Origin of the sequence: Acinetobacter ihumii (assembly GCF_900625095.1) — a bacterium.
In the GTDB taxonomy this organism is placed as follows: Bacteria; Pseudomonadota; Gammaproteobacteria; order Pseudomonadales; family Moraxellaceae; genus Acinetobacter; species Acinetobacter ihumii.
Genome location: NZ_LR130760.1, coordinates 2,304,777 through 2,362,447 on the forward strand (window position 1 = coordinate 2,304,777; position 57,671 = coordinate 2,362,447).

Below are 57,671 nucleotides of genomic sequence, written 5' to 3' on the forward strand. Positions count from 1 at the left end.
CGCGTGAAGGCTTAAAGCAACTCAGTCGGCAACATAACTATATTTTGCCTTATGCCCAATCGGCACACTTTTCCCAACATAAAACGTCACGTGGTGAGTTAAAAATTTATGTTTTACCTTTACCGGATAAACAAATTCAAATTAGTCAATTGATTAAGGTACGCCGTCATTTGGCTGAGGAATTGGCTTTTAGTATGCTGATTCCTTATATCTTTTTTATGCCATTTGCCGTATTTGGTGTTTATCGGCTGATTCGTCATCATTTAAGGTCATTACATGAATTAAGTACTGCTTTTGCACAACGGGATTATCATGATTTGTCAGAAATTAAAATTAAAGATTTACCTTTAGAAATTACCCCTGCCATTAATGAATTAAATGACCTGTTTCAGCGTATTCAAAAAGCGCAGCAACAGCAGCAAATCTTTGTTGCTAATGCGGCACATGAATTGAGAACGCCATTAACGGCGTTAAATCTGCAAAGTGCCTTACTTCTGAAAACATCGCGCCACAGCCACGCCTATCAGGAAAATCTAACAGATTTGGAAAATAGTCTACAGCGAATGACGCATTTGGTTGAACAACTGATGTCGCTTGCCCATCAAGAAATCCAGCAAAATGAACCCTTACAAGTTTTAAATCTCGTGGATTATACCCGCCGTAGTTTAAGTCAATTATTGGCAAGTACAACAAAAAAACAGATTCAATTACACGTTGATATTCAACAGCAAAACGAATACCTGTATGTCATGGCAACCAGTCATACCCTTGAAAGCATATTAATTAATTTAATGGACAATGCGATTAAATACAGTCCAGAGCATGGTGAGCTTCTGATTAAACTCTATCAAACTGAACATCATGGCGTGATTGAAATTCATGACAGCGGACCGGGGATTGCGTATGAACAACATCAACAAGTTTTGCAACGTTTTGTTCGACTGGAAGCGACTCAACATCTGGCAAGTGGCAGTGGTTTAGGTCTTTCAATTGTACAATCTGCACTCAACATGATTAATGCCCGCATGCGAATGGAAGCTTCGGAGCGACTTAGGGGACTTAAAGTTACAGTCGAATTTAATCAGGTCGAACGATGACCTGAAGTCTCATTCACGAAGGCATAATCCATATTAAAGCGGGCTTATAGTCAAAACGTTCCACGTGAAACATCCACTATGGTTGGCGAATCAAAGAAATTATAACAGACGCCATGTTAGTTTCTTTTACAATATCAATCTTCAATCTGTTTTGAGTCTTACTGAATGAATAAGTTATGGTTATTGTTATGGCTCAGTATCTTGGCTTGTTCAAGTCAAGCCAGTGTAGAAAGTGTGCAGGCTCAACTTAAACAAAAATATCCCAACCTGCGCATAGACAACATTCAGCAGACTGAAATGTCTGGAATCTATAGTGCAAGTTTAGACAATCAAATTGTTTATATTGGAGAAAATGCCGAATATATATTGGTTGGATCGATGCTCCGTCTCAAAGATCAGCGTAATCTCACCAAAGATTTAGTCATGAAACAGCAGCACATTGACTGGAAAAAACTGCCGTTACAAGATGCGATAAAAACGGTGAAAGGCAATGGCAGACGCCAAATTGCGGTATTTTCAGATCCAAATTGTCCTTATTGTAAGCAACTAGAAAATCAGCTTAATCAGCTGACCAATGTCACCATTTATACCTTTATTTATCCAATTCGAAATCAGTCGATTCAAGCGTCTAAACAAATCTGGTGTCAGCCTAATCCTGCTTTTGCTTGGCATAATTTGATTCAAAAAGGAATTGTGCCGCAGACCATCGCCGCTTGCCCAAATCCAATTGAACGAAATTTGCAATTGGGGCAAAAATTGGGTGTGGAAGGTACACCGACCTTATTTTTCTCCAATGGTTTTAAAGCGGTGGGTATGCAAACCGCCCCACAGATTGAAGCACTTTGGAAAGAATTCGGCATGTGAAAAAACACCCTAATAGTTAGACAATCATTCTCTAACTTTTAGGGTGTCGTTTAGATGCATTTGCAATTTAGTTAAGTGCTTGAATTGAAAAATATAAAGCCACCCGAATTAAGCTGTTTTCTTACTGATCAAGTTATAAATAAACAAGATAATAATTGCCCCGATCACAGATGCAATAAATCCAGCACTCGAGTTTTCGGGATAAAGGCCCAGCGCTCGCCCGCCGTAAGTCGCCAATAAAGAACCAGCAATTCCCAGTAATGTCGTAACAATGAATCCTGCTTTATCTTCACCGGGGTGAATCGCTCTTGCGATTAAACCTGCAATAAAACCAACCACAATGGCAACAATTAATGACCACATAAGCTATTCTCCTTGTTGTGCTTATTCTGAATTTACAAGTATGTTGAATTATATTGAACTGTTTTAAATCAGGCGGATAGTAAAGGACTGCTACATCATGTAGCGTTTTTGTGCATGTCAATAAAGCAAAAAAATGACGCGAGACGCGCCATTTTATTTATAAACCGATTTCACCAATAAAAGGTAAATGGCGATATTTTTGGTCGTAGTCCAATCCATAACCGACGATAAACTTATCTTCAACCTCAAAACCTAAAAATTTGACTTCAAGTTCAATTTCGCGACGTGATGGTTTACTGACCAAGGTACACAATTCAATTGAGTTCGGTTCACGGGTACGTAAAATTTCAAGTACCTTACTTAAGGTATTGCCCGAATCAATGATGTCTTCGACCACTAACACGTCTTTACCACGAATTTCACCATCTAAATCTTTTAAAATTTTGACATCACGGCTAGAGGTAGTGCTGCCCCCATAACTAGAAACCGTCATAAAATCTAGTTCATGTGGTTTTTCAATTGCTCGGCATAAATCTGCCATGAAAATAAATGAACCACGTAATAAGCCAATGAGTACCAGATCTTTGGCATTATCGGCATAGTGAGCATTGATTTGTTCACCGAGTTGTTTGACTTTGGCCTGAATCTCTTCAGTTGAGATCATCACGCTCATTGCAACGGTCATGGGCAGATACCTAAAACGCAAAAGTTTAAAAATAAAAAAGGTGTTGACCTGCAACACCCTGAAACCTTCAATTCATCTGCAAATTTTAAAACAAAAAATCAGATGATGCATCTTTTCTCAGTTTTTTAACTGTAACTCAGGCCTTTTCTTGCTGGTTTGATCTTGTTTTAAGAGTAAGGCACAGACACTGGCAAGCACTGCCCATTTTAACCAGACTTTAGATGTTGGTTTATTTGCTTTTTTGATAGGCGCATTGTCCATACACATAGGTTGCCTCAATATTACGATCATCACCCATGGTAAATAATGCAAACAGTGCATCATCAAGTGATTTTGATCGAGATTGACGAAGAGCTTGTAATTCAGTGGCTTTTAAGTCCAGCACCACAAAATCAGCTTCTTTGCCAAGGTTAAAGTTTCCGAGTTTCTGATCTAAATCCAAGGCTTTGGCTCCACCAAGAGTGGCATGATAAAACGCCTCATATGCCGACAGTTTATCACCTTGTAACTGTTGAATTTTATAGGCTTCATTGACTGTTTGTAACAAACTAAAAGATGTTCCACCGCCAATATCTGTACCCAGACCGACCTTCACCTGTTTGTCCCATGTTTTTTTCAAAGGGAATAAACCACTTCCTAAAAATAAATTAGAGGTCGGACAAAAAGCAATTGCAGAATGGGTTTGGTGCATGCACTCCCATTCTTCATCTTCAAGATGAACGCAATGGGCAAAGACGGAACGTTGTCCAGTTAAACCATAATGATGATAGACATCCAGATAGCCTTTTTGTTCAGGATAGAGTGATTTTACCCACGCAATTTCATCTTTGTTTTCACTTAAATGCGTATGTACATAAACATCAGGATATTCCTGCTTGAGTTGTCCTGCTTTTTCCAATTGTTCAGGCGTTGAGGTCGGTGCAAAACGTGGGGTAATGGCATACAGTGCCCTGCCCTTGCCATGCCATTTTTCAATCAATGCCTTGGAGTCGTCATAGGCGCTTTGCGCTGTGTCACATAAAGCATCAGGTGCATGACGATCCATCAGTACTTTACCTGCAATCAGACGCATCTGAATGCGTTCTGCGGCTTCAAATAAGGCGTCAACCGACTCAGGGTGTACTGTACAAAATACCAATGCGGTGGTGGTACCATTTTTTAAAAGCTCTTGAACAAAAAATTCAGCAATTTTCGACGCATATACTTTGTCTTGAAACTGAATTTCGGTCGGGAACGTATACGTATTGAGCCAACTCAGTAATTGTTCACCATAAGCACCTACCATTTCGGTCTGTGGATAATGAATATGCGTATCGATAAATCCAGGAACGATCAATTGTTCTGGATAATGTTGAATCTGGATATCCTGAGGAAGATGAGACTGCGCATCTTGCCATGTACCCAACCATTTAATTTTGCCATCTTCACTGATGAGCACCCCATCTTCAAGATAGCGAATCTGTTCTGGTATGTGCTCTGATTGGGAAACAAGAGATTGAATATCTAAAAATCGACCACGAACCGCAGTCATTTGAACAGAAGAAAACATTGAGGAAACCTACAACTTGTAATTTTTTCGGTTGATTGTAACGTATTTGTGGGTGATTGCAGTCCTTATATGCAAATCAAAACATGGCTTATAGTCAATTCAGGATAAAAGATTTTAAGGACTCAATCTTGAGTCCTTAAAATCTCGGTTTTTTTCTTAATCCGATGCAAAGAACTTGCCAAGTTGTATAAATTAAACTCAATTAAGTGAGCATGATGTCAACATTTAAAAATATTTCAGTGTGTTATGAGCATCAAATTAAATCTCTAGTTTTTAATCACACTATACTTTTTCAATATTTAAAAGCATTGCGCACTATCAGTGAGCACTGTTATCTCAGTGCGGGAGTGATTCGCCAATTGGTGTGGTCTGAGCTGCATCATGATCAATATAAGATTGAAGGTTCAGAAATTGATGTGATTTTTTATGATCCTGCTTCAGATCAAGAATATGAAAAACACATTCAACAGGCATTACATAGACAATTTCCTTACAATGATTGGGATGTGGTCAATCAGGCTACAGTTCATCAATGGTATTTAAAGGAGAATGGCGAACAGATCGCTGCCTATTGCTCATTATCTGACGCAATTTCTGTATGGCCTGAAACGGCGACCGCAATTGCGATTCGTCTAAGGCAAAATGATCAACTTGAAATCATTGCTCCATTGGGCTTAACCGATTTATTTGAGTTAAAACTGCGCTGGAATCCACGTTTGGTCAGCCATGATCTTTTTTTAAATCGAGTCAGGCAAAAACGCTGGCTTGAACGTTGGCCCAAACTACAATTGGTTGAATATGAAAAATAAAAAAACCCTTTCATTCAGCAATGAAAGGGTTTTAATGAAGTGAATAAAAGATTACAACTGGGCTTGCTTCTTATTATAGCGGATGGATAACCATGCGGTGATGGCTAAAACCAGCACAATAAAGCTGAGTGAAATCCAGATTGGCATATGGAATACGTCCAGCATTAACATCTTAAAGCCGATAAACAATAAGATAATACCTAAGCCATACGGTAAATAATGCATTTTAGAGGCTGTACCTGCCAATAGAAAGAACATGGCACGTAAGCCTAAAATTGCCATCAGGTTTGCAGTCAGTACAATAAAGGGATCGGTGGTTACGGCAAAAATCGCAGGAATTGAATCCACAGCAAAAATCACGTCAGAAAATTCCACCAATATCAGGACAATAAATAATGGGGTTGCCCAGAGTACGCCTTGTTGTTGAACAAAAAAACGATCGCCATGAAAACTTGGCGTAATACGCATACGTTTGCGTAACCATTTGAGCAAAGCCATATCTTCAATATTGGGCTGTTCATCGTCCTGTCCTTTGAGGAATTTAAACCCGGTGTAAACCAGAAACGCACCGAAAATATATAAAATCCACGAAAATTCTTGAACAAACCATGCACCAATAAAAATAAAAATGGTTCTTAAAACAATTGCCCCTAAAACACCATACAGCAGGATTTTACGTTGTAAGGAAGGAGGAATGGCAAAAGCAGCAAAGATCATCAACCAAACAAAGACATTATCAATTGCCAATGATTTTTCAAGCAGATAACCTGCCAAATATTCCATGGTTTTTTGGTTAGCAATTGCAAGACCTGCGGTTTGTTGCAGATAAAGCCAGAGCCCACCTGCGAAGAGCATGGCTACAGTGACCCATGCAATACTCCAAGCGAGGGCTTGTTTAATGGGAACACTTTGATCTTTTTTTTGCTTAAAGCCGAGGAAGTCAATCAATAGCATGATAAAAACAATGCCAAAGAAAACCAGATACAGCCAAATATTACCGATAGAGTCCATCAATCTCTCCATATCTGGCAAGCGGCCATAAAAAAACCTTGACCTGCTGCCAGATGATTAAAACATCTGTATCAACATGATCAAGGTCTTGCCTACATCAAAAAATTATTAATAAAACATTTTTTGATGCTCAGATACCGACTTTTTGCAAAGTGTATTGACGATAACTGACACGCTTTAGTTTAAAAGTTTTTTAAATTAAAGCGTTTGGAGGAGGCTACTCCCCTTGTCTACTTAAATTGGGTTTTGGATTTCATCCAAATCTGTGCATAGCATCGCATATTTGTCTGTGTTGCGCAAATTATATCGAGACTGAAATGAGCAATTTTATAGGACTTTATTATTGGCTATGGATCAGTTATGAAAAAGATGCTTTGATCAATCGATGATGACATGCAAGCACAAGACTCTAAAAATGAAAATGATTTTAACTGAATTTAAAAAAAACATTCTAAAGCGTATGTAGGAAATTAATTTTAAATTATCGCTAGTTAAACTCAAAACTATCACCATTAATAATGATGCTGAAATAAATTATTACATATCTTTTGGTTACCATTATTTTTAAAGTTATTTTTCATTGTTTTTACTAGTTCATCATATGCGTTAAGTAAATGAATTTATGAAATATAATAGAATTTATTTAAATATTTAAACTTAAAAATACTGGAACCTAAAACGAAAATAATAGTTTCATAGTTTTAAATATTCAAAATATTTGTATTTTTAATTTATATGTTTTGTTGGTGTTTTTTTATCATGCAAGTCAATATTTATCAGATATTCAATATTTTTTTAAATCAAACTTTTCACATAAATAAAATTTTTGGTTATTTAGAGAACTATTAAATATCCTCTGGATTATTTCATAATTATAAAATATATTGTGATCAAGTTGGCATTTATCAACATCATAACTAAATAAGCCTAATAAATTTTAATATTTATTGGAGGTTAATTAACATGAAAATTAAAATAATAGCGCTAGGGACATTGACGCTCTTAATTTGTTCCATGAGCCATGCAACATCTGATGAGTGGAGTAAACGCTGGGCCTATTCAGAATCGCGATTTAATTCAAATTTTACTCAAGCAAATTTAATTAAATTAGAAGATTCTGATTATTATGAAGGATTAGGTCGAACTTCTATTACAAGTAATACTTATATTGATCGTCAGGAAACCACAACAAATATTGGTCAATATACCAACTCTGTAGGAGCAATGAATACGTCTACCAATAATATTAATGTCGATGGTTCAAATAATATAACAGATATTTCAAATGGTGCAGACAATACTAATTCTACAGTTGAATCTGGTATTCATTTGACACCCCAAAATGGAAATAGCAGTCAATGTATTAATTTAAGTACTAAAGATGGGGGAACGAGCACATGTTAATTCTCCCTCATGTAAATTGGTTAACCAAAATAAAAGCAACTGTAGTCATTGCAATTACAGGTCAAGTATTAACAGCTTGTACAGGTATCGCAGTCTCGAACAAAGAGCCTGTAACTTTGGTACAAGGTCCACCGATTACCGATATTTTTACTCCTTTTGATATGGCTCTCTCTTGTTTAAAAGGTCAACTTAGAAATGATGTCAACTTTTCAGTCGGGGCAATTCTGGATCAGACAGGTAAAGATGTGGTGACCAATGGTGGGAGTGGCAAAATGGTGACACAGGGCGCAGGTGATATGGTGCAATCCGCACTTTTTCAGGCAGGTGTAAGCTTATTAAATCGTCGTGATCCACGCATTATTGAAAGTGAAGCCCGTTGGGGAATTCGAGATGCTCGTCAGATTCAAAGTTCAGATTATTACGTAACCGGCAGTATCAATAGTCTGGATTTTATTCCTGGTGGTGGTTTTGATATTCAAGTGGGCGGCGTGGGACCTTCATATAGCCAAACACGGATTATTGTCGGTTTGGATCTTGCACTGACCGATACTCGCACCAGTAAAGTGATTGCCAATGTCTCTTTACAAAAACAAATTGCTGCTCAGGATTATGGTGTGAATGCCGGGCGTTTTGCAGGCAATACTTTACTGAATATTCAATTGGGTAAAGGTGAACGAGAAGCGACAAACTTTGCTTTAAGGCAAATGCTAAATTTCGCAACATTTGATTTGCTGACTCAAGTGATACCACCTGCAACCTATGAGAGTTGTCGTGCTCAAATTCCAAAAGAATTCGGCAGTTTAAATCTGACTCGAAGCTCAGTTGCTTTATATAAATATCAACAAGATAAATTAAAAATGAACCCTTTAACATCGTCGCCAGCTAATCAGGATCTATCAAAAACTGCAACGACAGTTGTGGTACCTACTGATGGGCGAGTTAATCAAAAAACTAATGGCAATAAAAACATAAATCAGCCCAGTAAAGATACGTTACCTCCTCGGCAAAAAGAATCTGAACTGATTCAAAACCCTGAAGGTGACACAGGACCAAGCAAGGAAGACATTGTTAAATACATCAGTCTACAGCATCAAAAAACCATTATTCCTAAATCTGTCGAATCGGTAAAAACAACATCAAGTAAAAATCAATCATCGACTTCTGATCAGGATCAGAAGAAAGATAAACAGGTCAGTGTGGCTGGGCTAAACCCTGACACTACTGAGAATTATTGGATAGTACAAGATCCGAGTTAACAGTAAAGAATTTTACGAATAGGCTCGCTCCTATTAAACGCTCTGAGAGGTATTAAGCGAGTAATACCTCAGAATAAAACCTTATAAAAGGATATAAATTATGAAAACTCAGAAAATCGTACTCGCATTTGCATTGGCTTCTTCTGTAACGACCTTCGCAAGTGCTGCTAATAACGTTATCATCAATACTGGCATTTCAAATACTTTGCAATTGCTGGCTCAAAAATCTGATGGTGTTGCCTTAAACCTTGCAGCAAACACAGGTAATGTGGATGCTTCTGTCAATACAGCGGCTGGACTCAACTGGGTACAAGGTGCTGTCGAAACGTCAGCCATTGGTGCTGTGAATACAGGTGATATTGCTCTAGAACAGGCAACGACCAGTAGTGTCTTAGAAGAAGGTGTCAGCTCAAGTGTACTGGTTGCTGCGGGTGTTGTGGTTCCACCTTTTGGTGTTGTTGCTGGTGGCATATTTGATGCAGATTATGCAGCTGGACTGAATTCTTATATCGATGGTGCTGCCAGTAATTATGCTGCAGCCAATGTTGCCTATAACTCAGGCAACATTGATGCAACAGTCAATACGATTGCGCTAGGCAACCGAGTTGACAGCATTAAAACTTCAGCGATCGGTGCTGCACAAACAGGCTCAATTACAGTTACAGTCAAGTAAGACAACAATCAATCCAAGTGTGATCTAGTCTTGCAGTGACTAGATCCACTTTTTTATATCTATCATTTTTGAAAACCAACAACAAGTTTAAAAAATCATTTCCGATCAATTGTTGTTATCTTCGAGTTTGAGTTAATTGAGCGCCTTTAAAAGCTTCTGATGTAATCCGCCAAAACCACCATTTGACATAATCACCACAGCATCACCCTCACCTGCTTCATTGACAATGCGCGTAATGATCTGATCCAGTGAACGACTGACTTGAGCCTGATTACTTGCAGCATCGACCACAGGTTGTAAATCCCAATCCAGACCTTCGGGTTGATACCAGATCACCTCATCAGCCAAACGTGCTGAATGCGCCAGACCTTCTTTGTGGCTGCCCATACGCATAGTATTCGAGCGTGGCTCAATAATCGCCCAAAGTTTGCGTTCACCCAAGCGTTTACGTGCACCATCCAGAGTGGTTTCAATCGCGGTGGGATGATGGGCAAAGTCATCATAAACTTCAATGCCGCGAACGGTTCCAAGTAGTTCCATACGGCGTTTAACCCCGCCAAAATTGGAAAGCGCCTGACAAGACTGTTCGATACTGACACCGACATGTTGCGCCGCAGCAATGGTGGCTAAAGCATTGGCCACACTGTGTTGTCCAGTCATATTCCATTGTACTTTACCTTTGACGATGCCATGTTCGAGTACTTTAAAATGACTGCCATCCGCACTGAGTTGCTGTGCACTGAGCGCGGTCTCTGCATTACTGTTCAAACTGGTACGTACCACAGGTGTCCAGCAGCCCATCTCCAAGACTTCATCAATATTGCTTTCCGTAATCGGTGCAATGATGCATCCTTCACTGGGAATAGTACGAACTAAATGATGAAATTGCTTTTGAATAGCGGCGAGATCATCAAAGATATCGGCGTGGTCAAATTCGAGATTATTTAAAATCGCCGTCTTAGGATGGTAGTGAACGAATTTTGAACGTTTATCAAAAAAAGCCGAGTCATATTCATCTGCTTCGACACAAAAATACTGACCTCCACCCAAACGTGCACTTTCACTAAAACCAAGCGGTACGCCACCAATTAAAAATCCTGGATTTAAACCTGCCTGATCGAGTACCCAAGCTAACATCGTGGTCGTCGTCGTTTTACCATGTGTCCCTGCAACGCCCAATACATGTTTACCTTGCAAAACATGATCTGCCAGAAACTGTGGACCAGAGATATACGGCAGACTTTCATTGAGCATATATTCAACCGCATCAATGCCACGTTTCATGGCATTCCCGACAATGACCAGATCTGGATGAGGCTGTAAATGACTGCGGTCATAACCCTGCATCAGTTCAATGCCTGCCTGTTGTAATTGGGTCGACATCGGTGGATAGACATTGGCATCTGAACCTGTGACTTTGTGTCCTAAATCTCGCGCCAAAAGCGCCAAAGAACCCATAAAAGTGCCACAAATACCCAAAATATGCAGATGCATAACTCTTCTACTCCACTGCCCTGAGTTGGCCTTTTATTTATATACGCCAACGTCAAATATCAATTCAAATTGACAGCAACGATAACAAGGCTACTCAGGAAAAGATAGTCATAAATCATGCGATTCGGGTGTTTTGCTGTTACTTTTGGGTGAAAGAATAAAGATCAAATTTTACTAAAAGCGTTATGTTTGAAATCGTGTTTTTATAGTAGATTTCTTTCATAACGGTTTAGAGCCTCTTTATTTTTCTTGCTAAGGACGAAATAAAAAGGACTTATAAAAGAAATCTAGTAAATTTTACGATTCTCATGCTGATCGCGGTTTATTTTGATCAAGGATATTGATTTGAGTCCAACATTGATTGCTCTTGGGTGCTTAATTATCTCAAATTGCTTTATGACCATGGCATGGTATGGTCATTTAAAATTTTTACATCATGCACCTTTATGGCAAGCCATATTATTTGGCTGGATCATTGCGTTGCTTGAATACAGCTTTATGATTCCAGCCACACGCTATCTGGATCAACAAGGCTGGACGCTGGGTGAAATGAAAATTACGCAGGAAGTGGTAACGCTGATCGTGTTTGTGCCTTTCATGCTGTTTTTATTCAAACAACCGTTCAAATTGGATTATTTGTGGGCCATGCTATGTTTAATGGGATGCGTTTATTTTGTATTTCGGGGACAATAAATCATACAGATTTCCACTTCGATTTTTAACAAATGTCTACTGTTTATCTGATGAGGCTTAGCTCATCTCATTTGTAATATAGTAGACAACTCAGAATTGAATGCTTAAACCCATGAGAGTCCAAACGCTGATCACGGCTTTAATTTTCCCTTTTGCTTTAACGGCATGTGCCACACAAAATGTTCATTCTCCTTTGGCTACGGCACAAGGAAAATGTGATCAAAAATTGAATTATTCGATTCCAAGTACCCGCTTTGACGAAGCGGCACAACAGATTGCACATGCGACAGGTTGTTTTATTGAGTCAGACTTAAGCAAGACAGCTGTCATCCACACCCAACCAGTTCAAGGTCAATTGAGTCCTCGTGAAGCCATTCAAGATGCGATTAAAGGCACTTCTTTAAAAATTATTCAGCAGGATAAGAATCGTATTGTGATTGAGTAACGGAAGTTGTTTATCATCCTCTAAAATTAAAAAAGCCCGACATCCTGTCGAGCTTTTTTATATCTTGCGCTTAGGTATAACTCCTATCTTACATCACGATCCTGATGCGAGAACTTATGATTTTTGTTTTCTGTTCTGGAACTTTCCTGTTCCTGATAAAACCATCATAGGACAAAACAGACAGCAGACCTAGACGTCATTTTCTGAGAATTTTGTCAGCAAATGCTTACAGCAACTTCAAGCTGATTTTGAAAGTAACTCGATATGGAGTTGAGTTTAAGCTTACTGAAAATACCGTAATAGCATCAAACTTGATCAATTCAACTCAAATTGTTGCAGAGTTTTGGAGCTGTTGAAAAAAACCGCTATAATGCCGCCCATTCTCTTTTATTTCTTGGTGTAAGCCGAGATCTCTATTTTTATCTTTGATACTTTGGAAATGCCAATGAACGCGGTCGCAGCGAAAGATGCTCAACCCTTAGTCGGAATTATTATGGGTTCTCAATCGGATTGGGCAACGCTAGAACACACTGCCAATATGCTCAAACAACTGGGTGTGCCTTTTGAAGCTGAGGTTGTTTCAGCACATCGTACACCCGATCGTTTATTTGAATATGCAGAAACGGCACGTGAACGCGGCATTCAGGTGATTATTGCAGGTGCTGGTGGTGCTGCACATTTGCCGGGTATGTGTGCGGCTAAAACTGATTTGCCTGTTCTGGGTGTGCCTGTAAAATCTTCGATTTTAAATGGTGTCGATTCTTTACTTTCAATTGTACAAATGCCAGCAGGTATTGCGGTGGGAACTTTGGCGATTGGCCCTGCGGGTGCGACCAATGCCGCGATTATGGCAGCGCAGATTTTAGGGTTACAGAATGCTGAAATTGCCAAAAATGTCGCTGATTTCCGTGCGGCACAAACCGATAAAGTCGCCACTAACAATATTCCCGGCCATCAATGAGGATAAGCAAACTTAAAGCATCGCTTTAAGGCTTTGTCCGAGTGCAAGACGAAGACTTTGTCTGAGTAATAGAGTAATAGATATGAATAAAACCATCGGAATATTTGGTGGTGGTCAATTGGGTCGTATGATGGCTCAGGCTGCTTTACCTTTAAATATTCAATGTACTTTTTTTGAAGCCCAGCAAGATTGTCCAGCTGCCGCGCTTGGACCGATTTTTTCAAGTCAGGCAGAACACGGTTTAAGTGCTTTTATTCAAAGTGCAGATGTATTTAGTCTTGAGTTTGAAAATACCCCACTTGAGGATGTCGATGCCCTCAATCAAACTAAAGCCATTTATCCACCGCGTCAGGCATTGGCAATTGCTCAAAATCGCCTCTCGGAAAAAACTCTATTTAATCAGCTTGATATTCCAGTTGCGCCTTTTAAAGCAGTCGATAGTCTGGACTCACTCAAACAAGCTGTGTCTGAGTTGGATTTACCGATTGTCCTGAAAACGGCGACCGGCGGTTATGATGGCAAGGGACAATTTGTCTTGCGTCAAGCTGATCAGATTGAGCAAGCGTGGGCTGAACTTGGGCCAGCACAATCCTTAATTGCTGAAAGTTTTGTGACTTTCTCGCGTGAAGTCTCCATTATTGCAGTGCGTGGACAAAACGGTGAAGTGAAAACTTGGCCTTTGGCTGAAAACCACCATCATCATGGTATTTTGTCGCATTCGATTGTCCCCGCACCGAACAGTGCTGATTTACAACCTGTGGCACAAGATTACATCACGCGATTACTGAATCATCTGAATTATGTCGGTGTACTGACACTTGAGCTGTTCGTGACAGAGCAGGGTTTATTTGCCAATGAAATGGCACCGCGGGTGCATAACTCAGGCCATTGGTCGATCGAAGGCGCAGTATGTTCCCAGTTTGAAAATCATATTCGTGCGGTTGCAGGTTTGCCATTGGGTTCAACTGAAGTGGTGCGTCCAACCGTGATGGTCAATATCATTGGACAACATCCAAAAACTGAAGATGTTTTGGCCTTAAATGGCGTGCATTTACACCTGTACAATAAAACAGAGCGTGAAGGTCGCAAACTCGGTCATATCACCTTAATGCCTGTCAATTCTGAAGATTTATTGGCATTATGTCGTCAATTAGCGCGAATTTTACCTGAGCCATTGGCTTTAAAAGCCGATATGACGCTGTAATTTTTAAATTTTAGCCCCAAAAAACGATCAGCATACTGGTCGTTTTTTTGTGGTTTATTTTTGCTAGACCGCATTTCGATCAGACCTTTCATCTTATTCATCTGGTCAAGTCGCTTAAATTTGGTTATTTTTTAACAAGATTTGATCAGATAAAACCTGTCTTTAATTTGAAAATAAACGACTAAAAGTTTGAATTCAAATTGCACTTCGATCTCATTGCTTAAGTTTGAATTTAAAAAACGGATGGTATTTTTGAATTTAAACTCAGACTTATTTTAATTTCGCTATTTTAAATTCAAAAGAAGAGCTGAGGTTATCCACAGATACTGTATGACTTTTATTTGAATTTAAAGTGGATAAAAAACCAGGTACTGCAAATTTAAATTCAAACGATCTCTACATATCGTATGCATTGAATTCTATATAAATAATTGTTTTATATCAATAAAATTAAGGTTTTAATAGTCGCTATCCTCAATATGCTTTTGATTTCAAACTCATAGGGTTGTATTTGAATTTAAAAATAAAACGGTGAATGATTTTAAATTTAAAACTCTGTGTAGATAATGAATTTAAAATGGAGGAAATGAATTTAAAGTTACGAATCGTATCTGTCATCATGTCATCTAAATGCTAAGGTAACAGCAAAATTTGAATTCAAAAATGGTGATGATAACAATGCGACGTTTACCTTTATTTTTTTCTTCCTGTTTTTTTCTGGCGGCCCAAGCTCAAGCTGAACTCGTGATAAATGGTGCAACGATTTCTGCAACAACGACAACGCCTGCATCTAGTAGTTTTTCGCCACAGAGCAATTTTCAAGGCTGTATTGCCAATTTACGTTCACAAGCGATTGCTTCGGGGGTGAGTGCAGCCACCTATGATCGTTATACTCAAAATTTAAGTCCTGATTATTCTGTAATTGACAAACTCAATTATCAACCTGAATTTTCAACACCCATCTGGGATTATCTTTCGGGCTTGGTCGATAATGAGCGAGTGCAAGCTGGCCAGCAAAAAATGGCACAATATCGCGATGTGCTGAATCGTGCTTCGCAGGCCTATGGTGTACCACCAGAAACCATCGTCGCGGTTTGGGGTGTGGAAAGTAATTTTGGTGATATTTCTGGAAAATATCCGTTATTACAGGCTTTGGGAACACTAAGCTGTGAAGGGCGTCGCCAAAGCTATTTTCGTGGTGAATTTTTTGCCACCATGCGTATTTTACAACGGGGCGATCTCAGGGAAGATCAATTAAAAGGTTCATGGGCAGGAGCTTTTGGTCATACTCAGTTTATGCCTTCGACCTATGAACGATTAGCCGTAGACTTCGATGGTGATGGTCGCCGTGATTTAGTTTCCAGTGTGCCAGATGCATTGGCATCGACAGCCAATTTCTTAAAACAAGCAGGTTGGCAAACAGGCATGCCGTGGGGATTTGAAGTTAAGATTCCAGACAATATGTCGATTAGTGGGGAAGGGCGACGTAATAAAAAGCCGTTAAGCAGTTGGCAACAACAAGGCTTGACACGTATTGATGGCTCGGCCTTGGTTCAGGGCAATCTTTCATTATCAACGCCTGCGGGTCTTATGACACCTGCGGGTGCAAATGGTCCCGCATTTTTAGTGTTTAAAAACTTCGATGCCATCTATAGTTACAATGCCGCTGAAAGTTATGGTTTAGCGATTGCTCATTTGTCTGACCGTTTAAAAGGAGCAGGCCCATTTGTCACTTCATGGCCGACCGATGATCCGGGCACATCACGCGCTGAACGCCGTGAAATTCAGCGTTATTTAGTCAGTCGCGGTTATGATATTGGTGAAGTCGATGGTTTAATTGGTGATAAATCGCGCCAAGCGATTCGTGACGAACAAACCCGTTTGGGATTAAACCCAACAGGACGAGCAGGGCAGCAGATTTTAAGGGCGATTCGTACTCAGCAAGCAGTAAAAATGATGCAATAATCTTTTACAGGCTCATTTGATGAGGTCTACATGTTGTAGACCTCTTTTGCCTGTTATAGATGTTATTCAATTGGAGATTGATCCAGTTTAACCGCTTCCAGAATGTCCATGATGACGGTAGTAACATCCTGACTCAGTTCACGATCATTAAAAATCTCATAAGCTGTAATGGTGACATCAGTGTCGCTCGGCAGTAATTTTTGTTCTTCTTCAATCAAGTGTTCAATGGGCAATAAAGTTTGTTTCACTTCCAAATGCAAAATATCCTTAAATTCGATATTTTCATCTTCAAGTTCAATTTCCTGTTCATTAAAATAAGGCAATAAAATGGAATGAAGATAAGGCTGAATCTCAATGATATCAAGGATTTCTATATCACGTGTTTGCTCAATCGTACTGATTAGATCATTCACTTCAATCAAGATATGATAGTAACTCACGTCGATCTCCACTACATATTCATTAGACTCATCTAGCACAATAGCATGTTTATTGAAGGGATTTCGATGTATGCGTTACATTTGATTGATCAAAGTTGTAAACAGCTTAAAAGTTTTGTGTGGCGACCGCTACCGTTGCTGAAGCATGAGGATATCGGCAGGTTGTAATTTAAAATTCATCATATCTTGCTGTTTTAAAAAAGGATACATCAATGCTTTGGGATCTTGATTATGCGCTAGACCTAAAGCATGTCCAAACTCATGCGCCAGTGTTAAAACTAAGTCCTGTTTGGACTCAAATTCATAAATATTAATCCGTTTGCCATCAAACTCGCCTTTGTGAAATAAACGTCCATGAAAGCGTTGATTGTAGGTTTCAATGTGTTGATTGACTTGTTGATGCATTTGATTCACTGAATCTACATTTTGATTGATATGTTCAACATTAAAATTATGAGTATCAATTGCTTGTTGTAATTGGAGCTGTTGCTGTTGCAGGTTTTGTTTATATTGCTCTAATCCGCTACGTTGCTCTGCTGTTGCACCGCCATTTTGATTGATTTGTTGTACCATCGTATTGTATTGATCCAGTCTTTGCTGAAAATCAGCTTGCTGTTGTTGAAGATGGAGTAAGGAATCATCTAACTGTTTTTGTTGATCTTGGAGATGCCGTTGTTCAACAGCATGTCTTTGTTGCGTTTGTTCGATTTGTTCAAGTTGATTTAAGCGAATAAGAGTTTCTGCTTGGCGTTCATCATAAATAAAATTTAAGCTTAAACCTGCCTTCGGATCATAAACGAACCATGATTTTGCTGTGCCATCTTCCCAAATACGAGTTGCTTGCTGACTTAAAGCAATAATTTCTTGTTCTGAAAGTTGAAAACGCGGATCAATTTGACCAATTTTGTAATGAATTCGCGAATCAAATACTTCGTCAATCGAATGATCTGTTTTAAGGTAAATATACATTACAGCGAATACGACAATGAGAATAAGCCAACGCATAATTCATGATTCTTGATCAACATATGATGTTGATGAGTTTATAATCAAAATTTTAAAAAATTCAATAAAAAACCGCGCTTACGCGCGGTCTTTCTTTAAAGAGACAAATTATTTTTTGTCGTCTTTGACTTCGGTAAATTCAGCATCTACCACGCCATCATCCGCTTTTTGTTGTTGACCCGCATCACCTTGGAATGCATTTGGATCAAAACCTTCTGCACCGCCAGCACCCTGTGCTTGTTCATAAGCACGTTGCGTGATTGGCATCAAGATGTTTTGCAAAGCTTCAGTTTTCGCTTTGATGTCGTCTACATCGTTTTCTTTAGTGGCTGCTTCAAGCTCAGATACTGCTGTTGCAACCGCAGTTTTTTCATCTTCAGTGACTTTGTCACCTAGATCTTTGACTGCTTTGTTCGAGCTAGAGACTAGAGCATCCGCTTCATTACGCGCTTTTGCCAATTCTTCAAATTTACGATCTTCTTCAGCATTCGCTTCAGCATCTTTGATCATGGCTTCGATTTCAGCATCAGACAAACCTGAGTTTGCTTTAATCTGGATCGATTGCTCTTTACCCGTGCTCTTATCTTTTGCAGATACTTTTAAGATACCATCTGCATTGATGTCGAACGAGACTTCAATTTGCGGTACACCACGTGGAGCAGGTGGGATATCGCCTAACTGGAAGTTACCCAACAATTTGTTTTGTTGAGCCATTTTACGTTCACCTTGATAAACTGAAATGTCTACCGCAGGTTGGTTATCCGCTGCTGTCGAGAACACTTGAGATTTCTTCGCAGGAATCGTGGTGTTTTTCTCAATGATCGGAGTCAATACGCCGCCCATGGTTTCAATACCAAGGGTTAATGGTGTTACGTCTAATAAAAGTACGTCAGTTTTGTCACCAGACAATACTGCACCTTGAATCGCAGCACCAATTGCAACCGCTTCGTCAGGGTTTACATCTTTACGTGGTTCTTTGCCAAAAAATTCCTGAACTTTTTGTTGAACCATTGGCATACGAGACTGACCACCCACCAAGATTACGTCAGAGATGTCAGACGTCGAAAGACCCGCATCTTTAAGCGCGATACGGCAAGGCTCAATGGTACGTGCCACTAACTCAGCCACTAAACCTTCAAGTTTTGCACGAGTAACGTTGATCACCAAGTGTTTAGGACCAGTCGCATCAGCCGTGATGTATGGTAGGTTGATTTCAGTTGCATTTGATGAAGAAAGCTCGATTTTTGCTTTTTCAGCCGCTTCTTTCAAACGTTGTAATGCAAGTGGATCATTTTTCAGATTGACACTTTGTTCTTTCTTGAACTCTTCAACCAAGTATTCAATTAAGGCATTATCAAAGTCTTCACCACCAAGGAAAGTATCACCGTTAGTAGATAACACTTCAATTTGCTGGTCGCCATCAAGGTCTGCAATTTCAATGATCGATACGTCAAAAGTACCGCCACCCAAATCGTAAACTGCAACTTTACGGTCGCCTTCTTTTTTGTCCATACCGAACGCAAGTGCCGCAGCCGTTGGTTCGTTAATAATGCGTTTAACATCAAGACCTGCAATTTTACCCGCGTCTTTAGTTGCTTGACGTTGCGCATCATTAAAGTAAGCCGGAACAGTAATCACTGCTTCAGTGACAGTTTCACCTAAGTAGTCTTCCGCAGTTTTCTTCATCTTTTTCAAGATTTCAGCAGAAACCTGTTGCGGCGCCAATTTTTTGTCGTTGACTTCAACCCAAGCATCGCCATTGTCTGCTTTGATGATTTTGTAAGGCACCAAACCAATATCTTTTTGTACGGCTTGATCTTCATAACGACGACCAATTAAACGCTTAATCGCGAATAATGTATTTTTAGGGTTGGTCACTGCTTGGCGTTTTGCACTTTGACCCACCAAGATCTCGCCATCTTTGTACGCGATGATAGAAGGCGTTGTACGTGCGCCTTCAGCGTTTTCGATGACTTTAACTTTATCGCCTTCAAGTACGGCCACACATGAGTTGGTTGTACCTAAGTCAATACCAATAATTTTTGCCATTTGCTGTATTCCTCAAATTTTTTTGCAATGTTTTGCTTGTTATTCGATATGAGAGTTAATTGTTTTTTTTCAAGGATTTTTATTAAAAAAAATCAAAAAACTCTCAAATTGCTGCACTTTAGACCTTATCTAAAATGGCTTTTCTCAATTTTATTGACCGACCATGACCATTGCAGGACGCAGTAGACGACCATTTAAGGTATAGCCTTTTTGTAATACCGTGCCAATTTCATTGGCTTTAGCATTTGGGTCAATTCCAACAGCTTGATGTAAATCTGCATTGAAACCATGTTGAGTATCTGCTTCAACGACGCCAAATTTTTCTAGTGTGCTCAGTAGCGACTTCAAAGTGAGTTTCACACCTTCAAGTACAGGCGTTTGTTCATCGCCAGCAGCCTGAATTGCACGTTCCAGATTATCAACAGAATCCAGTAATTCTTTGGCAAATTTTTCCAGCACCGTTTCTTTATGTTTTTCAGATTCACGCTGGATACGTTCTACGCTCTTTTGTGCTTCATAAACGGCATTGGCCGTACGCGCTTTTTCCAGCTTTAAGCTTTCTTCGAGTTTGGTCAATTGAGCTTGTAAATCTTCAACGCTAAGCTCGTTTGCCAGCTCTACACCTTCAGTTTGAGTTTGTTCAGCTTGCTGCTCATTTTGAATGTCTTGAGCTTGCTCATTGTGCTCATTAGCCATTGATGATCTCCGTTTAAATGGGTTTTTAAACATGTACAGTCCTTTTGGCATACCAGTATTTGCAACTGCATTCTGCTGAACTGCCATGAATGTCGTTTCTTGATGAATAATGGATGAAGTGTGGGCATCGCATAAAAATTCAAGCGTCCAGTGATATTTAAATTTCTTTAATTTTATTTATTTAAATAAAAACTGAGGTTCTCAGTTAAAAACACAATACATTGCTGAATCATCTTGGGTAAATGTTGCCTAGAGGCATATACCAAAGAGAGCGTCAAATCTGGTGCTGTAAATTCAGAAAATAATGCGGTTAATTGACCTCCTGAAATATCATTTTGCACTAAATGTCGAGGTAACATAGCAATCCCTTGTGCATGGATACACATATCATACAGAGCATTTACCTCATTACTTCGAAAGGTACTATTTAAAGGATAATTTTGCGGTTGCTGCTGCTGATCCAACATACTCCAGAACTGACTGGAAGACTGATGAGTGATACAGTCGTATTGAATCAATTGCCTCGGATGTATAAGCGGGGGATGCTGCTTTAAATAGTCAGGATGGGCGCAAAACACCGACTCAATGGTAAAAACAGGGCGGGCAATCAGCCCATCTGCGACTTTCTGGGTAATTCGCAAGGCTAAATCAGCTTGACCTTCAATTAAATCCACTGTGTTTTCTGTCAGTATGATTTCAAACTGCACTTGAGGATATTGTTGCTTAAACGCACGCAGGCATTCATTCAAACCCATCTGATACAAAAAAAGACCGCAGGTCAGGCGAATAGTGCCTGTTTGTTGTTCGTGCGCTGCCAGTTCAGTTAAAAGTGCTTGTTGTTGCAAAATATTTTCACAATAACGCAGGGCTTTTTCTCCCGCAGGCGTAAGTGAAATTTTACGGGTATTACGCTGAAACAAGCGGACTGAAAAAGTATGTTCCAAGTGATCCAGATAACGTGACACCATGGCTCTTGAATAATTTAAATGTTCAGCAGCCTGACTTAAACTGCCATGCTCGGCAATGCTGACAAAAACCTGTATCGCTTTTAATGAATCCATAAGTTTTAAACATGTAATTATTGCAAAATATGCAACAGTTTATCTTGATTATGTGACTTTATTTAACAAAAAATGCAAATTAAAGTGAGGATAATGGACAGGAGAACAGAATGAGTCGCTTTAAAACTGCTACGATACTATTGGCGATAAACAGCATGATCATGTCACAAGCATCATTTGCAGATACTTTAAAAATTAAAAATTTTCTATCACAGCCGCAGCATTTTGGTGTGACTTCAGCTCTGATTGAAAGTGACAATGAGGTGTTATTGGTCAATGCCCAATTTTCAAAATCAGAAGCACTGCGACTAGCGGCTGAAATTCTGGACAGTGGAAAAACCTTAACCACCATTTTTATCAGTTATGGTGATCCTGATTTTTATTTTGGTCTGGATGTATTCAAGCATTATTTTCCACATGCCAAAGTGATTGCAACCCCAGAAACAGTGCAACACATTCAGCAGACCCATGCCTTAAAAGTCAAATATTGGTCACCTCAAATGGGGGACAACGCGCCAAGCCAGATCGTCATACCACAAGCCTATACAGCAAAAACACTCAAACTTGAACATGAAACCATTGAAATTAAAGGTCAGCAAGAATTGACCTATCTCTGGATCCCATCAATTAAAGCAGTGGTCGGTGGAATTCCAGTGTCCTCAGGGATTCATTTATGGATGGCAGATACGCCAACGACTCAAGATCGCGCTGCTGTCATTCAAACATTACAAAGCATCAAAGCCTTACATCCTAAAACTGTATTGCCTGCACATATGCTGGCCAATACGCCAGAAGGACTTGATGCGGTTAATTTTTCAATTGACTATCTGAAAAGTTATGAACAGGCCGTAAAAACCACAGAAACTGCGGAGCAACTAACGAAAAGCATGCAGCGCAATTATCCAAAACTAAAAGATACCGAAAGCTTGGGCTTAGGTGCCAAAGTGGTGAAGGGCGAAGTGAAATGGCCATAAATCCAGAGATTTTAAATCAATCAAAACCGTCTATAAGCGAGTATTACACCTTGTAGTGGTTTTGATTACTTAGGCGTAGAAAGGGACTTTTCGGGTTAAAAGGCTTATTTACATCCGCAAAAACTTTAGGGTAATAAAAATAAAGATGTAACGATTTATAGTATTTATGAAAAAGAGAGTGGAACGTTTAAAGGTCAAAATACGGGTTTTATTGACTTTTTTTCATGGAAATATTGAATGATCTTGGTTAGTTATGAATTTATTTAAATGATGCGTGTGGAAATTTAGATAAAATTGGGCTGTTTAAAAAAAATTGCACAATATGTACGTCTCTCTCTAAAAATACCAACCAATGATGCGAGTTTCATTAAAAAAAATTGTGAATCATAGGCAGCGCAAAGTTGGACTTTGCATTTTTTGTCATAATGAAAGGAAAGACACAATGAAGAAATTCGGTCTATTATCTCTAGTATTCGCAGGTGTTGCATTTACCGCAGTGGGCTGTGCCTCTGAAGCAGGTGTACATGCATCGGGCAGCACACAAACAGCTGCAAGCCCTGAAGCACCGACTGAGACTCAAGCGGGTGTTGCTGTTCAAGCAGATACTTCAACACAAACCCAACCTGTGCAGGCTTCACCTGAAGCACCACAAATTGCACCTGAGGCAACGCCAGTTCAGTAATGTTCATGACGAAGCTAAAGGTCAGTTTTTGACTCAAATGAAGTGTTAATCGGATGCCACCATAACACTTCATTGCAGATCGGCTGCTACCGAATGCGTGGTTGAAAACAGACATATGAGGCAGAAATAACGCACAAACATAGCGGCTTATCGTACTTCAATAGAGGCTATGTTTGATATATTGTTATTTTATGGTGAACAGGATGTTTGCGTGTTCGTACTTAAATATTGGAACAGGATGTCTACAGTACGAAAAAAGCCTCAATCAATTTTGATTGAGGCTTTTCCATTTTCACAATATAAGATTTAGTCACGATCTGCATATTTCCAGCGTCCATCAGGACGATTCCAGCGTCTGTCCCAATCTCTGCCGTTGTTTCGGTCTTGACGATAGTCACGATCTCGTCGATCTTTGTGGTAATCTCGGTCACGATCATCCCCACGATCTGGATAATGATGTCCATAACCACCACGATGATGTTCTTCTGGAAACGCAACGCAGCCTACAAAAAGCATGGCTGTGGTCACTGAGACTAAAAACACTTTAATCACTTTTCTGCTCATTTTCTTTTTCCCTCGATTGATCAGACTCATGGCAAAATGACCCATAACCCAATTCGATTTGAGTCAATGACTTTTATTTTGATTGCGATTAGCGTAGGAAAAACTAAGGAAATGTAGCTTGATTAAGTGTCTTGTATACGAATATAGTCAAAACACACATCAATATGTAGAAAAAATGAATAAACAGGCATGTTAGGGAGAAGTATTTAGTGAATTTATCGCAGCAAAAGCTTCAGGCATTATTAGAAAAAGGGCAGGGACCAGCAGCACGTGCCTTGGATAAACTTCCTGCTTTTGTGCAGGAGTCACTGGTTAAACTGCTCGCCTATCCTTATCAATATCCCCAATTAGACAGTTTTACTAAATGCCTCATGGCCTTACAGCTCAAACAGGGGCAGAGTGGTTTTATTGGAGAAAATATCGATCTCTCGCGTCAAAACTTTGAACAGCAAATGCAATCTATTCGACGCAAAGCAACGCCAATCGAATGTGTTGAAGATATCCGCTTGCCTCTACAAAGTGGCACCATCTTTGCCAGACACTATCATCCACATCCCAACAAAAAATTGCCCATGATTGTATTCTATCATGGTGGCGGATTTGTGGTGGGGAATGTCGAAACTCATGACGAAGCATGTCGTCTCATTGCCAAATCAGCCAACGCACAGGTATTAAGCATTGAATATCCCTTGGCACCCGAATTTTCACCCAAACATCTCATCCAATCCTGTGAAGATGCCTTAGCATGGGTTTATCAAAATCGTCGTTATTTTAAAATTTTGAAAAACCGTATTGCTGTGGCAGGTGATAGTGCAGGTGGCAATATCAGTACCGTGGTTGCACAACGTACCGTCGGTAAATCCTATGCACCTCAAGCCCAGTTCCTGATCTATCCAACGGTTGATTTTAAAAGTCGCCATCCATCTTTCTATGCCTATAAAGATGGTTTGGTGTTAACAGGTCGAGATGTAGACTATGTGACAGACTACTATGTCACCCAGCATAATCTTGAATTGACTGATCCGCTCGTTTCACCCACTTACGGTCAACTGAAAAAATTGGCTCCTGCCTATGTGGTCACTGCTGGTCATGATTTACTGCATGATGAAGGTGAGATCTATAGTCACAAATTGCGCCAAAATGGGGTCAAAGTTCAATATGATGAATATTTAGATCAAGCCCATGGTTTTATTAATCTTACGCCTATTTCCAGTAAAGCCAAAGCCAACTTAATTCAAATGAGTAAAGCTTTCCGCAAGTTTTGGGACAAAAATAGCTAAGTCAGTCTGATCAATAGCGGCATTCATGTTTCACGTGGAACATGAATGCTCGTATACAAAAATAGATCAGCCGATCAAAATATAAAATTAATAGATTATGTTAAGGTGCAAAAGAATCAATAAAAGGAATCACCATGTTCAAGAAAGTCGCGTTGTTGGCAACAGGATGTTTAATGAGTCTGCAAGTTTTTGCTAATACCTTAATAGAAATGAAAACATCAATGGGTAATATCGAAATTGAACTCTTTAATGAGCAAGCTCCTATTTCCAGTAAAAATTTTGAAAACTATGTAAAAAGTAACTTCTATACAGGCACGATTTTTCATCGCGTGATTCCTGGATTTATGATTCAGGGCGGTGGCATGGATATAAACTTAAAAGAAAAAGCAACGCGCCCTGCTATTAAAAATGAAGCAAATAATGGTCTTAAAAACACACGCGGTACTTTAGCAATGGCACGGACCAGTAATCCAAACTCTGCCACCAGCCAATTCTTTATTAATGTGGCGGATAATAACTTCCTGAATGCTTCTCCAGCAGATGTAGGTTATGCCGTGTTTGGTAAAGTAACGAAAGGCATGGATGTGGTTGATAAAATCGTTAAAGTTCCAACAACGACCATTGGTTCTTATCAAAACGTCCCGAAACAACCCATCAAAATACTCAGTGTACAGATTAAGCCACAAAAAATTGCCAAATAACAAACAATAAAGCAGAAATATGAAACTAATATTTCTGCTTTATAATGAATTGGTTACAGTATTTTTACATACAATATGAACTTAATTGGTGCGCAAAAATAGAACACACGATAAAACAATGAGTTAAAAGCGCTTGCTTGTGTAAAAAATTGCCCTATAATGCACTCATCCCGACGCGACACACGATGAAGATCTTGGTTTAGGGCTAAGATTTGAGGGTATAGTATTGCGTTGAATTACTACTGACGAGGTAGTAATAAGATCATTAAGAATTGAAGAAGAACAACTTGTGTGGATTTTTACTGATTGATTGATCGATAAATTATCATTGATGAATTGGTTTAAATTACTCGAAGTTTATTTGAGCGAAATTTAAGTCAGGAAAAGTTTGCTGGCGACAATAGCAAGAGTGAACCACCTGATCCCTTCCCGAACTCAGAAGTGAAACCTCTTCGCGCTGATGGTAGTGTGGCATTGGCCATGTGAGAGTAAGTCATCGCCAGCTTTTAAATTTAAATCCCCCCTAACTTAACGGTTAGGGGGGATTTTTTTTGGGTATTTTAAAAATTGGATAAGATAAAGTATCCTCTCTTTTTTTCTAATCCAGTTCTTTTAATATCGCCTGATTAAAGTCAGGAATATCATCTGGATTACGAGAGGTAATCAATACCCAACCCCCTGTGTTGCATCGATGGACGGCTTCATCTACCCAATGCGCACCTGCATTTTCCAGATCTAGGCGTATGCTTTTATAAGAGGTCAGATTTTTATCTTTAATGCGTTCTGCATCAATTAAGGTCCAAGGTGCGTGACAGATTGCAGCAATCGGTTTAGCGTGATCGGTAAAATGCTGAATGATAGTTTGTGCATCTGTATTAATCCTTAAGGTATCGGCATTGACGGTTCCCCCTGGAATGACCAAGATGTCATAATCCTCTGGATTGACTTTGTCTAAAGTGCTTTGTGGAGCATATGTTGGTCCTAATTCTGTGTCACCTTTGACGGTTTGTACATCTTGCTGTTGCTCTGCTGCATGAATGGTTTCAATGCCTTTTGATTGTAAAAACTCTAAGGGTTTAATGAGTTCGTCGTGTTCTATACCGACGTTAGAGCTAATAAAAAGTGCTTTTTTTGCCATGAGCTTTATCCTGATTGTTATCGTACTTATTCAGAATAGTGGATTATGCAAACTGGGCTGTTGCAGTTTGATGGATAATCTGTGTCATGTAGATATACAGTGTAGAGATTAGTTATATTCAGGTATATGAATGTGTCTGATCTTCAATGGCTGAAGAGAGTTTAAAGGTAACTCAAAGTTCTTAAGCCATATACTGGTTTATGTTGACTCAGACTCATCGGAATGGCGTGTTTCAGGTTTCAATGCAGTTTTCATAAGGGTACGATGAATAAATCTAAGCTTATCCAGCACTCCATTTGACAGTGTAAAGGGATAGGCGTCTTGTAATCCCATACTGCGGTTTAAGCCATTTAATGCATAACTTAAGGCAAACCAGTTGGTCAGTGTATGCTCAAAATCAAGTGAGCCAATCGGTGACTCTTTAAAATGCATGTCTGGATCGATACGATGATTTGCTTCAATGCACATGCCTGTATGGTAGGCTGTATCCAGTGTGTCCATCATATGTAAATAATGTGCCCACGTCTCAGCCCAATCTTCCCAAGGATGCGCACAGGCATAGCGGCTGATGTAATGATCTTGCCAATTTAGAGCTGGTCCATGTTGGTAATATTCTTCTAAAGCATGTCCATAGTCTTGACGTTCATCTCCGAAATAGAAACGAAATTCTTTTAACCATTCTGGATATAAATGCGCCAAAATATCGAAATAATAATGCCCGCTTTCATGTCTAAAATGACCTAGAACCGTTCGATAATTTTCTTGCATATCCAGGCGGGTTTTTTCGCGATGCACGACATCGGCTTCGCTGGCATTTAATGTAATGGTACCCAATTGATGACCTGTCATGACAGGATCATTGGGCTGTGGCATTAAAAAATTAAAGCGTAAGCCATAACGATCATCATCATTTTTTTTGGGTCGTGGAAAAATATTCAGCTGCTGGGTCAGATATAAAAAACGGCGTTTTGCTTGTTCCAAGCGTTGCCAATAGAGAATATTTTGCGGTTCAGACAGGTCTGGAATAGTGTGAGTAAGACGACAGGATTCACAATAGATATGCTCATCGTCAAATGGAATCATCCAGTTACAGACTTGATTTTGACTATAGTTATAGCAGGGTTTGAACAGTGCATTTTGATCTTTGGGATTAAGACTTCTCCATTTGAGTGGCTCGATTGCTTCAAATGTGCCCATGGTTTTTTTCGTGACTTGATAGCCCAGAAGGGTATTGCAATTTTCACAGTAGGTATTATTAAAAAACACCTGATGATGGCAGTTATGACAATAAAAAACTTTCATGGGCAGTGGTCAGTCTGATAGTGAAAAGCCCTTATATTTTAAGAGCGTTTGCTGTAAAGAAAAGTTTAAAAATGTGCTTGTAGACCGATATAGGGTCCTTTAAATTCCATTTTTAACTGATCTTCATGCTCTTGTATATCAATATTTAATACTCGATAACCAATTTTTGCGCCAACATCAATCAAAAGGTTTTCAATCATGTTGTATTGTAATTCTGCTTGAAAATCAGTAATTTTAGCGTCATCGTAATCGCTATACAGCATTTCAGCTCGAGCACTCAATCCTGTAAATGGGAGTTTTGCGCCGACTTGCGCATAAGCCAGTGGGTTGTAGCCGTCAATTTTAATCGTTGTGTAAAAATTGTCATCGTACTGTTTAACTTGTCCATCCAGTTTGAGTACACCTAAACCCACATCCGCAGTCACAATATTATCTAAAATTTCGTAATACAAAATGAGATCAGTCTGATCCAGATCGATGTTGGACTGATTGAGCAGGTAGTTATTGTTATTTGCATCAACATCCAGCTGGGTGTATTTCAATTTCACATTGGGAATTAAGGGTACAGGATGCTCAATCGCAAGTGAGGCCTGAAAAGCACCATCACGATCGATGTTATATTTATTGGATGTACCAGCATAGGGGTCAAGTATCCATTGATCACTATTTGAATCATAAGATAAGTTTCCAGATCGATGGTTTGTTAGATCGCCATCCACGCTCCAGTAAGCGATATCCCCAGTCACGCCGATAAAATCAGCTTGAGCAAAACTACTTAATCCTAAACTCATGATACAGAGGGTACTTTGCAGTATTTTCATTATCAAAATCGTTCCTTGAGCGGTTAAAAAATTGATGAGATTGCGTTTGTTACGCAATCACAGCCGATAAATCGGCATAATCAGCGCATGATATAAGAATAAGCATTGAAATACAGCGACTCCGTTTAAAAAGGGAAGAATTATGTCGACAAAAAATCAAATACCTGATGAATATCCACTTTATGTTGCGGGTAAAGCAGCTAAAACTGATCAATGGCTAGAAGTTCATCATAAGTTTCATGGTGAGTTATATGCGAAAGTGGCTTTAGCTGATGCGAAAACCATTGAAAAAGCAACTGCTGCTGCGGTTAAGGCTGAAGCTGAAATGGCCGCATTAAAACCATATCAAAAACAACAAATATTATTGCATTGTGTGAAACGTTTTAAGGAAGAAAAAAATCTATTGACTGAAATTTTGATTGCTGAGGGGGGTAAACCAAGAACTGCGGCGGCGGCAGAAGTCGAACGTTTAATTAACACCTTTCAGTTGGCAGCAGATGCAACTACGCAAATGGAACAGGGTCGCCTACTGCCTTTGGCCGTTACGCCTGCTGCTGCGGCTTATCAGGGGATGGTCAGACATGTGCCGATTGGTGCGATTTCGCTGATCAGCCCATTTAATTTTCCACTGAATTTAACTGCGCATAAAATTGCCCCTGCGATTGCCGCAGGTTGTCCGTTTGTGTTAAAGCCCGCCAGTTTAACACCCATTAGTGCGATCAAAATTGCAGAAATTTTGGCTGAAACGGATTTGCCCAAAGGGGCATGGTCGATTTTACCATGTGATCGCACAGCGGCTGATAGTTTGGTCACCGATGATCGCTTTAAAATGCTCAGTTTTACAGGATCGGATCAGGTCGGTTGGGACATGAAAGCGCGTGCAGGTCGCAAAAAAGTCACGCTGGAACTCGGTGGTAATGCAGCAGTTTTAATTGAACCAGATACGGAACTGAGTGATGCCTTAATTGACCGTTTAATTGCAGGTGCGTATGGCCAGTCGGGGCAGGTGTGTATTAGTGTGCAGCGCATTTTGGCACATGCTGATATTTATGCGGAATTGAGGAAAAAACTAGTCGCTAAAGTGAAAAAGCTAAAAGCCAGTGATCCTGATTTGGAGACGACGATTGTTGGACCGATGATTAAGGAAAAAGAAGCGGTAAGATTAAAAAAATGGCTCGATAAAGCTGAGAAAAAAGGCGCCAAAATTTTGACTGGTGGAACACTCGAAGGGGTATTGTTTGAGGCAACTCTACTTGAAAATGTCGATGAAAAACTGGAAATTTATAAAGACGAAGCGTTTGGACCGATTGCCATCTTAGAGAAATATAAAAGTTTTGAGCAGGGAATTGCCAAAATTAATAGCAGTCGATTTGGTTTACAGGCCGGCGTCTATACCCAGAACCTGAATAAAATGATGTATGCATGGCAACAGTTGCAGGTGGGAGGCGTGATTATTAACGACATTCCAACTTTCCGTGTCGATAACATGCCCTATGGCGGCGTGAAAGATTCGGGATTAGGGCGTGAAGGTGTTCACTCCGCCATTCGTGATATGCAGGAAGAGAGACTCTTGGTCATTAAGCAGAACTAATCAGCCTATTGTTGGTGCGGCTCCAGTGTTTATGGCTATAAATGCTGGAGTTTGGTTGAACATACTAAAATAAAATCCATTGTTTCACGTGGAACGTAGTCCAGAGAATATAAAAGCAAATAGTCAGGGTGTGACTTTTCTGGTATTAAACCCGTCGACCATAAGCTGTTAATGCAGAATAGAGCTAATAAAACTTAAATTAAGATTTAAAAATGCTGTTTAATTAGGCAGATGTACTCAAAATTGAAGGGATATTATGCTTATTTCCAAGAAATTTTGAGAAAATTACAAAAAAAGCAGGTATTGTTCAATCATTAAAACGATAAAAAACTGCACCCTCTTTAAGGCAGAAGGCACAATTTTTTATCGCTCTGGATGAAAAACTGTACTCAAAAGGTTCATTTCACTCCAGAACAAACAGAATTTTGGACATGGTACTGTTCTTGCAATATTTCTTATAAATCTTGAATGCAAGAATCGCGCGAAGGAATCATCTATTTATGACAGATACTCGTGAAAACTGGTCATCACGATCAGGTTTTATTATCGCTGCGGTAGGTTCAGCAGTCGGTTTAGGTAACATTTGGCGTTTTCCTTATGTTGCCTATGAAAATGGGGGTGGGGCATTTTTAATTCCCTATCTTTTGGCATTAATTACAGCAGGTTTACCGCTGTTATTTTTAGACTATGCCGTTGGTCATAAGGCCAGAAACTCTCCTCCCAAAGCGTATCGAACATTGTTTCGTGGCGGTGAAACGCTGGGTTGGTGGCAGGTCTGTGTCTGTATCATCATCGGTTTATATTACGCCAGTGTGCTGACATGGGCAGGCAGTTATGTGTACTTTTCAGTTGGCCAGATGTGGGGAAATGATCCTGAAGGATTTTTCTTTAAGACCTATTTGCAAACCAGTGAAGCGACAAGCTTCGATTTACGCTTTGTCGGACATTTATTCTGGCCGATTTTAGGCATTTGGGCACTCACCTTAATTATTTTATATGGCGGCGTCAAAAAAGGCGTAGAACTGTCCAATAAAATTTTCATGCCTTTGCTTTTTGTTTTATTTACCATTCTGGTGATTCAAGCGCTACGTTTACCGGGTGCAGTACAAGGTTTAAACGCATTCTTTACACCGAACTGGGCAGCCATGATGGACTACAAAGTCTGGCTTGCAGCTTATGGACATACCTTTTTCTCTTTGTCTGTGGGCTTCGGGATTATGGTGACCTATGCGTCCTACCTAAAACCGAAAACCAATTTGACAGGTTCTGGGTTGATTGTGGGTTTTGCCAATGCTTCAACAGAAATTTTGGCCGGTATTGGAATTTTTGCCGCATTGGGTTTTATGGCTCATGCCGCACAAACAAATGTTCAGGACGTTGTGAGTGGAGGCATTGGTCTGGCGTTTATCGCATTCCCTAAAATTATTTCCAGTTTAGGTGCTGGGGCTGATTTATTCGGAATTCTGTTCTTTGCCTCATTATTTGTTGCGGGTATTTCTTCAATGGTGAGTATTTTAGAAGTTCCGATTGCGGCCATGCAGGATAAACTGAAATGGGGACGTCGCAAGGCGGTCACCATTGTAGGCGGCGGAAGTGCTGTTGTTTCCATCATACTCTTTTCCAGTGTCAACGCGATTAAACTGGTCGATATTGTTGACCACTTTATCAATAACATTGGTATTATTGGCGGAGCACTGCTGTCTATTATTGCCGTAGCATGGTTTAAACGTTCTGCACTGATACAATTGCGTGATCATGTTAATGCCATTTCAACTGTTCAATTGGGCAAAGGCTGGGATTTTACCCTGACGGTGATTACTTCTCTGATTTTATTGGTCACTCTGACCATGACCGTTTTTAGTTTGATCACCAAAGGTTATGGAGATTATAGTGCGAGCATGCAATGGTTGTTTGGCTGGGGCTGTGTCGCCTTCTGTGCGGTGGTTGCGGTGGTTTTATCTAAGATGAAAGATCGCTAGGAGAGTTTAAATGAATACTTCTGCTATTGTGATGATGATCATTTCCATGGTTTTTCTGTGGGGAGGATTGGCATTATCCATCCTACATTTAATGAAAAATCCAGAAGAACTAGATGAAGTGTTGGAAGAAGTTAAGGATCAACACACACTTTAAAATTAAAACGTATATATAAATTGAAAATGAAAGTCATTATCGTTTACGATAATGGCTTTCTATTTTTGAGGTGCAATCATGATGTCGTCCTTACTGAGTCCAGATGTTTTGATTGCGTTCTTAACCACTTTTCTGGCGGGATTGGCGACTTTGCTGGGCGGCGCAATCGTCGTATTTTTTAAGCAACCCAGTTTTCGATTATTGTCTTTTGGTCTGGCATTTTCTGCGGGGGCTATGGTCTATATTTCCCTGACTGAAATTTTAAACAAATCAATTCATGCATTTTCTGAAATTTTTGTTGCAAAAGTTGGTTTTGCTTGGGGAACCTGTGCATTTTTATTGGGTGTGATATTGATTTTATTGCTGGATCGTTTTGTGCCCAATCCACATGCTATGGTAGAAAAAAGGGCGACTTTAGAAATGAATCAAGCTCAAATACGTCGTACTGCATTATTGACCTTATTTGCCATCACAGCACATAACTTTCCTGAAGGTTTAGCGACTTTTTTTGCAACATTGGACAGTCCTACTCTGGGTGCACCTTTGGCCGTTGCTATCGCCATTCATAATATCCCTGAAGGTATTGCGATTGCAGTTCCTGTTTATATGGCAACTGGCAAGAAATCCTATGCCATTTACGCCAGCCTAATTTCAGGTTTGGCAGAACCTTTTGGTGCTGCTCTTGGATATTTTATTTTGGCTCCGTTTATGGGACCTATGGTGTACGGTATTGTATTTGGCATCATTGCAGGAGTGATGGTGTATCTGGCACTAGATGAGTTATTACCTACTGCAAAACGCTATAGTCAGGGGCATGAAACCGTGTATGGGCTGGTTTCAGGTATGGCTGCCTTAGCGATCAGTCTGGTCATTTTCCAGTTTGTCTAGTTTGAGTGATAAGCTTTAAAAAAAGTCGCACTAGGCGACTTTCTCAATACGACAATAATAAAATCCATCGCCCTGTCCTGACTCAGGTAGAAGCTGGCGTCCATAGCATTGTGCCATTCCCCAGTCGGCTTCGATTTTTATTTCTTTCGCATCTGGATGCTGTGCAAAAAACTCTATCATTTGCTGTTCATTTTCGGCTTTTAAAATTGAACAGGTGATATACAGTAATGTTCCACCTATTTTCAATTGTTGCCATAAATTGTGCAAAATCTGCTTTTGTAATTCAACCGTCTGGGCAATATCAGTGGATTGGCGTAATAAACGAATATCTGGATGACGACGGATGACACCAATCGCAGAGCAGGGTGCATCCAGAATAATACAATCCAATGCCTGATTTGCTTGCCATGTCGTGGCATCCGCAGTAACGATCTCAATATGGCTTTGATCAAGTTGTAAGCGTTTTAAATTTTCACTGACGCGAACTAAACGCTTTGCATCATGATCAAGCGCAATTAATGATTGTGGTTTAAACTTTTCTAGCAAATGTGCAGTTTTTCCGCCCGGTGCAGCGCAAGCATCTAGCACGATTTTTTCATCAAGATGAGCTAACAACGTGGCGCAAAGTTGAGCATGTTCATCCTGTACGGAAAACCAGCCTTGAGTAAAACCAGGCAAGGCAGAAATTTGAACGGATTGCTCAATCACAATAGCGACTTCGGAGCGTGTACAGGCTTTAGCCTGAATATCTTGTGCTTGTAAGGCTTGTAAATAATCATCCCGACCAATTTGTCGCTGGTTAATACGCAGGGTAAGCGGAGCACTGAGTTTTAACTGCTGACATAGCGTATTGATTTGCTCAGGCCAATCCTTTTTTAAACGTTTGTACAGCCAGCTTGGCAGCCCATGGGCTTGCTGAAGTTGACGCTGGAAATCTTCTGTTTCGCGGGTAGCACGTCGTAAAATCGCATTGACGATGCCACTGAGGGCATGAAATCCAAGTTGTTTACTGGCAGTGACAGTTTCAGAAATAGCCGCGTGCGCTGGAATACGAGTACACAGCACCTGATACAGCCCTAAGTACAAACAGCTTTCTACGGTTTCGTTATTGAGAGGTTTGGTTAATAAAGGCAACGTAATTGCTTTGAGCGCATACCACTGGCGCAGCGTGCCCAAGACCAGCTCATGAAACAAGGCACGGTCACGTTCAGGAATTTCATTGAGTTGTTGATGTAATAAACTCGCGAGAGATTGACCTTGTTGAACCTGCAATAAAGTCACAACCACTTGAGCGCGTAAATTGAGTTCGGTACTCGGACGAGGAAACTGTTTCATGGCAAGATTTGCCCCACGCTCAATTTTTGTGTTTGTAAAATTTGTACAGGATTTAAGGCTTTACCGCCTGGCCATTGCATAGCATTTAAACAAACCACTCCTGCGGCGCAGGCGACATGTACGCCATGCTTGTCAATGGCTATAATCTCGCCAGCTTGAGCATGATCAGCATCTAAGGAAGAAATGTTGGAATTCCAGACACGTAAATTGTGGCTCTCATCAAGCGCAATAAATGCCACAGGCCACGGATTAAAGGCACGAATGTTACGGTCAATTTGAATCGCATCTTGAGTCCAGTCGATGCGTGCTTCCATTTTATTGAGTTTTTGCGCATAGACGGTCAGACTTTCATCCTGTTGCTGACGAGTGTGTAAATAGCTTTGTAAACTCTGCTCTGACTCTAATACTTTGCAAATCGCCTCTGCACCTTGAACAGCCAGTTGTTCGTACAAACGAGCAGAGGTATCCGTCGCCTGAATATCGTAAAAGGTTTTATACAGCATGTCCCCTGTATCTAAGCCTGCTGCCATTTGCATAATGGTGACACCCGTTTGTTGATCCCCCGCAGCAATTGCACGTTGAATCGGGGCAGCACCACGCCAGCGTGGTAATAGTGAACCATGAATATTGAGACAACCATACTTGGGCGTATCTAACACGGCTTGTGGCAAAATCAAGCCATACGCTGCCACTACCATGACATCTGCCTCCAGTTCAGCCAATTGCTGTTGCGCAGCCAGTCCTTCTTCGGTAGACGCTTTAAAATGTAGCGGTTGATAGACAGGCAAATCCTGTTCAAGTGCCAATTGTTTGACTGGAGAGGGTGTGAGTTTTTGACCACGACCTGCTTTGCGATCTGGCTGGGTATAAACGGCAACAATCTCATGTTCTGTTTTGAGTAAAGCAGCCAAAGCCGTTGAGGCAAATTCAGGTGTTCCCGCAAAAATAACTTTCACACATTCACTTCCATAAAAACTTGTGAAACATTATAAGCCAAAACCGTATTTAAGCCTAAGCAGCAGAATTATTCTTTTGAATACAAACCATTAACATGTAACATTAAGTTTGAAACAGATCTAAATAAGCTAATTTATAAATATAAGTAATGCAAAATTAAAAAATTATTCATGAAAGTTTTGTATTTCATTTTAAATAGAACGGTTTATATTGGATAGCCAGTTTCTCTGGATCTCATCATCATTCGATGTGCACGCATTTAAACATGAAAGTCGTTTTTGCTCATCGTTTCAACAGCAAGCTGTAGTATGATGATATCTGTCAGTTGAAATCGCCTAATTTCGCCAGAGACCTATTTAGATTGGTCTCAAGCACAACTTGTTGGAAACGCAAATGCCTGATTATCGTTCAAAAACATCGACTCACGGAAGAAATATGGCTGGTGCGCGTGGCTTATGGCGCGCAACAGGAATGAAAGATGAAGACTTTGGTAAACCGATTATTGCGGTGGTCAACTCATTTACCCAGTTTGTTCCGGGGCATGTGCATCTTAAAGACTTGGGTCAACTGGTGGCTGAACAAATTCAGGCAGCCGGTGGGGTCGCCAAAGAATTTAATACCATTGCCGTCGATGATGGGATTGCGATGGGACATGATGGCATGTTGTATTCATTGCCTTCGCGTGACTTGATTGCAGATTCAGTGGAATACATGGTCAATGCGCATTGTGCTGATGCCATGGTCTGTATTTCAAACTGTGACAAAATCACGCCGGGGATGTTAATGGCATCCATGCGTTTGAACATTCCAGTGGTGTTTGTCTCTGGCGGTCCGATGGAAGCGGGTAAAGTTAAATTTCGTGGCAATGAAAAAGCCATTGATCTAGTCGATGCGATGGTGGTTGCCGCAGATGACAGCTATACCGATGAAGAAGTTGAAGCTTTTGAGCGCTCAGCATGCCCAACCTGTGGTTCATGTTCAGGCATGTTTACTGCAAACTCCATGAACTGTTTAACAGAAGCCTTAGGATTGTCTTTACCGGGGAATGGTTCAATTGTAGCGACGCATGCCAACCGTAAAAAACTATTTGAACGTGCAGGGCAACTGATTGTTGAATTGGCAAAACGTCATTATGAGCAAGATGATTACAGTATTTTGCCACGTTCAATCGCGACCAAAAAAGCCTTTGAAAATGCCATGACTTTAGATATCGCCATGGGCGGTTCGACCAATACCGTTTTGCATCTGTTGGCAGCAGCGCACGAAGCTGAAGTGGATTTCACCATGGATGATATCGACACCTTGTCACGTAAAGTGCCTGTGTTGTCTAAAGTTGCGCCAGCTAAACAGGATGTACATATGGAAGATGTGCACCGAGCAGGCGGAATTATGGCCATTTTAGGTGAGCTGGATCGTGCAGGATTATTAGAGACTTCTGTTTCGACAGTACATGAAAAAACCTTAAAAGATGCCTTGGACAAATGGGATATTATCCGTACCGAAGATGCCGATGTTTATGAATTTTACCGTTCATCCCCAGGTGGCGTACCGACACAGGTTGCATTCTCACAAAATCGTTATTATTCAACGCTGGATGGCGATCGTGAAAAAGGGGTGATTCGTAACGCGGAACATGCCTTCTCTCAAGACGGCGGTTTAGCGGTTCTTTATGGCAACATCGCAGTCGATGGCTGTATTGTAAAAACCGCAGGGGTGGATGAATCTATTCTTAAATTTACTGGAACGGCTCGTGTTTTTGAAAGTCAGGATGCCGCAGTTGATGCAATTTTGGGCGGCGATATCAAAGCGGGCGATGTTGTGGTGATTCGTTACGAAGGTCCGCGTGGTGGACCGGGAATGCAGGAAATGCTGTATCCAACCAGTTACCTTAAATCCAAAGGTTTAGGCAAAGATTGTGCCTTAATTACCGATGGTCGTTTCTCAGGTGGATCGTCAGGTCTTTCTATTGGGCATGTCTCGCCAGAAGCCGCAGAAGGTGGCGCAATTGGTCTGGTTCATGATGGCGATAAAATCGAAATTGATATTCCAAACCGTACTATTCACCTAGATGTGGATGATGCAACACTGGCACATCGTCGTACTGCACAGGAAGAAAAAGGCTGGCATCCAGCCGAAGCACGTAAACGCAAAGTATCCAAAGCATTAAAAGCTTATGCAATGCATACCACCAGTGCAGCGCGAGGCGCGGTACGTGAGATTTAATTGCCAGATTTGAGGCTATAAAACACTCACTTTTGTGGGTGTTTTTTTATGGAAAACGGTCATTTCAATGTTAAAGTATAATGCATTATGCTTTTCTATCTTGTTTAACCCATTGTCCGATAAAAATTTATTAGAGGCTTGATTCATGTCACTGTTACGCCGTTGGTTTGATCCTATCCGATCGAGTTGGTTTTACCAAAAGCCTTCACGTCAGGCGGTGTTATCTACAGAGCAAGGCTTGAGCATTCATTTACGACTGGACGATGTCTATAGCTATCTTGCGGTACAGCAACTGACCCAACTCGATGAAATTTTAACGGATGAGCTAAAACCGCTGAAAGTGATTATTTCACATCAGGGAGCAGAGCCTCCCAATGGCATGACCGCACTGGAATGGCAAAATTATTGTTTTAACGATGCTAAAATCTTGGCTAAACAACACCGTTTTAGTTTTGATGATACGCCCGAGCCCCCGACAGATGAGGCCTTAAAACAGGCAGAAATTATTCTGAGAAATACGCCCTTACAAGGCAAAAATTTTCTGTACTTGCTGGAAGATGTGTTTCACATGTTGTGGCAACAGCAATATGGCAAATTGCGTACCCTATATACCATGGCGAGCCAGCAGCAAAGCCCTCAGGATTTTCCAGAGCGGATATTTAATGATGTTGCTGTTCCTGCCAGTTTCTTTGAGTTTGGCGGACGGAAGTATCATGCAGTGGATGATTTGCTACGTCTGACCCGTCGATTAAAACAACAAAAACTGCTGACCGACAATCCCATTTTTCTGATTAATCACATTGAATGGCGTGAACATCTCATGAGTGATGCAGAAGAACTGGTGGAAATTCAGGCGATGCATCCTGAACTGGATTTGTTTATTGCGCTTGAAGATCCGATCAGTTGGCTATTATTGGCCTATATTCGCGAAGAACTCGCCAACTATTATAATATTCAATTGAATGTCTATCCGTTAAGTTATCACGGACGTGATTTATTTGACTGGAGTTTGGCAACACGCTTATCCAAACGTACCGATGTGGCATTTACGCCATTTTGTCGTCCAACACAGCAAGCAACTCTGGACATGGCACGATTGTACTATAGCGCAGAAGAAGACCAACGTGTCGATGCCATCTACGATATTTTAAAAGCGGTATGGACGCAGGGCAAGGATTTATCCTTCAAACCCCATTTTCAGGCATTGCAGCGACAGCTCGGCATCACCTCGATCTATGCAGATGATATCAGTGATTTATTAGCGGAAAATGACCGTCTATGTCAAAGCAAACATCAGCCAGACTTTCCTGTACTCGAATTACGACTAGATGGTCAAAGCTATGTGTTTAATAGTTTATATCGGGTCTGGATGATCGAAAGTATTTTCAGTAATGTGCTTGAACAAAAATATAAAACCGAAAACATAGAAGGTTAATCATTTAAACGGTTCTTTTTTCTATCACTCTAGTTGTTCGAGTGTTCTTTCCAATTGCAAAACGTCATTTAGCGTGAGCATGTTTTGATGTGCTTACGCTGTATTTGTGTGTCTTTTTTGCGGATTGTTAAACAAAAAATACTGAAAAGTTGGGAAAAGGTATGTTTTTTATGCTACATATTTGTGTAAATAATAGGTGGCATTTTTCTTATAAATACAAATTGAAATGGTTGGTATTTATAAGAAAATTGGAGCAACTTGAGCATGAAAACATTACCCCAGCAGTCAAAAAAGCACCGTATTGTGATTGTCGGCGGCGGAGCAGGTGGACTTGAACTGGCAACACGTCTGGGCAATACCCTGGGCAAACGTCAACAGGCCGAAATTATTTTGGTGGATACTGCCTTAACCCATATCTGGAAACCGCTACTGCATGAAGTGGCGGCTGGAACTTTAAACTCTTATGAGGATGAGCTGAATTATTTTGCGCATGCCAATCAGCATCATTTCGAGTTTTTTCTTGGACGGCTACAGGATATTGATCGTGCAGCGAAGGAAATTGTCCTTGATGTTCTGCGTGACGAAGAAGGTAAGGAAATTGCACCTGAACGCCGTATCGGCTATGACACGCTGGTCATGGCGATTGGCTCGACCTCTAATGATTTTGGAACAGCTGGAGCAAAAGAACACTGTATTTTTCTGGATTCACGTCCTCAAGCCGATCGGTTCCAGCGTGAATTTCTAAGCATGTATCTGGAAGCACAAGCCAATTCTTTAATGCACAAACACCAAAATCAGTTAAATATTGCGATTATTGGGGCGGGTGCAACAGGTGTTGAATTGGCAGCAGAATTACACCATGCGGCAAATGAATTTTCTAAATATGGCTTAAATAGTATTGATCCCCAAGATGTCCATATTAGTTTAATTGAAGCAGCGCCTCGGATTCTTCCTGCCTTGAATGAACGTGTCTCGCAACGTGCACAAAAAGAACTAGAAGACATTGGCGTCAAAGTACTGACCCACTGTCGTGTTCATCGTATTGATGCCAATACCGTGTTTTGTGAGGGTGATTTAAATATTGCCGCAACTTTAAAAGTCTGGTCGGCAGGTATTAAGGCCCCTGATTTTCTCAATCATATTGCAGGGCTTGAAACCAATCGAATCAATCAGTTAGTGGTTGGCCCCACCTTACAAACCTCATTGGATGAAGATATTTTTGCGATGGGGGATTGCGCGTGTTATATCCCACAAGGGCAAGAGCGACCGGTTCCGCCACGCGCTCAGGTGGCGAACCAAGAGGCTATTTTTCTCGCAAAGGCATTGCGCAATCGTATTCAGGGGAAAGCATTGGGTAGCTTTGTCTTTAAAGATAAAGGCTCACTGGTGTCTTTAAGTCAACATAGCAGTGTTGGCAGTATATTTAATAACATTAATGTAGAAGGCTTTATGGCGCGATTGATGTATGTATCGCTATATCGTTTTCATCAGGTGGCATTACATGGGGTATTCAGAACGGGTCTGATGATGATGAAAGATATGCTATCCAAGGGTGCTTCTCCTAAGTTGAAAATGCATTAAGCGGATTTACTGCTGACACAGTTCTATATGGTCGTCTGTGACCGTCTCTACAGCCTCAATCTGTGCTTGAGTCAGACTCCAAAAAACATGAATAGGCGTTTGATCCAAAGCTCGGTAGTATCTTGCCTACCTTGAGCAAAGGAAAAAATGATGGAAATGTTGGGTTTAGTGGTGGCGGTATTTGTATTCGCAGGCATGGTCAAGGGAGCATTGGGCTTGGGATTGCCGACGGTCGCCATGGGACTGTTAACCATTGTGATCGCGCCGTTTCAGGCGGCGTCTTTGCTGATTATTCCGTCTATGATCACCAACATCTGGCAACTATTTGCAGAAGGTCGGGTCTGGGCACTGGTTCAACGTTTCTGGTTGCTGCTGCTGGGCATTATGGTAGGAACCATATTCAGCATATTTCCAACCTTGAGTGAGGCTTCAGGTAAAACCAGTGAAATCTTACTCGGCTCAATGTTGGTGATTTATGGCATTTATGGTTTGTGGGTTAAACAATTACCAGATTTAAGGGCTTATGAAAAATGGCTGTCGCCCTTGATTGGCTATCTGGGAGGTGCCCTGATTGTTTCGACCGGCGTCATTATCATACCTGCTGTACCCTATTTGCAGTCTTTACGTTTAAAACGAGATGATTTGGTGCAGGCATTGGGTCTGGTGTTTACGCTCTCTACAATTTGTCTGGCCATTTATTTGCAGCTACATAGTACAGCAAATATGCAAATTGATTATCGTTTGGCATGGGCTGCGGTCATCCCCGCTTTACTGGGAATGTGGCTGGGGCAAAAGCTACGTTATCGTATTCCAGAACAACGCTTTCGCCGCTTTTTCTTTGTCGGATTGATCTCACTTGGGGCGTATATGCTTTTGCATTAAGGCTTGATTGAGGTCGGCTGATGATCCATTAAAAATTGGGCAAAATCCTGATAGTGCGGAGAAAGATCAGAAAAATCACGTGCAGCCAAAAGTAATTTACGATTCGCCCATGCGCCTGTCAGCGCAATGCTAGAAAACTGATGCAATTTTTGTAAATGTACTGCTGCGCGCAGCGGTATAATTGCGACCCCCACGCCATTGGCGACCACTTGTGCGATGGCACTAAAGCTGGGTAAACGTAAACGATAATGTAGCTGCTGATGCAGGCGTTTCGCCTGTGTTTCTATGGATTGTTGTAAGGAGTGATGTGCCAATAGCCCAATAAAGTCTTCTTTTAAAATGGCAGCAAAATCCAGTTGTTGCAGTTGGGCAAAAGGATGATTGGGCGCACAGATAAACATCAACGGATCTTCAGCAAACACCTGTGTTTCCAAGCCATCATTGGGTGCAAAAAAACTGGAAATCAGTCCCAGATCGGCCTGACCTTTTTGTAATGCGGCAATAATGTCATGACTTTCTGCCTCATGCAATTCGATCTGAAGCTGTGCATGTTCGATCAAATATTTGGGCAGTAGCATCGGTAAATATTCACTCTGTGCAGAGGAATTACACCAGAGTGTCAGTTGTTGCGTGGTTTGACGCTGGAAAGTCTGCATGTCCTGTTCAAGTGCATGTAATCCGGTTATCAGTTGTTGGGCATGCTGTAACAGCGTTTGACCTGCAAGCGTCAGTTCGACACCCGTTGCATGCCGAATGAATAGGGCACTGTGAAAATGTTGTTCCAGCCTTTTTATACGCTCACTGGCGGCCTGTAAAGAAATAGCGCAACGCTGTGCACCTTTGGTGAAACTTCCCGTATCGACCACATGTAAAAAAAGCTGTAGATCAAAAAAATCAAGGCGCATAAGCGATTCAATCAGTATCAAGCAGACTCGATCATGATAACTAAAAATGATTCACTCAAGCTTGAAATATCATAAAAAAAGCAGCCTGATGGCTGCTTAAAAAGTCTCAATGAAGCTGTTAGTTTTTATCTTTCAGGCTAAATAGCCAGTTCAGTAAAATTGCCGCGAAAGTCGCTGTGCCAATACCACCTAAATTAAAGCTGCCAAACATCAGCTCAAAATTACCAGCACCTAAAATGATGGTTACTGCGGCGACCACCAGATTTTTATTGCGGGAAAAGTCAACTTTGTTTTCGATCCAGATTTTTGCACCCGCAATAGTAATCAGACCAAACACTACAATCGATGCACCAGTTAATACAGCGGTTGGAATGGTACTAATTACGGCACCGAATTTAGGCGATAATCCTAGAAAAATCGCAAACACCCCTGCAATCACAAACACAATGGTTGAATACACTCGAGTCACTGCCATGACCCCAATATTTTCACCATAAGTGGTCATACCGGGCGCACCGACACTTCCTGAAAGGGTGGTGGCCACACCGTCAGCCACAAAAGCTTTACCCAAATAAGGCGTTAGGTTTTCACCCGTCATGGCACCCACTGCTTTAATGTGTCCCAGATTTTCAGCGACTAAGATTAAGGCAACAGGGGCAATAATCAACATCGCATTGGTCTGGAAAGTTGGGGTGGTCAAACTCGGTAAGCCGAACCATGCTGCGCTTGAAATTTGTGAAAAATTGATCGGCTGACCAAAACCCAGTCCACTGCTCACAATCGCATAAATGACATAAGCCATGAGCAATCCAACCAACAAGAGCAGACGTTGTAACAAACCTCGGGTAAAAACCGCAATAATACCCATACACAGTACGGTGATCAGTGCCATCCACATATCAAAAGGATGTCCTGCTACAGCTTTCACAGTCATTGGCGCAAGATTTAAACCAATAATCATGACCACGGCACCAGTGACCACAGGCGGCATGAGCTTTTCGATCCAGCGTGTGCCAGTCAGCATCACAATCAACCCGATCACGGTATATAAAATACCGCAGGCAACAATGCCGCCAAGTGCTACAGCAAGATTAGGGTTAGCACCTGAACCTGTCACATGTCCCGTCGCTGCTGCAACCACGCCTATAAAAGCAAAACTTGATCCTAAATAGCTGGGAACACGTCCACCCGTCATAAAAAAGAACAAGATGGTACATATGCCGGACATTAAAATGGCCAGATTGGGATCAAAACCCATCAACAGGGGAGCAAGTACCGTTGCGCCAAACATGGCAAAAGCATGTTGCATCCCCAATACGGCACTTTGCGCAGGTGGCAGATATTCATTGGTGGCGACAGGACGATGATCAATCTGACCTTCGTAAGCACGCCATTTGGGAAACCAATTGGACATAAATTGCACTCTAATAATTTTACTTGGCGCACATGATACTCTTTCTTCGCGCATGGTTTCATGGCTTTCATTGATGGCGTCAGTTAAATTCACTAGATTTCTGTGTTGTTTATACCAAATGGTAAATTTTTGGAAAATTTAACTCAAAGATAAATCACACGATTGAACTGAACAATTTGTGCTTTTAAAGTTTAGTCTTCATCTATAAAAATTTTGATGAATGGTCAAAAAATCGTGTTCAAGTGATTAAATTGGATATAAAAAAGCATCGCATGATCAATCATCCGATGCCTATATTCATTCAACCAAAAACTTTAGCCTGTATTGCGTAAACCTGCTGCGATACCAGCAATACTGACCATGAGCGCATGATCCACAGGCGTGTGTTCAGCCTGTTCAATATTTAAGTAACCGCGACGACGTTTCATCAGCTCTGCCTGTAATAAGTGCAAAGGTAATAGATAGGTTTTACGAACACGCATTGCTTGATCCAGAACTTCGTTATTGGTCAATAACTTAGATTCACCTTTTAGGGTCAGTAGGGTTTCTACCGCATCTTTTAGACGTTGGCGTAATTCAGCACCCAACGTTTTAAGATGTTCGTCCTGTGTTAAATGTGATTCATAATACAGCGCGATGCTGGCATCAGATTTGGACAGCACCATTTCAAGCATATCAATCAGGGTCTGAAAATACGGCCATTGCTGTAGCATGTCATCCAGCGTGGCTTTTTTGCCTGCATCAATGACCTGATTAATGGCGGCACCTGTGCCGAGCCATGCGGGCAGCATCAGACGAATTTGTGTCCATGCAAATACCCATGGAATGGCACGTAATGATTCAATTCCCCCACTGACTTTACGTTTGGCGGGACGAGAACCGAGTGGCAGCATCTGTAATTCAAGTTCAGGTGTGACAGTGCGTAAATATTGCACAAAATACGGATTTTCACGTACGGTTTTACGATAGACCTGCACCGATATATCGGTCATTTGATGCATCAATTCACGCCATTCCTGTTTGGGCACAGGTGGTGGTAACAGTGTGGCTTCCAGTGTTGCCGCCGTATAGATTTCAAGATTTTGCAGCGCGACTTCTTCTAGCCCAAATTTGAAACGGATCATTTCACCTTGTTCAGTGACGCGAATCGCGCCAGAAATAGACCCCGGTGGCTGTGAAAATAGCGCTTGCTGTGTCGGTGCGCCGCCACGGCTGATCGAACCACCACGACCATGAAACAGGGTCAGTTGAATTCCATTCTGTTTGGCGACGGCAGTTAATTCTTCCTGAGCACGATACTGCGCCCAATTGGCAGACATAAAGCCTGCATCTTTGGCAGAATCTGAGTAGCCAATCATGACTTCATGTTTGCCCTGAATATGCTGTTTATACCATTGCAAACTAAACAGGGTTTGCATGGTGCTGGCTGCGCCATCCAGATCTTTTAGGGTTTCAAACAGGGGAACCACACGTAATGGATGCAAAATGCCAGCTTCTTTTTGTAGCAATAGCACGGCCAGCACATCACTTGGGTATTCTGCCATGGAAATAATATACGCGCCCAGACTTTCAGGCGGCTGCAAGGCCAGCGTGCGCATGGTAGCAAATACTTCTTTTACATCGGCATGTTGAATCAGGCTTTCAAGTGGCTCATCCAGATGTTTTGGCAATAACGGACGTTTGCTTTGTAATTCCTGAATTAAAAAGTTTTGCCGTGCCTGTTCTGTCCATGACTCAAAATTACCCAGACCTAAATATTCAGTAATCGCTGAAATCGCTTGGCGATGCCGCCCTGATTCCTGTCGAATATCCAGTTTCAGCAGTTCGATGCCAAAGCAATTCACCCGATAAATAAAGTCCAGCAATTTACCATTGGCAATTTCAGGTAAATTGGACTGCATCAGAGAACGATGACACAATAATAACGGTTCAAGCAGTTCGTTCTTAGTGCGAATAATCTGACGGTCATCTGCTTCAAAGCCTTGTAAACGCTGCGCTAGCCAGTGTCTGGTGGCTTTTAAACGTTCACGGGTATCTCTTAAATATTCACGATACGGTTCAGGATGTTCATAGCCTAATACTTGCTTGAGTTCTTCGGAACACGCCTGAATAGAAAGCTCCCAACGTAAATCTTCAATATCACGCAAATATAAATCTGCGGCTTGCCAGCGGGATAACCACAGCACTTCCTGAGTCACCTGATGCGTAACGTTTGGGTTACCATCACGATCGCCACCCATCCATGAGGCAAAACGAATCGGCGCAATATGTAACGGCAATGTTTGCTCACAGTGTTCGCTGACTAAATTGCCTAATTCACGTATAAACTTGGGTACAGCATTCCATAAGGTCTGTTCGATGGTGGTAAAGCCCCATTTGGCTTCATCTAAAGGCGTAGGGCGGTTTTGGCGAATTTCATCGGTTTGCCATGTAGAACAGACCAGTTGTTTTAAATTTTCCAGTACTGCATGCCGCTCTCGAGGTGTCAGTTTTTGTTGATCCAGCTTGGCAAGGTCTTCATTGATATCATCATATTTTTGAATGAGCGTTCGACGACTGACTTCGGTCGGATGCGCCGTGAGCACCAGTTCAATGCTTAACTGACAAATTTGTTCAAAAAGTTGCTGGGCTGAAATCTCTTGTTGTTTAAATTTAGCGAATAAATGCACCAAGGGATTCGGTGAGGGTGCATGTTCATCAAATTCACTGCGGCGGCGACTACGCACCACATTATATTGTTCTGCAATATTGGCGAAATTTAAGAACTGCGAAAATGCACGGGTCAGGGGTAGAATTTCTTCATCTTTTAAATTTAGAAAAAGTTGTTCCAGTTTTTTTTCTGCTTCTGCATGCCCATCGCGTGCACCTTTGGCCAAGGCGCGAATTTGTTCAACCTGATTAAACAAATCATCTCCCGCGTGTTGCTTAAGCGTTTCTCCTAATAAATTACCCAGTAGGCGCACGTCTTCGCGTAAAGGAGCATCAATTTGTTGAATCATGCGGTAGGCTCTCCTGTTCTTGTTCTTTTGACTATACCCCGATTCAATGACATTCCAAGTCCGGAGCGTAAAAATATATGAATTATTGTTTAAAAAATTAACACTTATGCGAGCCAGTACACACAGAACATTCATGTTATTAATTGGCAAGCAGACCAAAGTCTAAAGCTGATATTTCAGCATAAAAATCTCAATCGCATCATTCACAATTTCTCGGATTTCTTGTATCGACGGGATGTCACTAATACCAAGCAAGACCTGATGATGTCGAATACCCAGCAGCAATGATAATGTTAACTCTGTTTGTTTTAAGGCAGACTCAGAACGAATAAACCCCAAATGTGCTGCCTGAGTGAAAAATTCACAGAGTGCATCCATGAGCGGTCGATGTGAGGCTTCAAAAAAATGCTGAGCCAAAGGGTTATGTTCGGCAGCAAGCTCTAATAACACATGTTCAAGTTTGAGTGCTTCTGGCAGATAAATCATATGTAAGACACATTCACCCACCTCAGAAAACACCTGCAAGAAGTTACTCTGAGGGCTTAAACAAAAGTGTTGCTCGGAAATACATTCTGCACAGGTTTCCTGAATGGCACAGGTAAATAAGGTTTCTTTGTCCTGAAAATGATTATAAACCGTCAGCTTGGTGACGGCGGCCTCTTTAGCAATCTGGTTCATGCTGGAACCGTGATAGCCCATTTTTAAAAAAATAACTTTTGCCGCCTGTAGAATGCGCGCTCTTTTTTCCAAGTCTTTTGGTCGACCAATTGTATTTTGCACCGCATTTCTCTACTCAATGAATCAAAAAAATCAGTAATTTGCTTCATTTTAATTAATTAGTGTACCCATGGGTATATTAATTAAAAAATAAACGAATTAAGATATTGTCCATATTGTGCCTTAAAAAACAAATTTGAATAAGAGCGAAGGATTATGAATGACGTAAAACTGGCGAGTCTCAGCTTATGGATCGTGTGCAGTGTGCTGTTAGGGGGATGTAGCAAACCACAACCTGTCACTGAAGAAATTCCTTATGTCATGGTGGTTCAACCTGCATCAAACCTAGATGAACAAAAAAGCTATGCAGGAGACGTACAGGCGCGTCAACAAACCGCTTTGGCGTTTCGGGTTGGGGGACAAATTACTGAACGTTATGTTGATGTGGGTGATCGGGTAACCGTGGGTCAGGTATTGGCCAAGCTGGACGTTCAAGATGCCCAGTTACAAATGAATGCCGCCAAAGCACAACTGGATAGTGCGCAATCTTCTGCCAAAATTGCAACAGATGAACTTAAACGTTTTCAGCAGCTTCTGCCCTTAAATGCCGTCAGTCGCTCCCAATTCGATAGCATTAAAAATCAATATGATGCAGCTCAGGCGAACTTACAACAAGCCCGTTCTAACTACCAAGTGGCATCGAATCAAACAGGTTATAACCAATTGGTTGCCAATAAAAATGGTGTGATTACCCAACGTCAGATTGAAATTGGACAAGTGGTTGCAGCAGGACAGGCCGCGTATCAACTGGCGATTGATGGTGACCGTGAAGTGGTGATTGGTGCGCCTGAACAGGCCATGACTGAAATCAAAGTCGGACAACCTGCATGGATTACTTTGTGGTCACAGCCCGATCAAAAATATGCGGCCTATGTCCGCGAAATTTCGCCTGCGGCAGACCAATCACGGACTTTTAGTGTCAAAGTGGCATTACGTCAAGCACAGCCTTCTATTCAGTTGGGACAAAGTGCTCGGGTATTTTTTAATAGCGTACAGCACAATGTGATGAGTGTGCCTTTATCCAGTGTGTCGGCCAATCAGCAACAGACCTATGTGTGGGTGGTCAATCCAAATCAGACCATTCGCAAAGTTGCTGTGAGCTTAGGGGCGTATGGTCGCGACAGTGTTCCTGTATTGTCAGGTCTCAAGCCCAATGACTATGTGGTGGTGGGTGGGGTACATCTGCTACACGAGCAACAAAAAATTCATCCAATTGATCGTGACAATCGTCCTGTGCAGGTTAGCTCAGAAGTTAAACCATCAGGAGTGCAGCCATGAAGTTTAACTTGTCGGAATGGGCACTCAATAACAAAGGCATTATTTTATATTTAATGCTGCTTTTGGCTGTGGTGGGCATCATTTCCTATTCAAAACTAGCGCAAAGTGAAGACCCACCCTTTACCTTTAAAGTGATGGTGGTACAAACCTATTGGCCGGGTGCAACGGCAGAAGAAGTGTCATTACAAGTGACCGATCGCATTGAAAAAGAACTGATGACGACAGGTCAGTACGAAAAAATCATGGCGTACTCAAGACCGGGTGAGTCGATGGTGACCTTTGTGGCCAAAGATTCGCTCAAGTCTGATCAAATCCCGGATGTCTGGTATAACGTGCGCAAAAAAGTTGGGGATATCAAACAGCAACTCCCTGCTGGTGTACAAGGCCCTTTCTTTAATGATGAGTTTGGCGATACGTTTGGCAATATTTATGTATTGACGGGCAAGGACTATGATTACGCCATAATGAAAGAATATGCCGACCGCCTGCAATTACAATTACAACGCGTTAAGGATGTGGGCAAGGTCGAGCTGGTGGGTTTACAGGATCAGAAAATCTGGATTGAACTGTCTAATACCAAAGCGGCACAACTTGGAATTCCTGTGACTGCCATCCAGGATGCCTTGCAAAAACAAAATAGCATTAATAGTGCAGGCTTTTTTGAAACAGGCACCGATCGTATCCAGATTCGGGTGACAGGGGCATTACACAGTGTAGATGATCTGAAGCATATGCCACTATTGGTCGGTAATCGCACCATTCAACTCGGTGATGTCGCACAAGTGTATCGGGGCTTTAGTGAGCCTGCCCAACCACGCATGCGTTTTATGGGCGAAAATGGTATTGGAATTGCCGTCTCGATGCGCAAAGGCGGGGATATTATTGCCTTAGGTAAAAACTTGCAAACTGAGTTTAATCGCTTGCAAAAAACGCTACCCTTGGGCATGCAGTTGAAAAAGGTCTCTGACCAACCGGTTGCGGTTCAACGCAGTATTCATGAATTTATCAAAGTCTTGGCTGAAGCCGTCATTATCGTACTGCTGGTCAGTTTCTTCTCTTTGGGCTTTCGTACTGGGCTGGTGGTGGCCTTATCCATTCCATTGGTATTGGCCATGACTTTTGCAGGCATGAATCTTTTTGATGTCGGCCTGCATAAAATTTCGCTCGGTGCCTTGATTCTTGCACTCGGGCTATTGGTCGATGACGCCATTATTGCAGTTGAGATGATGGCAATTAAAATGGAACAGGGTTATAGCCGCATCAAAGCCGCAGGATTTGCCTGGAAAACCACTGCTTTTCCTATGCTCACTGGAACTTTAATTACCGCAGCAGGCTTTTTACCAATTGCGACAGCGAATTCGAGTACCGGTGAATATACCCGTTCAATTTTTCAGGTAGTCACCATTGCGCTCATTGTCTCTTGGTTTGCTGCGGTATTATTTGTGCCTTATCTGGGTGAAAAATTACTGCCAGATTTTAGCAAGATGCAACAAAACGCGCCGTGGTATCAGCGTTTATGGGCAAAATTGCGACATCAGCCTGCACCCCAGCCAATCAGCCATCATGCAGGTAAGGCACATGATCCTTATCAGAGCAGATTTTATTTGCGCTTTGGTAAAATGGTCGAAACCTGTGTCAGTTATCGTAAAACGGTGATTGTCATCACTGTGTTGATTTTTATTGGATCGATCTTGCTGTTCAAACTGGTTCCGCAGCAGTTCTTTCCGCCATCGAACCGTGCCGAAATTTTAGTCGATTTAAAACTCGAAGAAGGCGCATCACTGACGGCTACAGAGCAAGCCGTGAAAAAAGTAGAGCAATTCCTTGCCAAGCAAAAGGGTATTGATAACTATGTGGCGTATGTTGGAACAGGCTCACCACGTTTTTATCTACCGCTCGACCAACAGTTGCCACAGGCCAGTTTTGCCCAGTTTGTCGTCTTGGCGTCTTCGCTGGATGATCGTGATGACATTCGAAAATCTTTAGATACCCAGATTAAAAAACTATTGCCAGAGGTTCGAACTCGTGTGTCACTGTTGGAAAATGGCCCACCAGTCGGCTATCCATTGCAATATCGGGTCTCTGGGGAAGACATAACACTGGTGCGTGAATGGGCACAAAAGGTGGCGAAAATGGTCGGGCAAGATCCTAATACCACCAACGTGCATCTGGATTGGGGTGAGCCGAGCAAGATGATCAAACTCAATATTGATCAGGATCGAGCACGTCAATTGGGTGTAAGCAGCCAAGATTTGGCAAACTTTTTAAATAGCTCGATTACAGGTGCAGTTATTCATCAATATCGGGAAAAACGTGAATTAATTGAAATCCGCTTACGTGGCGATCAGAACGAACGTGTTGATGTTGGTTCTTTAGCCAGTCTTGCAGTCCCGACCAGTCAGGGCAACAGTGTACCACTGGCGCAAATTGCCACAATTGACTACAAATTTGAAGATGGTCTGATTTGGCATCGCAACCGCTTGCCGACCATTACTGTCCGAGCGGATATTCGCAGTCATTTACAACCCGCGACTGTGGTCGATCAACTTTCAGAAAAAATGGATCAACTACGTGCACAACTCCCTAACGGCTATCTGGTTGAAGTCGGTGGTACTGTTGAAGAGTCTGCCAAGGGACAAAATTCTGTGAATGCAGGCATGCCACTATTTTTAGCGGTGGTCATGACATTGTTGATGATTCAGTTGAAAAGTATCTCGCGTTCAATCATTGTATTTTTGACCGCGCCGCTTGGATTGATTGGAGTTACCCTGTTTTTATTGTTGTTGAATAAACCTTTTGGTTTTGTTGCTATGTTGGGAACCATCGCCTTATCTGGCATGATCATGCGTAACTCTCTAATTTTAATTGATCAGATTGAGCAAGATATTGCAGCGGGTCATGATCCATGGACCTCCATTATTGATGCAACGGTGCGCCGTTTTCGTCCAATCCTATTAACTGCAATGGCTGCGGTACTGGCGATGATTCCATTATCACGCAGTATTTTCTTTGGTCCAATGGCCGTTGCGATTATGGGAGGGTTGATTGTGGCGACTTTCTTGACGCTATTTTTCTTGCCAGCGTTGTATGCAGCATGGTTCAAAGTGAAAAAAACAGCAAATTTGTCGTAATTTTTTCGAATAAAAGATGCGAAATATTGAAAATTTCAATATAGTAGCATCTGAATATGAACACAAAAAATGACAGCAGATTTTCATCGTACAAGAAAAACGTGAAGACTGTAAGTTGAGGTTAAAAGTACATGGGGCAGGACAATCTATTACAGCATCGTCGTTACATTGCAGCATCTTATGTATGCATGTTCCTCGGGTTGTTTTCGGTTGTTTTTGCCGTGGTTGCGTACTTTCTTGCCCGCAAAGTGGCGATGGTGGATGGTGCTGAAGTCTGGATTCATGCCCATTCCCTGTGGATTATGCGCAGTGTGATCATGTTTTTGATGTTGGCTGTTTTTGCTGCATTGTGGTTTATCCCTCTTATTTTCTTTGTCTGGAATAGTGCGCTGTGGGTGACTGCGCTCACAGTTGCAGGTGTCGTATTTTCAGCGATTGCATGGTTGTATTTGCTGAATGCGTGGATCAAAGGTTTGTCTAAATACGCCAAAAATAAGGCCGTATTCTAAAAAATTGCAATTTTTTAGCTTTTCCCCCTTGTAAACTCGGCTAAAACCCCCAACTTAGTCGCAGTTAGGTATTTTTTCAAATTCCGTGAGGAGCATCGCCAGACATGGCTAAACGAGATTATTATGAAGTTTTAGGCGTTGCAAAAAGCGCCAGTGATGATGAGATCAAAAAAGCCTACCGTAAGTTGGCGATGAAGTATCATCCAGATCGTAACCCTGATAATGCAGACGCTGAAGAGAAGTTTAAAGAAGCTTCTGAAGCGTATGAAGTGCTATCGGATAGCGAAAAACGCAGCATGTACGACCGTATGGGACACAATGCCTTTGAAGGTGGTTTCGGCGGCGGCAGTGGCGGCTTTGGTGGTTTTAGTGCGGAAGATATCTTTAGCCAGTTTGGTGATATCTTTGGTGGCGCGTTCGGAGGCGGTGGTCGTCAACAGCAACGTCAGCGTCGTGGTTCAGACCTGCGTTATGTGATGGAACTGACTCTTGAAGAAGCTGTTCAGGGCGTCAAAAAAACCATTACTTTTACTGCACCAGCCCCTTGTGATGTCTGTGATGGTAAAGGTTCAAAAAATCCCAATGATGTTGAAACCTGTAAGACTTGTCATGGAACAGGTCAGGTACGTATGCAGCAGGGCTTTTTCTCGGTACAGCAAACCTGTAACACTTGTCGTGGACAAGGCAAAATTATTAAAAACCCATGTAACAGCTGTCATGGCTCAGGGGTAAAAGATCGTCAACAAACGCTTGAAGTCACGATTCCAGCAGGAGTCGACAATGGCGATCGCGTTCGCTTGAGTGGCAAAGGCGAAGCAGTGCGTGATGGTCAGTCAGGTGATCTTTACGTTGAAGTGGTGGTGCGTGAGCATGAGATCTTCCAGCGTGATGGCGCCGATCTTTATATGGATGTGCCCGTCAGCATTGCCGATGCAGCTTTGGGTAAAGAAATTGAAATTCCGACTCTTGAAGGTCGTGTCAGCCTTAAAATTCCAGAAGGAACACAAACTGGTAAATTGTTCCGTTTACGTGGCAAGGGCGTGCGTCCTGTACGTAGCAGCATGGTTGGCGATTTACTCTGCCGTGTGGTGGTGGAAACACCAGTCAATTTGACCAGTCGTCAGAAGGAATTACTTAAAGAGTTACAAGCGACCTTGGAAGGTGATGAGCACAGCGCATCCTCTAAAAAGAAAAAAGGGTTTTTCGATAAAGTTTCGGATTTATTCGATTGATCTGCTTACATCTCAAAAAAATCTGCTCAACGGGCAGATTTTTTTATGCTTAAATTTTAGCGATGGCTTAGAGTTTGCTATAGTAACTGCCATCATTGTCAACGCGTTTAAAGATTTAGGAACAGATTATGTCAGCAACTCCACGCATTGGTGTATTGGGCGCAGGCGGTCGTATGGGACGCACCCTGATTCAGGCTGTCCAGCAGGCAGGTTATCAACTGGCTGCTGCGGTTGAACGTCCAGAAAGCAGTTTAGTGGGTAGTGATGCAGGTGAGCTGGCAGGAATCGGCTCGATTGGGGTTAAGGTGGCAGGCAGTCTGGCCGATGTTTTAAAGGACTGCGATGTTATCATTGATTTTACTGCACCCGCCGCGACCGAGCAGCATTTAAAGCTTTGTGCGGAGGCAGGCGTCGCGATGGTGATTGGAACCACAGGTTTTTCGGATGAGCAGAAACAATCGCTCAATGATACTGCAACACGGACTCCTGTCGTATATGCAGCTAATTATTCGGTAGGGGTGAATGTTTCAATTAAACTGTTGGAGCTTGCCGCAAAAGTGTTTGGTGATAGTGTCGATATTGAAATTATTGAAGCACATCATCGTCATAAAGTTGATGCACCATCAGGTACAGCGTTAATGATGGGTGAAGCCATTGCAGAGACACTGGGGCGTGACCTGAAACAGGATGCGGTGTATTGTCGTGAAGGTTTAACTGGTGCACGTGAGCGTCAAAGTATTGGTTTTCAGACCATTCGGGGTGGTGATATCGTCGGTGAACATACTGCGATGTTTATTGGTGAAGGTGAACGTGTTGAAATCACGCATAAAGCCACCAGTCGCATGAACTTTGCTGCGGGGGCGGTACGTGCTGCGGCATGGGTGGCGGGACGTGAAGCACGTAAATATGACATGAAGGATGTATTAGGATTTAATGACATTCAGGTGTAATTGCAACAGCAGTTGCAGCAAAAAAATAAAATGAATTTGAGTATAAAATGAATAATAAATCATGGATTTTGGCATGTGCCTTAAGCTTCAGCAGCTTAATGGCACAGGCTGCACCTGCGAATGAAGCCAAGCTTAGCTTGCAGAAAAACAATATTAAGGTCTGGACCTATCAGACGGACAATAATCCTGTCATTCAATATAAAGCTGAAACCAGCTTTGATGTACCTTTGGAACAGGCGGTCGGACTGATTTTAAATGTCGAACATGCTTCAAAATGGGTTCCCTATGTCAGTGAAACCAGAGTGTTATCACGTGATGACAAAAAGGGCGAGTTTCTACTTTATATGGTTCTGGACTTTCCATTTCCTTTAAAAGATCGAGATTTAGTTGTTAAGGGCAAAATGTCTAAAGCCAGTAATGGTGTCATTAGCATTAAAAATAATGCAATTTCAGGGGGCTATCCCCTTAAAAAAGATCGGATTCGTTTAATACAATATGAAGGCGACTGGACGTTCCAAAAAATTGCGAACAATAAAGTCAAAGTGACCACCTCAGGTTATGCAGACCCGGGAGGTTCAATTCCTTTAAGTTTTGTCAATATGTTTGTCCAGCAACAGCCGTATCAGATGCTTATGAAAATGAAACTGGAATTACAAAAGCCTACCACTTACTCAGCAAAATTGCCTGATATTTTAAAATGAGTAAATTGCCCATTAGTTCGTAATGGGCACTTTTTTTATTAAGCAGAACAGCTTTGTTTGGTTTGAGTGGTTGATTTATTACGTTGTATCTGTAGCAGAATCATGACAAAGCCTAAAGCGGCCAAACCTGCACCAGCAAAGCAAACGGCGGTATAGCTCAGGTTGAAACTGAGTACCAGTCCACCAACAGCAGCACCAATGGCATTGCCCAGATTAAATGCGCCAATGTTGACAGCAGAAGCAAGTGTTGGAGCGTCATGAGCGACTGTCATAACCCGCATTTGCAATGGAGCAATCATTGCAAAAGCACTAGCACCAAAGATTACAATAGCAAAGCCAGCACCAACCACACTTTTTGCCATCCATGGAAATAGCAGCATCATGATCATGAGTACACTTACACAGCCGATTAATGTTTTATCAATAGAATAATCGGCGAATTTCCCACCTAATTGTGTACCAATAAAAAATCCTACACCTATTAAAAAAAGCATCATTGTAATTAGATTATGTGATGCTTGGGTAAGTGTCTGGAGAATAGGAACCAAGTAAGTATATAGAGTAAACATGGAACCAAATGCAAATATGGTGGTAAACAAGGCCAGTAGCACCATCGGGCGAAAAAGCACACGAATTTCATGTTTGATTTTGACAGATGGATGCGGTTTTTCTGTCGTGATTGGCACTGTTTTTCTAATCATTAACAAGGTGATCGTACCAATAGCTGTTAATACCCAAAAAGAAATATGCCAACCAAAATGTTGGCCGACATAGGTGAATAACGGCATCCCCAGAATACTGGCAATGCTTAAACCCAAAAACATGGTTGCAACTGCTTGCCCTTGTTTATGCAATGGAACCAAACTTGCGGCTAATACTGAGCCAATTCCAAAAAAAGCACCATGATTTAAACTTGTGATGATACGGGCGAGCATGAACACATTATAATTCTGTGCCAAGGCAGCCATGAGATTACCTAAAATAAAAAATGACATTAATAAAATCAAGGCATTACGCCAAGCCATTTGGCGCAGTAACAAACTCATGACAGGTGCACCAACCATTACACCCACACCGTATCCTGTAATCAAAAAACCTGCCTGTGCAATCGATACATTCATTCCAAGTGCGATTTCTGGCAATAAACCCATTGGCAAAAATTCACTTAAACCAATTGAAAAAGCGCCCATCATCAACGCTAATAAAGGCCATATTGTTGCTTTAGACATGTGTCTTATACTCCTGATTTCACCCATGGGCGAATGAACAGGTATTATCTAAAGTTCATTGTTGCGAAAAAATATAAGAATAAGCAAAATATTGTTGACTAATAAGCAATAATAACGTGACCTATGAAATCCTCGATTGAAGAACTCATTGCATTTATCAGCATTGTTGATACAGGTTCGATTGTAGCTGCGGCAGAGCAGCTTCAACAAACGCCGTCAGGAGTAAGTCGTTCGCTTAATCGACTGGAAAAGAAGCTGCAAGTTACATTGCTTGAGCGTACAACGCGCAAGCTAAAACTGACTCAGGAAGGCCATTTATTTTTAGATAAAACCCG

51 protein-coding genes and 1 rRNA gene (2 of these 52 cut by a window edge) are annotated in these 57,671 nt (G+C 41.4%); 31 read left to right on the forward strand and 21 right to left on the reverse strand.

Annotation, left to right across the window (positions count from 1 at the left end):
- A protein-coding gene (locus E0D95_RS10815) for a sensor histidine kinase (RefSeq protein WP_228258853.1) crosses the window boundary here: on the forward strand, positions 1–1,097 show its 3' portion. Its footprint begins 274 nt before the window's first position; 1,097 of the gene's 1,371 nt are visible here — the last part of the coding sequence; its start codon lies beyond the left edge, outside the window; it ends in the stop codon at positions 1,095–1,097.
- A gap of 165 nt (positions 1,098–1,262) precedes the next feature.
- On the forward strand, positions 1,263–1,961 hold the full coding sequence (locus E0D95_RS10820) for a DsbC family protein (RefSeq protein WP_130803805.1): 699 nt from the start codon (positions 1,263–1,265) through the stop codon (positions 1,959–1,961).
- 108 nt (positions 1,962–2,069) lie between these two features.
- Here E0D95_RS10820 and E0D95_RS10825 read toward each other — a convergent pair whose 3' ends face one another.
- The 3 genes from E0D95_RS10825 to guaD all read right to left on the reverse strand — a co-directional run bounded on the left by E0D95_RS10825 (position 2,070) and on the right by guaD (position 4,558).
- Positions 2,070–2,324, reverse strand: coding sequence for a GlsB/YeaQ/YmgE family stress response membrane protein (locus E0D95_RS10825; RefSeq protein ID WP_130803806.1), 255 nt, complete (start codon positions 2,322–2,324; stop codon positions 2,070–2,072).
- Between the two features lie 157 nt (positions 2,325–2,481).
- Positions 2,482–3,009, reverse strand: coding sequence for a hypoxanthine phosphoribosyltransferase (gene hpt, locus E0D95_RS10830; RefSeq protein ID WP_130803807.1), 528 nt, complete (start codon positions 3,007–3,009; stop codon positions 2,482–2,484).
- 229 nt (positions 3,010–3,238) lie between these two features.
- Positions 3,239–4,558 carry a guanine deaminase gene (gene guaD, locus E0D95_RS10835; protein WP_130803808.1) on the reverse strand — a complete coding sequence of 440 codons (1,320 nt, stop codon included), beginning with the start codon at positions 4,556–4,558 and terminating at the stop codon, positions 3,239–3,241.
- A 215-nt stretch (positions 4,559–4,773) separates the two neighbouring features.
- On the opposite strand from guaD, the gene E0D95_RS10840 reads away from it, so the two are divergent.
- Positions 4,774–5,367, forward strand: coding sequence for a nucleotidyltransferase family protein (locus E0D95_RS10840; protein ID WP_228258854.1), 594 nt, complete (start codon positions 4,774–4,776; stop codon positions 5,365–5,367).
- Between the two features lie 51 nt (positions 5,368–5,418).
- On the opposite strand, the gene E0D95_RS10845 is transcribed toward E0D95_RS10840, so the two are convergent.
- The gene (locus E0D95_RS10845) at positions 5,419–6,378 is read right to left on the reverse strand and encodes a TerC family protein (protein ID WP_130803810.1); all 960 of its coding nucleotides are present in this window, start codon (positions 6,376–6,378) and stop codon (positions 5,419–5,421) included.
- Positions 6,379–7,341: 963 nt separating this feature from the next.
- Between E0D95_RS10845 and E0D95_RS10850 the strand changes: the two genes are divergently transcribed.
- The 3 genes from E0D95_RS10850 (at position 7,342) to E0D95_RS10860 (ending at position 9,711) form a co-directional block, all read left to right on the forward strand.
- Complete coding sequence (locus E0D95_RS10850) at positions 7,342–7,782, forward strand: hypothetical protein (RefSeq protein WP_130803811.1); 441 nt, start codon at positions 7,342–7,344, stop codon at positions 7,780–7,782.
- The gene (locus E0D95_RS10855; protein ID WP_130803812.1) at positions 7,776–9,038 is read left to right on the forward strand and encodes a CsgG/HfaB family protein; all 1,263 of its coding nucleotides are present in this window, start codon (positions 7,776–7,778) and stop codon (positions 9,036–9,038) included. The genes E0D95_RS10850 and E0D95_RS10855 overlap by 7 nt, the downstream gene beginning before the upstream one ends.
- Before the next feature lie 100 nt (positions 9,039–9,138).
- The gene (locus tag E0D95_RS10860; RefSeq protein ID WP_130803813.1) at positions 9,139–9,711 is read left to right on the forward strand and encodes a hypothetical protein; all 573 of its coding nucleotides are present in this window, start codon (positions 9,139–9,141) and stop codon (positions 9,709–9,711) included.
- 132 nt (positions 9,712–9,843) lie between these two features.
- Here E0D95_RS10860 and mpl read toward each other — a convergent pair whose 3' ends face one another.
- Entirely contained in the window at positions 9,844–11,205 is a 1,362-nt protein-coding gene (gene mpl / locus E0D95_RS10865) for a UDP-N-acetylmuramate:L-alanyl-gamma-D-glutamyl-meso-diaminopimelate ligase (protein ID WP_130803814.1), read from the reverse strand.
- A gap of 330 nt (positions 11,206–11,535) precedes the next feature.
- Here mpl and E0D95_RS10870 point away from each other — a divergent pair, with 330 nt between their 5' ends.
- From E0D95_RS10870 to E0D95_RS10890, 5 genes are all read left to right on the forward strand, one after another.
- Positions 11,536–11,898, forward strand: coding sequence for a DMT family protein (locus E0D95_RS10870; RefSeq protein ID WP_130804892.1), 363 nt, complete (start codon positions 11,536–11,538; stop codon positions 11,896–11,898).
- Between the two features lie 112 nt (positions 11,899–12,010).
- Positions 12,011–12,343, forward strand: coding sequence for a hypothetical protein (locus E0D95_RS10875; protein WP_130803815.1), 333 nt, complete (start codon positions 12,011–12,013; stop codon positions 12,341–12,343).
- Positions 12,344–12,788: 445 nt separating this feature from the next.
- Positions 12,789–13,304 (forward strand): 5-(carboxyamino)imidazole ribonucleotide mutase, encoded by a 516-nt coding sequence (gene purE, locus E0D95_RS10880; protein WP_130803816.1) that lies wholly within the window; start codon positions 12,789–12,791, stop codon positions 13,302–13,304.
- Positions 13,305–13,386: 82 nt separating this feature from the next.
- Positions 13,387–14,508 carry a 5-(carboxyamino)imidazole ribonucleotide synthase gene (locus E0D95_RS10885; RefSeq protein ID WP_130803817.1) on the forward strand — a complete coding sequence of 374 codons (1,122 nt, stop codon included), beginning with the start codon at positions 13,387–13,389 and terminating at the stop codon, positions 14,506–14,508.
- 678 nt (positions 14,509–15,186) lie between these two features.
- Positions 15,187–16,473, forward strand: a complete 1,287-nt coding sequence (locus tag E0D95_RS10890) for a lytic murein transglycosylase (protein WP_130803818.1) — start codon at positions 15,187–15,189, stop codon at positions 16,471–16,473.
- Positions 16,474–16,535: 62 nt separating this feature from the next.
- Here E0D95_RS10890 and E0D95_RS10895 read toward each other — a convergent pair whose 3' ends face one another.
- The 5 genes from E0D95_RS10895 to E0D95_RS10915 all read right to left on the reverse strand — a co-directional run bounded on the left by E0D95_RS10895 (position 16,536) and on the right by E0D95_RS10915 (position 21,724).
- Positions 16,536–16,925, reverse strand: coding sequence for a hypothetical protein (locus tag E0D95_RS10895; RefSeq protein ID WP_162897706.1), 390 nt, complete (start codon positions 16,923–16,925; stop codon positions 16,536–16,538).
- 117 nt (positions 16,926–17,042) lie between these two features.
- Complete coding sequence (locus tag E0D95_RS10900) at positions 17,043–17,918, reverse strand: matrixin family metalloprotease (protein WP_130803820.1); 876 nt, start codon at positions 17,916–17,918, stop codon at positions 17,043–17,045.
- Positions 17,919–18,026: 108 nt separating this feature from the next.
- Complete coding sequence (gene dnaK, locus E0D95_RS10905) at positions 18,027–19,967, reverse strand: molecular chaperone DnaK (protein ID WP_130803821.1); 1,941 nt, start codon at positions 19,965–19,967, stop codon at positions 18,027–18,029.
- A gap of 150 nt (positions 19,968–20,117) precedes the next feature.
- Positions 20,118–20,663, reverse strand: coding sequence for a nucleotide exchange factor GrpE (gene grpE, locus E0D95_RS10910; RefSeq protein WP_130804893.1), 546 nt, complete (start codon positions 20,661–20,663; stop codon positions 20,118–20,120).
- Between the two features lie 173 nt (positions 20,664–20,836).
- Entirely contained in the window at positions 20,837–21,724 is an 888-nt protein-coding gene (locus E0D95_RS10915) for a LysR family transcriptional regulator (RefSeq protein ID WP_130803822.1), read from the reverse strand.
- Between the two features lie 110 nt (positions 21,725–21,834).
- Between E0D95_RS10915 and E0D95_RS10920 the strand changes: the two genes are divergently transcribed.
- A complete protein-coding gene (locus E0D95_RS10920; RefSeq protein WP_130803823.1) occupies positions 21,835–22,698 on the forward strand; it encodes an MBL fold metallo-hydrolase in 864 nt (287 codons plus the stop codon).
- A 442-nt stretch (positions 22,699–23,140) separates the two neighbouring features.
- Complete coding sequence (locus E0D95_RS10925; RefSeq protein ID WP_130803824.1) at positions 23,141–23,380, forward strand: hypothetical protein; 240 nt, start codon at positions 23,141–23,143, stop codon at positions 23,378–23,380.
- 306 nt (positions 23,381–23,686) lie between these two features.
- Here E0D95_RS10925 and E0D95_RS10930 read toward each other — a convergent pair whose 3' ends face one another.
- Positions 23,687–23,944 (reverse strand): hypothetical protein, encoded by a 258-nt coding sequence (locus E0D95_RS10930; protein ID WP_228258855.1) that lies wholly within the window; start codon positions 23,942–23,944, stop codon positions 23,687–23,689.
- 209 nt (positions 23,945–24,153) lie between these two features.
- Between E0D95_RS10930 and E0D95_RS10935 the strand changes: the two genes are divergently transcribed.
- From E0D95_RS10935 to rrf, 3 genes are all read left to right on the forward strand, one after another.
- Positions 24,154–25,224 (forward strand): alpha/beta hydrolase, encoded by a 1,071-nt coding sequence (locus tag E0D95_RS10935; RefSeq protein WP_130803825.1) that lies wholly within the window; start codon positions 24,154–24,156, stop codon positions 25,222–25,224.
- A gap of 134 nt (positions 25,225–25,358) precedes the next feature.
- On the forward strand, positions 25,359–25,925 hold the full coding sequence (locus E0D95_RS10940) for a peptidylprolyl isomerase (RefSeq protein ID WP_130803826.1): 567 nt from the start codon (positions 25,359–25,361) through the stop codon (positions 25,923–25,925).
- Positions 25,926–26,315: 390 nt separating this feature from the next.
- Positions 26,316–26,430: ribosomal RNA gene (gene rrf, locus E0D95_RS10945) — 5S ribosomal RNA — on the forward strand.
- 93 nt (positions 26,431–26,523) lie between these two features.
- Here rrf and E0D95_RS10950 read toward each other — a convergent pair.
- From E0D95_RS10950 to E0D95_RS10960, 3 genes are all read right to left on the reverse strand, one after another.
- On the reverse strand, positions 26,524–27,063 hold the full coding sequence (locus tag E0D95_RS10950; protein WP_130803827.1) for a type 1 glutamine amidotransferase domain-containing protein: 540 nt from the start codon (positions 27,061–27,063) through the stop codon (positions 26,524–26,526).
- A gap of 198 nt (positions 27,064–27,261) precedes the next feature.
- Complete coding sequence (locus tag E0D95_RS10955) at positions 27,262–28,365, reverse strand: zinc-binding metallopeptidase family protein (RefSeq protein WP_130803828.1); 1,104 nt, start codon at positions 28,363–28,365, stop codon at positions 27,262–27,264.
- A 65-nt stretch (positions 28,366–28,430) separates the two neighbouring features.
- Positions 28,431–29,186 (reverse strand): TIGR04219 family outer membrane beta-barrel protein, encoded by a 756-nt coding sequence (locus E0D95_RS10960; protein ID WP_130803829.1) that lies wholly within the window; start codon positions 29,184–29,186, stop codon positions 28,431–28,433.
- A 142-nt stretch (positions 29,187–29,328) separates the two neighbouring features.
- Between E0D95_RS10960 and E0D95_RS10965 the strand changes: the two genes are divergently transcribed.
- The 4 genes from E0D95_RS10965 to zupT all read left to right on the forward strand — a co-directional run bounded on the left by E0D95_RS10965 (position 29,329) and on the right by zupT (position 33,798).
- Positions 29,329–30,777, forward strand: coding sequence for an aldehyde dehydrogenase family protein (locus E0D95_RS10965; protein WP_130803830.1), 1,449 nt, complete (start codon positions 29,329–29,331; stop codon positions 30,775–30,777).
- A 500-nt stretch (positions 30,778–31,277) separates the two neighbouring features.
- A complete protein-coding gene (locus E0D95_RS10970) occupies positions 31,278–32,756 on the forward strand; it encodes a sodium-dependent transporter (protein ID WP_130803831.1) in 1,479 nt (492 codons plus the stop codon).
- 10 nt (positions 32,757–32,766) lie between these two features.
- Positions 32,767–32,910 carry a methionine/alanine import family NSS transporter small subunit gene (locus tag E0D95_RS10975; protein ID WP_067725673.1) on the forward strand — a complete coding sequence of 48 codons (144 nt, stop codon included), beginning with the start codon at positions 32,767–32,769 and terminating at the stop codon, positions 32,908–32,910.
- Between the two features lie 81 nt (positions 32,911–32,991).
- Positions 32,992–33,798 carry a zinc transporter ZupT gene (gene zupT / locus E0D95_RS10980; protein ID WP_130804895.1) on the forward strand — a complete coding sequence of 269 codons (807 nt, stop codon included), beginning with the start codon at positions 32,992–32,994 and terminating at the stop codon, positions 33,796–33,798.
- 30 nt (positions 33,799–33,828) lie between these two features.
- On the opposite strand, the gene rsmB is transcribed toward zupT, so the two are convergent.
- Together rsmB and fmt are read right to left on the reverse strand one after the other, a co-directional pair.
- Positions 33,829–35,133: a 16S rRNA (cytosine(967)-C(5))-methyltransferase RsmB gene (gene rsmB / locus E0D95_RS10985; RefSeq protein WP_130803832.1), complete on the reverse strand. Its 1,305-nt coding sequence runs from the start codon at positions 35,131–35,133 to the stop codon at positions 33,829–33,831.
- Positions 35,130–36,089 carry a methionyl-tRNA formyltransferase gene (gene fmt / locus E0D95_RS10990; RefSeq protein WP_130803833.1) on the reverse strand — a complete coding sequence of 320 codons (960 nt, stop codon included), beginning with the start codon at positions 36,087–36,089 and terminating at the stop codon, positions 35,130–35,132. Before fmt ends, rsmB begins: the two co-directional genes overlap by 4 nt.
- A 394-nt stretch (positions 36,090–36,483) precedes the next feature.
- On the opposite strand from fmt, the gene ilvD reads away from it, so the two are divergent.
- The 4 genes from ilvD (at position 36,484) to E0D95_RS11010 (ending at position 42,211) form a co-directional block, all read left to right on the forward strand.
- Positions 36,484–38,313 (forward strand): dihydroxy-acid dehydratase, encoded by a 1,830-nt coding sequence (ilvD, locus tag E0D95_RS10995; protein WP_130803834.1) that lies wholly within the window; start codon positions 36,484–36,486, stop codon positions 38,311–38,313.
- 145 nt (positions 38,314–38,458) lie between these two features.
- Positions 38,459–39,748 carry a hypothetical protein gene (locus E0D95_RS11000; protein WP_130803835.1) on the forward strand — a complete coding sequence of 430 codons (1,290 nt, stop codon included), beginning with the start codon at positions 38,459–38,461 and terminating at the stop codon, positions 39,746–39,748.
- Positions 39,749–40,012: 264 nt separating this feature from the next.
- Entirely contained in the window at positions 40,013–41,329 is a 1,317-nt protein-coding gene (locus E0D95_RS11005) for an NAD(P)/FAD-dependent oxidoreductase (RefSeq protein WP_130803836.1), read from the forward strand.
- 150 nt (positions 41,330–41,479) lie between these two features.
- Positions 41,480–42,211, forward strand: a complete 732-nt coding sequence (locus tag E0D95_RS11010) for a sulfite exporter TauE/SafE family protein (RefSeq protein ID WP_130803837.1) — start codon at positions 41,480–41,482, stop codon at positions 42,209–42,211.
- Here the strand turns inward: E0D95_RS11010 and E0D95_RS11015 are convergent.
- The 4 genes from E0D95_RS11015 to E0D95_RS11030 form a co-directional block, all read right to left on the reverse strand.
- Positions 42,208–43,116 carry a LysR family transcriptional regulator gene (locus tag E0D95_RS11015; RefSeq protein ID WP_130803838.1) on the reverse strand — a complete coding sequence of 303 codons (909 nt, stop codon included), beginning with the start codon at positions 43,114–43,116 and terminating at the stop codon, positions 42,208–42,210. The two genes, E0D95_RS11010 and E0D95_RS11015, sit on opposite strands and share 4 nt — an antisense overlap.
- A 118-nt stretch (positions 43,117–43,234) precedes the next feature.
- Positions 43,235–44,530, reverse strand: coding sequence for a solute carrier family 23 protein (locus tag E0D95_RS11020; protein WP_130803839.1), 1,296 nt, complete (start codon positions 44,528–44,530; stop codon positions 43,235–43,237).
- 314 nt (positions 44,531–44,844) lie between these two features.
- Positions 44,845–47,529 (reverse strand): phosphoenolpyruvate carboxylase, encoded by a 2,685-nt coding sequence (ppc, locus tag E0D95_RS11025; RefSeq protein WP_130803840.1) that lies wholly within the window; start codon positions 47,527–47,529, stop codon positions 44,845–44,847.
- 162 nt (positions 47,530–47,691) lie between these two features.
- On the reverse strand, positions 47,692–48,309 hold the full coding sequence (locus tag E0D95_RS11030) for a TetR/AcrR family transcriptional regulator (RefSeq protein ID WP_130803841.1): 618 nt from the start codon (positions 48,307–48,309) through the stop codon (positions 47,692–47,694).
- A gap of 153 nt (positions 48,310–48,462) precedes the next feature.
- Here E0D95_RS11030 and E0D95_RS11035 point away from each other — a divergent pair, with 153 nt between their 5' ends.
- The 6 genes from E0D95_RS11035 (at position 48,463) to E0D95_RS11060 (ending at position 56,107) form a co-directional block, all read left to right on the forward strand.
- A complete protein-coding gene (locus E0D95_RS11035) occupies positions 48,463–49,584 on the forward strand; it encodes an efflux RND transporter periplasmic adaptor subunit (RefSeq protein ID WP_130803842.1) in 1,122 nt (373 codons plus the stop codon).
- Positions 49,581–52,715, forward strand: coding sequence for an efflux RND transporter permease subunit (locus tag E0D95_RS11040; protein WP_130803843.1), 3,135 nt, complete (start codon positions 49,581–49,583; stop codon positions 52,713–52,715). Before E0D95_RS11035 ends, E0D95_RS11040 begins: the two co-directional genes overlap by 4 nt.
- A 131-nt stretch (positions 52,716–52,846) precedes the next feature.
- Positions 52,847–53,224 carry a hypothetical protein gene (locus tag E0D95_RS11045; protein WP_130803844.1) on the forward strand — a complete coding sequence of 126 codons (378 nt, stop codon included), beginning with the start codon at positions 52,847–52,849 and terminating at the stop codon, positions 53,222–53,224.
- A 104-nt stretch (positions 53,225–53,328) separates the two neighbouring features.
- Positions 53,329–54,456: a molecular chaperone DnaJ gene (dnaJ, locus tag E0D95_RS11050; RefSeq protein WP_130803845.1), complete on the forward strand. Its 1,128-nt coding sequence runs from the start codon at positions 53,329–53,331 to the stop codon at positions 54,454–54,456.
- Between the two features lie 128 nt (positions 54,457–54,584).
- Positions 54,585–55,406 carry a 4-hydroxy-tetrahydrodipicolinate reductase gene (gene dapB, locus E0D95_RS11055; protein ID WP_130803846.1) on the forward strand — a complete coding sequence of 274 codons (822 nt, stop codon included), beginning with the start codon at positions 54,585–54,587 and terminating at the stop codon, positions 55,404–55,406.
- 47 nt (positions 55,407–55,453) lie between these two features.
- On the forward strand, positions 55,454–56,107 hold the full coding sequence (locus tag E0D95_RS11060; protein ID WP_171478544.1) for an START domain-containing protein: 654 nt from the start codon (positions 55,454–55,456) through the stop codon (positions 56,105–56,107).
- Positions 56,108–56,145: 38 nt separating this feature from the next.
- Here E0D95_RS11060 and E0D95_RS11065 read toward each other — a convergent pair whose 3' ends face one another.
- The gene (locus E0D95_RS11065; RefSeq protein ID WP_130803847.1) at positions 56,146–57,336 is read right to left on the reverse strand and encodes an MFS transporter; all 1,191 of its coding nucleotides are present in this window, start codon (positions 57,334–57,336) and stop codon (positions 56,146–56,148) included.
- 123 nt (positions 57,337–57,459) lie between these two features.
- Between E0D95_RS11065 and E0D95_RS11070 the strand changes: the two genes are divergently transcribed.
- Positions 57,460–57,671, forward strand: the 5' portion of a protein-coding gene (locus E0D95_RS11070) for a LysR family transcriptional regulator (protein ID WP_130803848.1). Its footprint extends 694 nt past the window's final position; 212 of the gene's 906 nt are visible here — the first part of the coding sequence; its start codon is at positions 57,460–57,462; its stop codon lies beyond the right edge, outside the window.

Coding starts and splice junctions, on each gene's coding strand:
- E0D95_RS10820 (WP_130803805.1), top strand. CDS start 1,263: ATGAATAAGTTATGGTTATTGTTATGGCTCAGTATCTTGGCTTGTTCA.
- E0D95_RS10825 (WP_130803806.1), bottom strand. CDS start 2,324: ATGTGGTCATTAATTGTTGCCATTGTGGTTGGTTTTATTGCAGGTTTA.
- hpt (WP_130803807.1), bottom strand. CDS start 3,009: ATGACCGTTGCAATGAGCGTGATGATCTCAACTGAAGAGATTCAGGCC.
- guaD (WP_130803808.1), bottom strand. CDS start 4,558: ATGTTTTCTTCTGTTCAAATGACTGCGGTTCGTGGTCGATTTTTAGAT.
- E0D95_RS10840 (WP_228258854.1), top strand. CDS start 4,774: ATGTCAACATTTAAAAATATTTCAGTGTGTTATGAGCATCAAATTAAA.
- E0D95_RS10845 (WP_130803810.1), bottom strand. CDS start 6,378: ATGGACTCTATCGGTAATATTTGGCTGTATCTGGTTTTCTTTGGCATT.
- E0D95_RS10850 (WP_130803811.1), top strand. CDS start 7,342: ATGAAAATTAAAATAATAGCGCTAGGGACATTGACGCTCTTAATTTGT.
- E0D95_RS10855 (WP_130803812.1), top strand. CDS start 7,776: ATGTTAATTCTCCCTCATGTAAATTGGTTAACCAAAATAAAAGCAACT.
- E0D95_RS10860 (WP_130803813.1), top strand. CDS start 9,139: ATGAAAACTCAGAAAATCGTACTCGCATTTGCATTGGCTTCTTCTGTA.
- mpl (WP_130803814.1), bottom strand. CDS start 11,205: ATGCATCTGCATATTTTGGGTATTTGTGGCACTTTTATGGGTTCTTTG.
- E0D95_RS10875 (WP_130803815.1), top strand. CDS start 12,011: ATGAGAGTCCAAACGCTGATCACGGCTTTAATTTTCCCTTTTGCTTTA.
- purE (WP_130803816.1), top strand. CDS start 12,789: ATGAACGCGGTCGCAGCGAAAGATGCTCAACCCTTAGTCGGAATTATT.
- E0D95_RS10885 (WP_130803817.1), top strand. CDS start 13,387: ATGAATAAAACCATCGGAATATTTGGTGGTGGTCAATTGGGTCGTATG.
- E0D95_RS10890 (WP_130803818.1), top strand. CDS start 15,187: ATGCGACGTTTACCTTTATTTTTTTCTTCCTGTTTTTTTCTGGCGGCC.
- E0D95_RS10900 (WP_130803820.1), bottom strand. CDS start 17,918: ATGCGTTGGCTTATTCTCATTGTCGTATTCGCTGTAATGTATATTTAC.
- dnaK (WP_130803821.1), bottom strand. CDS start 19,967: ATGGCAAAAATTATTGGTATTGACTTAGGTACAACCAACTCATGTGTG.
- grpE (WP_130804893.1), bottom strand. CDS start 20,663: ATGGCTAATGAGCACAATGAGCAAGCTCAAGACATTCAAAATGAGCAG.
- E0D95_RS10915 (WP_130803822.1), bottom strand. CDS start 21,724: ATGGATTCATTAAAAGCGATACAGGTTTTTGTCAGCATTGCCGAGCAT.
- E0D95_RS10920 (WP_130803823.1), top strand. CDS start 21,835: ATGAGTCGCTTTAAAACTGCTACGATACTATTGGCGATAAACAGCATG.
- E0D95_RS10925 (WP_130803824.1), top strand. CDS start 23,141: ATGAAGAAATTCGGTCTATTATCTCTAGTATTCGCAGGTGTTGCATTT.
- E0D95_RS10930 (WP_228258855.1), bottom strand. CDS start 23,944: ATGAGCAGAAAAGTGATTAAAGTGTTTTTAGTCTCAGTGACCACAGCC.
- E0D95_RS10940 (WP_130803826.1), top strand. CDS start 25,359: ATGTTCAAGAAAGTCGCGTTGTTGGCAACAGGATGTTTAATGAGTCTG.
- E0D95_RS10950 (WP_130803827.1), bottom strand. CDS start 27,063: ATGGCAAAAAAAGCACTTTTTATTAGCTCTAACGTCGGTATAGAACAC.
- E0D95_RS10955 (WP_130803828.1), bottom strand. CDS start 28,365: ATGAAAGTTTTTTATTGTCATAACTGCCATCATCAGGTGTTTTTTAAT.
- E0D95_RS10960 (WP_130803829.1), bottom strand. CDS start 29,186: ATGAAAATACTGCAAAGTACCCTCTGTATCATGAGTTTAGGATTAAGT.
- E0D95_RS10965 (WP_130803830.1), top strand. CDS start 29,329: ATGTCGACAAAAAATCAAATACCTGATGAATATCCACTTTATGTTGCG.
- E0D95_RS10970 (WP_130803831.1), top strand. CDS start 31,278: ATGACAGATACTCGTGAAAACTGGTCATCACGATCAGGTTTTATTATC.
- E0D95_RS10975 (WP_067725673.1), top strand. CDS start 32,767: ATGAATACTTCTGCTATTGTGATGATGATCATTTCCATGGTTTTTCTG.
- zupT (WP_130804895.1), top strand. CDS start 32,992: ATGTCGTCCTTACTGAGTCCAGATGTTTTGATTGCGTTCTTAACCACT.
- rsmB (WP_130803832.1), bottom strand. CDS start 35,133: ATGAAACAGTTTCCTCGTCCGAGTACCGAACTCAATTTACGCGCTCAA.
- ilvD (WP_130803834.1), top strand. CDS start 36,484: ATGCCTGATTATCGTTCAAAAACATCGACTCACGGAAGAAATATGGCT.
- E0D95_RS11000 (WP_130803835.1), top strand. CDS start 38,459: ATGTCACTGTTACGCCGTTGGTTTGATCCTATCCGATCGAGTTGGTTT.
- E0D95_RS11005 (WP_130803836.1), top strand. CDS start 40,013: ATGAAAACATTACCCCAGCAGTCAAAAAAGCACCGTATTGTGATTGTC.
- E0D95_RS11010 (WP_130803837.1), top strand. CDS start 41,480: ATGGAAATGTTGGGTTTAGTGGTGGCGGTATTTGTATTCGCAGGCATG.
- E0D95_RS11015 (WP_130803838.1), bottom strand. CDS start 43,116: ATGCGCCTTGATTTTTTTGATCTACAGCTTTTTTTACATGTGGTCGAT.
- E0D95_RS11020 (WP_130803839.1), bottom strand. CDS start 44,530: ATGTCCAATTGGTTTCCCAAATGGCGTGCTTACGAAGGTCAGATTGAT.
- ppc (WP_130803840.1), bottom strand. CDS start 47,529: ATGATTCAACAAATTGATGCTCCTTTACGCGAAGACGTGCGCCTACTG.
- E0D95_RS11035 (WP_130803842.1), top strand. CDS start 48,463: ATGAATGACGTAAAACTGGCGAGTCTCAGCTTATGGATCGTGTGCAGT.
- E0D95_RS11040 (WP_130803843.1), top strand. CDS start 49,581: ATGAAGTTTAACTTGTCGGAATGGGCACTCAATAACAAAGGCATTATT.
- E0D95_RS11045 (WP_130803844.1), top strand. CDS start 52,847: ATGGGGCAGGACAATCTATTACAGCATCGTCGTTACATTGCAGCATCT.
- dnaJ (WP_130803845.1), top strand. CDS start 53,329: ATGGCTAAACGAGATTATTATGAAGTTTTAGGCGTTGCAAAAAGCGCC.
- dapB (WP_130803846.1), top strand. CDS start 54,585: ATGTCAGCAACTCCACGCATTGGTGTATTGGGCGCAGGCGGTCGTATG.
- E0D95_RS11060 (WP_171478544.1), top strand. CDS start 55,454: ATGAATAATAAATCATGGATTTTGGCATGTGCCTTAAGCTTCAGCAGC.
- E0D95_RS11065 (WP_130803847.1), bottom strand. CDS start 57,336: ATGTCTAAAGCAACAATATGGCCTTTATTAGCGTTGATGATGGGCGCT.